Here is a 57,671-nt window from a genome sequence, read left to right as displayed (position 1 = left end):
ACGCCTCGAGTTCGAATACATGGACTGGATCGCGAAGATTCTGGAACAGGTGTCGCCGGCACCGGACGCGGTCCGCGCCCTGCATCTCGGAGCAGCCGGCTGTGCACTGCCGCGATACATCGAAGCCACCCGGCCGGGCTCACGGCAGCTTGCGGTCGAGATCGACGCCAGGCTGGCCGAGCTGGTGCGGGATTGGTTCGACGTACCACGCGCACCACTTGTCAAGATCAGGGTCGGCGATGCCGGCCAGGTTGTCCGGGATCTGCCCGAGAATCGATACGAGATCATCATCCGGGACGCGTTCAGCGCCGAGACCACGCCCGTCCACCTCGCCGACACCGCCTTCTTCGAACAGGTGCTGCGGGTGGCAGGCCCGAACGGGATCTATCTGGCCAACGTCGCGGACAAGCCTCCGCTCAAGGCTGCCAAGGCGGAGATCCGCAGGCTGTTCGAGGTGTTCGAGCACGTTATCGTCGCCGCCGAGCCGGCGCAGCTCAAAGGTCGCCGCTATGGCAATTTGGTTGCGATGGCTTCGGCCCTTCCGCTGCCGGCGACCGAGATCGGCCGGGCGCTTCGAAACGGCGCAGCACCTGCCAGGGTGCTCTCCGGGACGGAACTGCAGCGGTTCTGCGCCGTTCCGGCTTAGGCTAAGCGCTAGGACCTGCGGTTCTGCCGACGTTGCCGGCCGGCGGCCAGCTCCCGGCGCAGCGCCTCCATGATTGGCGGAACCCGCACTCCCATGGCCGCCATCTCCGCCCGGGCCTTCGCCCTAGAACTGATGATTCCCCAGACGCCGATCCCGAACAACAGGAACTGCACCGACAGCGCTAGCTTGAAGTGCGAGAGCTGATAGAGATCGCCGCCCCAGGCTCGCTGGCTGAGGTCCAGCAGCAGCCCGATCAGATACATCGCCACGAGAGCGGCAATGAAACCACCCACGTTCACCACTCCGGAGGCGGTACCCTGGCGGCTCGGCGGGTTGAAGGTCCTGGCGAAGTCGAAGGCGATCATCGAGCCAGGGCCGGAGACCGAGAGCACCAGCAACATGATCACGATCAGCCAGAATGGAGCGCGGCCCGGCCAGAGCAGAACGGCGGCCCATGCGGCCATCGTTGCAAAGACGATTGCCAGCACCAGCCATGATCGGCGCAGCGGATGCCGGGCTACCAGGCGTCCGGTGATCGGGCCGGCCGCCAGCGCAGACACGGCGTAAAGGCTCAGCAGGCCGGACGCCATTGCCGTGCTCATGCCCTGCCCGGAAACCAGGAACGGCACGCCCCAGAGCAGAACGAACATGGTTCCGCTGAACGGCGTGGTGAAATGCGTCCAGAGTCCAAGCTGTGTGCCGGGATGCCGCCAGGTAGCGACCACGCTGTGCCAGACCTCCCGCACCGTCTGGGCGGGTCCGCTCGGTACTGCATCCGCAGGCATTCGCAGCACTGCCACCGCAATGATGACGGCGAGGGCGGACAACGCGGCTGCGGAAAGGAATGCCGTGGTCCAACCCGCCGTGTGCAGCAGCCAGACGAACGGCACCGCACTGAGTATCTGGCCGAGCTGGCCGACGAGTCCGGTGAGCTGGGTGAACACCGGCACCCGGCTCGGCGGGAACCAGGCAACGACGAGGCGGAGAACGGCGATAAATGTGAATGCGTCACCCGCACCGACGAACAGCCGGCCGACGATGGCCCACAGCACCTCGGGGGCGAAGGCGAGCACAGCCTGACCAAGCGCCATCAGCGCCGCACCCGCGGCGACGAGAATCTTGGGTCCCCAGCGGTCGACCAGGACGCCGACCGGAATCTGCAGCCCGGCATACACCAGCAACTGGATCACTGTGAACATCGACAGCACCGAGGCGGATGCGTGGAAGCGCTCTGTGGCCTCCAGCCCGGCAACGCCGAGACTTGTCCGTTGCAGAACCGCGATCAGGTATGCGAAGACGCCAACTGCCCACAAGGAGTAAATCTTCAGGGTTTGATTCTGTGGGTTCTGTGAGTGGGTTTCCGGCACTGCCCCATTCTCCCCCAACGACACACGGCCACGTATCGCCACCCTGCCAGTAAACTCTTTGGCTTTACCGGGCATACTGGATGGCTGGAATAGAAGGGTCATTATGGGTGGCACACAAGCCGAGATCGACGTCGAACAAGCTAACCTTGATCAACTCTATGGCCGCTTGGACGCGCTCAGAATCGACGCGAATCAGCGTCTGGCAAGCATTAGAAGAACCTCTCCCGGCGGAAACCATCAGGCCCGGTCGGAACGCGATGCGTTCGCGACCCTGTACGAAGACCAGATTGTCCGGCTGAACAGCGCGGAGGATCGACTCTGCTTCGGACGTCTCGATCTCGCGGACAGCACTGTTCCCCGCTATATCGGGCGGATCGGGCTATCCGACGAGGATCAGCAGCGGCTGCTGATCGATTGGCGTGCGCCGGCGGCCGAGCCGTTCTATCAGGCGACGAGTGGTTCGCCGGCCGGAGTGGCCCGACGCAGGCACCTGATCACCCGAGGACGGTCGGTCACCGGGATCGAGGACGACGTCCTCGACCTCGGCGCGCTCACCGATTCACAGCGGGCCGAACTCAGCGGCGAAGGCGCCCTGATCGCCGCGCTCGAATCGAATCGGACCGGAAGGATGGGCGATATCGTCGCGACCATCCAGTCCGAGCAGGACAGGATCATCAGGCGGGAGATGGCTGGGGTGCTCGTCGTCCAGGGTGGACCAGGCACCGGCAAAACCGCGGTAGCCCTGCACCGCGCGGCCTACCTGCTCTACAAGCACCGGGAGCGGATAGCGCGTTCCGGTGTCCTGCTGGTGGGGCCGAGCCCGGTCTTCCTGCGCTACATCGAACAGGTGCTGCCCTCGCTCGGCGAAACCGGCGCAGTGCTGACAACCGCGGGCAACCTGTTCCCAGGCGTCGAAACCAATCGGCACGACGGCCCCGAGGTGGCTGCGCTCAAGGGTGATGCCCGGATGGCTCGCGTGCTCCGGCGCGCGATCGCCGCCCGGCAGCGGATACCCGAGGCCGACCAGGATCTCGATGTGGAGGGCCGGATCGTCACACTGACTCGTGCCGCGGTCCGCTCCGCCCGGGAGAAGGCGCGCCGGACCAATCTGCCCCATAACGAGGCCAGGGTCACGTTCGTCAAACAACTGCTGCGCCAGCTCACCGACCAGCTCGGCGAGGCGATCGGCGGGACGATCGACCAGGGCGATCGCGCCGAACTGCTGAACGACGTCCGCTCATCACGGGATGTGCGAATTGCGTTGAACCTCGCCTGGATGCCGTTGATACCGCAGAAGTTCGTCGCCGACCTGTTCGCTCATCCAGAACGGCTTGCCGCAGCCACGCCGGAGTTCAGCAGCGCCGAGCGAGAGCTGCTGGGCCGCGACGCCGGCGCGCCATGGACGGTGGAAGACGTACCCCTGCTGGATGAGGCGGCGGAGTTGATCGGCGAAGATCCGCAGGCCAGCGCCCGGGCCGAGCAGGATCAACAGGCGGACAGCGCCGAGCAGCTGAAGTACGCACAGTCGGTCCTGGAGATGACTGGAACTGAAGAGTACCTCACTGCCGGTTCCCTGGCCGAGCGGTTCGCCAACAACGGACGGCGGATCACCACAGCCGAACGCGCCACGGAAGACCGCACCTGGGCGTACGGCCATCTGGTCGTGGACGAGGCGCAGGAGCTCTCCCCGATGATGTGGCGACTGTTGTTCCGGCGGGTGCCGAGCAGGTCGGCAACACTGGTCGGCGATATCGCCCAGACGTCTTCGCCGGCCGGCACCCGCGACTGGGCACAGGTCCTGGCGCCGCATGTCGGCAATCGCTGGCAGCTGGAAGAACTGACGATCAACTACCGAACGCCGGGCCAGATCATGAAACTGGCCGCCGAAACAATCACCGCCGACTTCCCGGACCTGCCAGTTCCGTCCTCGGTTCGGGAGGGCAAATGGGCACCGGATATCGAAAGGTTCGCCGATGACGCGTCCCTGCTCGCCGCGCTGCCCACGCGGCTACGGCACGAAAAGGCGTTGCTGGACGGTGGCAAGATCGCGGTGATTGCACCGGACTCGCTTCTTCGGCAGGTGCACGACGCAATCGGAGCGGACGGGATCACTCTCGGTGTCGGACCGGGCGGACTCGACGCCGATATCGCCCTGATGTCGCCGACCGACGTCAAGGGCCTGGAGTTCGACGGTGTCCTCGTTGTGCAACCCGGCACGATCCGGGGTACCACCGCGGGCGGGCTCGGAGACCTGTACGTTTCGCTGACCAGGCCGACCCAGCGCCTCGCCGTCGTGACCACCGACGACTTCGGTCAATCGGTTTGAGCGGCGCGGACGCCGTGACGGCTGGTGCCGTCTGGGACCAGGTCGTGTCACGGCTGGGGCATATCGACCTGGGCCTGCTGGACAGCTCAAGCCTTAATGCCACCCTAATCGGCAGCGTAGTCGTGGGCATCATCCTGTGTGCCTCGAGTCAGGCGTGGGGTGTCTTCCGAATCGTCGTCACTGTCGTGCATGAGCTTGGCCACGCGCTCATCGGCCTGCTGACCGGGCGCCGCCTGCACGGGATCACGGTCCGCCGAGACATGTCCGGCGAAACTGTCACCTCTGGTCGTACCCGCGGCCCCGCGATGGTTGTCACCAGCTGGTTCGGCTACCCCGTTCCGGGTCTGGTCGGCATCGCACTGGTCGGAAGCGCATCAACTGGCTGGGCGGCTCCGGTCATCGCAATTCTGCTCCTGATTATGGTCTTCGTACTGGTGATGGCCCGAAGCTGGTTCACCGTGTTTATCTTCCTGGTCACCACGGCTGCCCTGGCGGCCCTCTGGTGGACTGCCGAGCCAACACTGAGCACCGCAGTGCTGATCGCGTTCGGCGTGCTGCTGCAGCTCGGTGGCGGTCGCGCGGTGCTTAGTCTGATCCGGGATCATCGGCAGGGTCGTACCGGCCATTCGGACGCGGCTGCACTGGCCAGGATCACCATCGTTCCGCCCGCCGTCTGGCTCGGAAGCTTCGGCCTTGTGTACGCACTTGTGCTCTGTGGAACCGGAGCGGTGCTGGCCGGTTTCATCCCCGAACTCTAGGCAAAACAAAAGCCGCTGGTGGCAACGGCTTCCCCTCCGATGCCACCAACGGCGGTCTTTGTGCGACGCGCTATGACAAGTCGTCTGAGCTGATAGTACCGGCTTCCTGCGGGCTTTCAATAGCGGGGGTCTTCTTTGCGTCCTCGCGCAGTACTTCGATGGCCGTTTCGAAGTCTTCGAGCGAGTCAAAGCTCTGGTAAACAGAGGCAAAACGCAGGTAGGCGATCTCGTCGAGCTCGCGCAACGGGTCGAGGATGGACAGGCCGACTTCGTCCGCGTCGATCTCCGCGATTCCCATCGATCTGACAGTCTCTTCCACCTTCTGTGCCAGCATTGCGAGGTCGTCTTCGCTGACCGGCCTGCCCTGACAGGCCTTGCGCACCCCGTTGATCACCTTTTGCCTGCTGAACGGTTCCGACACTCCGGAGCGCTTGATCACGGCGAGGCTTGTCGCCTCCATCGTGGTGAATCGGCGCGAGCAGTTCGGGCATTGGCGACGCCGACGAATCGCCGTGCCGTCCTCAGATGTGCGCGAATCGACGACCCGGGAATCCGGATGCCGGCAGAAAGGGCAATGCATCAGCTCACCTCTTGTTCAAAGCGCGCGGAAACTGCTTCGCCATGCGCGGGCAGGTCCTCGGCACGGGAGAGGGTCACGACGTGGTCTGCGACCTCCCGCAGGGCCGACTTGGAGTAGTTCACAATGTGAGTCGATTTAAGGAAGCTCTGCACGCCTAAGCCCGAGGCGAAGCTTGCGGTTCCCGAGGTCGGCAGCACGTGATTGGAGCCGGCGCAGTAGTCGCCGAGGCTCACCGGTGAGTACGGTCCGATGAAGAGTGCCCCAGCATTCGTCACCCGCGCTGCCACGGCGCGCGCGTTCGCGGTCAGTATCTCGACGTGTTCACCGGCGTAGGCGTTGATCACCGCAATGCCGGCATCGAGATCGTCGACGATGATGATCGCCGACTGCGGACCGCCAAGCGCCTCGGTGACCCGGCCCGTGTGTTTCGTTGCCGCCACCCGGTCGACGAGTGCGAGGTCGACCGCGTCGGCCAGTTCCTCGGAGTCGGTGACCAGGATGGATGCCGCCGCCGGATCGTGCTCGGCCTGGCTGACCAGGTCCGCCGCGACCAGGAACGGATCGGCGCCGGCATCGGCCAGCACAGCGATTTCGGTGGTGCCGGCTATCGCGTCGATGCCGACGATATTGCGCACAACGCTCTTCGCTGCCGCGACATAGGCGTTTCCCGGGCCGGTGATCAGATCGACCGGTTCGAGGCTGTCCTGCTCGCCGTCGTAGCCATAGGCGAACGCGGCAATCGCCTGCGCTCCACCCATCGCGTAGACCTCCTGCACGCCGAGCAGTGCGGCAGCGGCCAAAACCACCGGGTGAGGCATCCCGCCGAATTCCTTTTGCGGCGGCGAGGCGATTGCGATCTGATCGACACCCGCAGTCTGCGCCGGTACGACGTTCATCACGACCGACGAGGGGTAGACCGCCAGGCCGCCCGGAACGTAGAGGCCGACCCGGGACACCGGCAGCCAGCGTTCCGTTACCTCTGCCCCTGAAGAAACGGTAGTGGTGACGTCTTCACGACGCTGGTCGGCGTGCACCAGCCGGGCACGACGAATCGATTCCTCAAGCGCGGAACGCACCTCCGGATCCAGGTCGGCAAGTGCCTGGGCAAGCCGCTCGGAGCTGACCGAAATGCTCTCCGGCCGGACCTGGTCGAATCTTTCGGTGTAATCCAGAACTGCCTCGCGGCCACCCGAACGAACGTCCTCGATCACCGGCGTCACTGCCGCGACCGCAGCCGCAAGGTTCACTGCTGCCCGCGGAACCGCGGCCCGCAGCGTTCGCCGGTCGAGGGATGCGGATCGAAAGTCAAGGCGTTTCATCACGCGCATAAGTGTACTGGCACGAGCGCCCCGGGCGAGCCGGACGGTGAACGACGGACGAGGCCGGGGGTTACAACGCGGAGATCCGCCAGGACGCACTGTGGTCGGCGCCAGCGGCAAGCCGGTCCAGGTCGCGGCCCGAGTTGAAGGCATCCGGCGGGCAACTCATCGGTTCCACTGCAAGCCCGGTCCGGCTCACCAGTGGATCCGGCAGATCGGCGGTGAATACCTGCACCCAGCCGAGCCGTGCGAACGACAGCTCCACTCCCCCGCCGTCCGGCGAATTCACCGCGACCCGGACGTCGCCGGCGGCATCGATGTCCAGCCGAGTGAAGGCGTGATCCATTTCGGTGTCGCCGATGACCCGGCGCTGCCGAAAGTCGAAAGCCGTTCCGGCAACCTGACGATCCTCACCTGGCAGCAGCCGCTCGCCGGCGGTCTCGAGATAGTCACCGGCCGGCAGGGTCAGTTCCCAGTCGTCGACGCGGCCCGGGCCGGCGACCAGATACGGATGGGCCGCGACGCCGTAGGGTGCCGGGACGGTTCCGGTGTTCCGCGAAACCACCTCGGTGCGCAGCCCTCCGGCGTCCAAGGTATAGCTGACGGTGACGTTGAGCGAGAACGGGTAGCCCTTCTGCGCCGGCAGCCGATAGCCGAGCACCACCTGGTTCGCCGATCGCTTTAGCGGCTCGAACCGCGCCCAGTCCACCAGCCCGTGGATCGCGTGCCCACGCGCCGGCTCGCTCAGCGGCAGTTGAAAGCTCTTACCGTCGAACTCGTAGTGTCCGTCGACAATCCGGTTCGGCCACGGCACCATAACGGCTCCGCGATGCGCCGGCCGAAGCTCGGACACGGCAAAGGGAACGACGAGGTCCCTGCCCTTGTGCTGCAGCAGACGCAGGCTGGCCCCGATCGCTGTGATCACAGCCCGGTAGTCGCCGAAACCTATTTCGAACTGCTCACCGCTTGGCGGCTGGCCGTCGCCGGGAAACGTCATCGTGCTAGACCAGGCAGCTCGGACCCAGCAGGGCCTTCAGGTCACCGTAGAGCGCCGGATTCGGCTCAACCCTGAGGCTGCGGTCCAAGCGCATCAAGGTGGCCCGGCCGGGCTGCGTCAGCCTCAGGTGCACCTCGTTCTTACCCGGATGGGTCCGGAGTACGTCCGCCAGCCGTTCGACCATCGGCGGGGTGCACTTGGTCAATGGCATCGAGATGGCGACCGGCCCGGTTCCGGCAGCATCGGAAACGTCCGGGAGGGTGATCTCCATCGCCATCAGCGACAGCGCGCCTTCGTCACGCCGGCGAATGCGCGCCTTCACCGTGACGATCAGGTCTTCGGCGAGAATCGTCGCCACCGGCTGGTAGACCTGTCCGAAGAACATCACCTCGATGCTTGCGTCGAGATCCTCGATGGTGGCGATGGCGTAGGGGTTGCCGCTGTTCTTCGAGACTTTCCGCTGCAGGCTGGTGATCATGCCGGCGATGGTGACCTGTGAGCCGTCCGGGCGCGCGTCGTCTTCGATCAATCTGGCGATTGACACCTCGGCCTGCTCGGCAAGAATCTTCTCCAGTCCGTTCAGCGGATGGTCCGAAACGTAAAGTCCCAGCATGTCGCGTTCGAAGGCGAGCTTCTCCTTCTTGTCCCACTCCGGCCGATCCGGAATCACGACGGCGAAGCCCGAGGTCTCGTCGGCCGCGCCGAGACCGGCGAACAGGTCGAACTGGCCCTTGGCTTCCTGCCGCTTCACGCCGACAACCGAATCGACGGCTTCCTCGTGGATTTCAACCAGGGATCGCCTGGTGTGGCCAAGCGAGTCGAATCCGCCGGCCTTGATCAGCGACTCGATGGTGCGCTTATTGCAGACCTGCGCCGGAACCTTGTCGAGGAAATCCTGGAACGAGGTGAATGCGCCCTTCTCCTCGCGTGCTGCGACTATGCCGTCGACGACGTTACCGCCAACGTTTCGCACCGCGCTCATGCCGAAACGGACATCCTTGCCGACTGGGGCGAAGTTGCGCGCCGATTCGTTCACGTCCGGTGGCAGCACCGAGATGTGCAGCCGGCGGCACTCATTGAGGTAGATCGCGGATTTGTCCTTGTCGTCGCCGACGCTGGTGAGCACGGCGGCCATGTACTCGGCCGGGAAATGCGCCTTGAGATAGGCGGTCCAGTAAGACACCACGCCGTACGCGGCCGAGTGCGCCTTGTTGAAGGCGTAGTCGGAGAACGGCAGCAGAATGTCCCAGAGCGCTTTGACGGCGGCGGCACTGAAGCCGCGCTCTTTCATGCCCTCGGAGAATCCGGCGAACTGCTTGTCCAGCTCGGACTTCTTCTTCTTGCCCATGGCACGCCTGAGCAGGTCGGCCTGGCCTAGCGAGTAGCCGGCGACCTTCTGCGCGATCGCCATAACCTGCTCCTGATAGACGATCAGGCCGTGCGTGGTGCCAAGGATCTCCTCGAGTGGCTCGGCCAGCTCGGGGTGGATCGGAGTGATTTCCTGCTGGCCGTTCTTACGCAGCGCGTAATTCGTGTGCGAGTTGGCCCCCATCGGGCCCGGACGGTACAGGGCGCCGACAGCGGAAATGTCCTCGAAGTTGTCCGGCCGCATAAGCCGCAGCAGAGAGCGCATCGGCCCACCGTCGAATTGGAAGACGCCGAGAGTGTCGCCGCGGGCCAGCAGCGCGTAGGTCTCCGGGTCGTCGAGCTCCAACTTCTCCAGGTCCGGACGTTCCTTGCCGTTGAACTTGATGTTGTCCAGGGCGTCGTCGATGATCGTGAGATTTCGCAGGCCGAGGAAGTCCATCTTGATCAGGCCGAGGCCTTCGCAGGTGGGATAGTCGAACTGGGTGATCACCTGGCCGTCCTGCAGGCGGCGCATGATCGGGATGACGTCGAGCAACGGCTCGGAACTCATGATCACGCCCGCGGCATGCACGCCCCACTGGCGTTTCAGGCCTTCAAGTCCCTTGGCGAGCTCGAACACCTTCCCGGCCTCGGGGTCGTTCCTCAGCACTGTGCGGAAGTCTTCCGCCTCGCCGTAACGCTTGTGCGCCGGGTCCTCGATGCCGGTCAGCGGGATGTCCTTACCCATGATGGTGGGCGGCATCGCCTTGGTCAGGGTCTCACCCATCGAGAACGGATAGCCGAGCACCCGCGCAGAGTCCTTGAGCGCCTGCTTGGCCTTGATCGTTCCATAGGTGACGATCTGGGCGACCCGGTCGTCGCCGTACTTCTCGGTCACGTACCTGATCACCTCGCCGCGACGACGCTCGTCGAAGTCGACGTCGAAGTCGGGCATCGACACCCGGTCCGGATTCAGGAAGCGCTCAAAGATCAGGCCGTGTTTCAGCGGGTCGAGGTCGGTGATCCGCATCGCGTAGGCGACCATCGAACCGGCGCCGGAGCCACGGCCCGGCCCGACCCGGATTCCGTTGTCCTTCGACCAGTTGATGAAATCGGCAACCACGAGGAAGTAACCGGGGAAGCCCATGTTCGTGATGACTTCGACCTCGTAGTTCGCCTGCCTGCGAACCTCGTCAGGTATACCGTCCGGGTAGCGGTAATGCAGCCCCTTCTCGACTTCCTTGACCATCCACGAGGTTTCATCCTCGCCCGGAGGGCAAGGGAAGCGCGGCATGAAGTTGGCGTTGGTGTTGAACGACACCTCGCACTGCTCGGCGATCGCGAGCGTGTTGTCGCATGCCTCCGGCATCTCCTGGAACAGCGAACGCATTTCTGCCGCGGACTTCAGGTAAAAGCCTGAGCCGCTGAAGGCGAAGCGGGAACCACCCTGGTCATAGGTCGGTTCGAGCAGGGTGGAACCGGATTGCACCGACAACAGCGCCTCGTGCGCCTTGGAGTCGGCCTCATGGGTGTAGTGCAGGTCGTTGGTAGCGACGAGTGGGATGCTCAGTTCCTTCGACAACCGCAGCAGGTCCTTCGTGACCCGCTTTTCTATTGAGAGGCCATGGTCCATCAGCTCGCAGTAGTAGTTCTCCTTGCCGAAGATGTCCTGAAATTCGGCGGCGGCGGCCTTGGCCTCGGCGTACTGGCCAAGCCGCAGCCGGGTCTGCACCTCACCCGAGGGGCAACCCGTGGTTGCGATCAGACTCTTGCCGTACGTGTTCAGCAGTTCGCGGTCAATCCGCGGCCATTTGGCGAATACACTGTCCAGCGAACCGATCGACGACATCCGGAACAAGTTCTGCATTCCGGCGTTGTCCTTGCTCAGCAAGGTCATGTGCGTGTACGCGCCGCCACCGGAGACATCGTCACCGGCCTGATGCTTCTCGCCCCACTTGACCCGGGTACGGTCGTGACGGCTGGTGCCCGGAGCGACATAAGCCTCGATACCGATGATCGGCTTGATGCCCGCTTCCGTGGCGTGCTTCCAGAAGTCGAAGGCGCCGAAAAGGAAGCCGTGATCGGTTGTGGCTATCGCTGGCATCTCAAGCCGGGACGCCTCTTCAAACAACTGGCCGAGCTTTGCGGCACCGTCGAGCATCGAGTACTCCGTGTGCACGTGTAAGTGAACGAAGGAGTCTTTACCCTGGGACATTCAACGCCTGCCTTTTGACCCTTGTGTGCTGCTGTGTGCTAGCTGTGTGCTGCTAGAAAACCTGTTCCGGCTACCGGCCAAGTCTACTTATGCACGAGCCTAATCCCCGGCACCGACAGACCCGTTGCCCTCAACTAAGCGGACCGCCCGGCGAGGTCCAGCTATTCGTGGGACAGCCTGGCAAGGGCCTCGGCCAGGTCGGGCGGATACTCCGAGGTGAACTCCACCCACTTGCCGGAGTCGGGGTGGGTGAATCCCAGCCGGACCGCGTGCAGCCACTGCCGGGAAAGGCCGAGCTGCTTGGCCAAGGTGGGATCCGCCCCATAGCTCAGGTCGCCGGCGCAGGGATGCTTCAACGCTGAAAAATGCACCCTGATCTGGTGGGTCCGCCCGGTCTCGAGCTTGATCTCGGCCAGGGACGCCGCAGCAAACGCCTCGATCACCTCATAGTGCGTGACGGCTGGTTTGCCTCCGCTGACGACGGCCCACAGGCCATCGCGCCGGGGATGCCGCCCGATCGGCGCGTCAATGGTTCCAACGAACGGGTCCGGGTGGCCCTGGACCAGTGCATGGTAGATCTTCGTCACTGTGCGCTGCTTGAAGGCGCGCTTCAGCACGCTGTAGGCGTGCTCGCTCTTCGCGACGACCATCAGGCCGGACGTACCGACGTCCAGCCGGTGCACGATGCCCTGGCGCTCCGATGCGCCGGAAGTCGCAATCTGATAGCCGGCCGCCGCCAAGCCACCGATGACAGTAGGTCCATGCCAGCTCGCTGCGGCATGCGCGGCCACACCGACCGGTTTGTTCACCACGACGAAAGCATCGTCGTCGTAAACGATCTCCATTCCCTCGACCGGTTCGGGAACAATCTCTAGCGGCCTGGCGGGTTCGGCAAGTTCGACGTCGAGCAGGCTGCCCGGAAGCAGCCGGGTCGACTTCGAGACGACGATGCCGTCCAGTGCGACTTTCCCGCCTGCAACCAGCTCGGCGCTGGCCGAGCGTGACAGGCCAAGCATCCGGCCGAGCCCGACGTCGACCCGTTCGCCAGCCAAACCCTCGGGAATCGCAAATGACCTGATTTCGCCCACTACGCGCTCTTCTCCTTCGGGGCATCCTCGGTCAGCGTCCCGTCGACTCCGATCCCCCTGAAACTTAAAATGATGATCAAAGCCGCTGCGGCTGTGATGGCAATGTCGGCGACATTGCAGATGAAGAAGTGCAGGTTGATGAAGTCGACGACAGCACCCTGGCCAATCGAGGGTGGCTGCACCATCCGGTCGATGAAGTTCCCCAGCAGACCGCCGAGCAGCAGACCGAAGGCCGCTGCCCATGCCCGCGAACCCAGCTTGCGCGCCAGGAAGGCAACGATGCCCAGCACGACAAGTCCGATCAGCGGGAAGACCCAGGTCGCCTGCGAGCCCATTCCGAAGGCAGCGCCGGCGTTCCGGTAGAAGTGGAATGACACGTACGGGCCGATGATCGGCACCGGCTCATTGCCTTCGAGCGTCGCGATCGCGAGGGCTTTCGTCAGCTGATCGACGAGCACGACGGCCACAACGACAGCAGATAAGGCGGCGAGCAGCCGGGCCCTGCTCGCCCGCCGACCCGGGCCTGGCGTGCCGGGCGAGCGGTTCGCTTCTTCGTGCCGCCTTTCGGCAGCCGAATCCTCACCGCTGTACTTTTCCACGTACCTACCGTCTCCTCTTCAGATAGAACAAAGCTTCAGTTAGGGCAATGCGAATCGTTCGAACATAGAACGTGGGGCCCCCTGAAACAGAGAGCCCCACGTTCACGTCCAACAGCTGCGACTGCTACCTGTCCGAAGACTAGATAGCGCTATCGTCACCGTCTCGCAGCGTAGCCGGTACCAGCGAGCCACGGGAATCGAGATCCCTGAGCTGGTCCTGCAGGTACGACTTGAGCCGCGTACGGTACTGGCGTTCGAAGTTGCGCAGCTCGTCGATCTTGCGTTCGAGCTGTGCCTGCTCTTCCTCAAGGGAGCTGAGCGTGGCGCGGCGCTTCTCTTCTGCCTCGCCGATCAACCCGGTGGCACGATCCTCAGCCTCGGCAATCAGCTCGTCACGCTTCTGCTCGCCCTTCTGGACGTGCTCGTCGTGCAAGCGCTGCGCAAGCGAGATCAGGCCGTGAGCGTCATCCGGGCCGGCGGACGCCGCAGGCGCAGCCGCACCGTTGGCCACCGGAGCGACAGGCGCCGGCTTCTCCACAGCCGGCGGAGCTTCAGCCGGAGCTGATTCTGCCGGAACGGATTCCTTGACCTCTTGCTTCGGTTCGGCCGCAGGAGCGACCGGAACAGCCTTGGTAGCAGTGGAGTCACCCGCGGCCGCCTCGGTCTTCTCGGCGGTTGCCGGTGCCTGCGCAGCCTTGTCACTTGCAGGCGCCGCCGCGGATTCTCCGCGGCTGAGCTCACTGACGCGAAGTTCCGCAGCCGAAAGCTTCTGGCGAAGTTCGTCGTTCTCCTGGTAAACGCGGCGTAGCTCAGCTACCACCTCGTCGAGAAAATCGTCGACTTCGTCCTGGTCATAGCCTTCACGAAACTTCGTGGGCTGGAACCGTTTATTTACTACGTCTTCAGGCGTTAGCGCCATCTGGCCACCTCATACTGGGGGAGCAATATCTTGGTTGACGTTTCCAAAAGAAAACGTCGCAAACGTTACGGTAGCGCAAACAGCATCAGTTTGTCGCTTTGAGCCACCTTGAGCAACGAAAATTGTGCCTCCGACCGGGCATTACGCCACTGCGGCGGCCACCTGGAGCACGTTCATCAACAGGCTGCAGGCGAGGATCAGAATCAGGAACGCAAGGTCCAGCGCGATGCCACCGAGGCGCAGCGGCGGCACCACTTTGCGGATGGCCTTCAGCGGCGGGTCGGTGATCGTGAACACGCCCTCGGCGAGCATCAGGACGGGTCCACGCGGACGCCAGTCACGCGCGAACATCTGCACCCAGTCGAAAACCAGGCGCACGATAAGCGCCAAGAAGTAGATAAGTACCGCGAAGTACAGAAATGTGAACAGGAGCGACAAGGTGCATCCTCGAGTGGGTCGAAGGCATGGGCTATCGACAGATTAGCCCGAAACGCTGAGAAGAAGCTGAGTCAGCTCTGGTTGAAGAAGCTGGCCTGTGTCTGCTCCGGAATCGAAGCCTCCCCGGCGACCTCGACGTGCTCTGGTGAGAGAAGAAACACCTTGGCCGTGACGCGTTCAATCGATCCGTGCAGACCGAAGATCAAGCCGGCGGAGAAATCGACCAGGCGCTTTGCGTCGGAGTCATCCATGTCCGTCAGGTTCATGATCACCGGGGTTCCGTCGCGGAAGCTCGCGCCGATCGCCTTCGCGTCGTTGTAGCTGCGAGGGTGAATCGTGGTGATCCGGCGCAACTCCCCTACCGGCGCGGGAACCGAACGGACTGCCTGAGCCGTGCGGATCGGAGTCACCTGGGCGTCACGCTGACGCGCCAGAGGAGCTTCATGCTCGGGTTCGATGTCGTCCACCATGTTTCGGTCTCTGTCTCTGTCGCTCGACTGGTCCGTCTCGTCCTGGGCGTTGTAGCGCTCGTCATCGGACAGACCTAGATAGACCATGGTCTTGCGGAGGGCGCCGGCCATTACTACTCCTTCATACGTCAACGTGAAACTCGCAGGGTTTGAACTCCACGGCTACTTCCACTGTTGAAACTACCGGAAACGGGGTGCAAACCCGTCGAGGACAGCGGGAAAAGAATTTCGGCGTGTCGTGCCAGGATTCAAGGCCGGACGGCGGAATCCGGATCGATCCAGACCAGGCCGGCGAACCGGCCGGTGCGACTGTCCCGCCGGTAGGAGTACAGGTCGTCACGCTCCCGCGTGCAGCCGTCCAACCAGCGCACATCGACCGCCGCCTCGTGGAGCTGCCACACCACGCCCGCGGCCACATCGATGGCCGGCGTGCCGGTGCGGGTCACGCTTGCCGATACCGGAGCCACCTGCGCTGCTGCGGCCCGCATCTCGGCCGGAACTTCGTAACAGCGGGGGCAAACCGATGGGCCGACGACCGCCTCGATCCGCTCCGCACCCAGCTCGCGCATCGCCGACACGGCTGCCGGAACCACTCCGGCGATCATCCCTGGGCGGCCGGCGTGCACAGCTCCGATCACGCCTGCGGCCGGATCGGCCAGCAGAACCGGAACGCAGTCAGCCACCATCACGGCCAGCGCGATTCCAGGCCGGGACGTGACCAGCGCGTCGGCGACCGGGGCCTCTCCTTCCCGGTGCCGCTCATCAACCAGATGAACAGCCCGCCCGTGCACCTGGTCCATGAACACCAGGGACGAGGTCGGCAGCCCGGTCACGATGGCAAGTGCGGAGCGGTTGGCCGAAACGTCGTCCGGCCGATCGCCCACGTGCGTGGCCAGATTGAACGAGGAGTACGGCGCCGAGCTGTAGCCTCCCCGGCGGTCCGTGAAGGCGGCGTGCACCTCGGTGGGCGCACCGGCCGCGCGGAGCACATGCCGATAGCTCAGCATGGCAGGCTACCTGCGGCTACTTCAGGAAGTCGGGAATGTCGAGGTCGACGTCCTTGGGCTTACGCCGTTCCTCATCGAGGATCGGCGGCGCCTGCTGCTCCTCATGAATCGGGGCGACCGACCCACCCTGGGTCTCGGCGGGGTGGCCATAGCCGTTGCCATTTCCGTTGCCCGAGTACTGCGACTGCTGTGCGGCCGGGGCGGCCGCAGGAATCGGCTCGGCAATCGGGGCGGCAGGTGCCGCGGCGGAAGCCGTTTCGGTGCCTGAATTCTGATCGGGATTGTCGAACCCGGCGGCGATCACCGTTACCCGGCACTCGTCGCCGAGGGTGTCATCGATGACCGCGCCGAAGATGATGTTGGCTTCGGGGTGCGCGGCTTCCTGAACAAGTCGAGCGGCCTCGTTGATCTCGAAGAGGCCAAGGTCTGAACCTCCCTGCACCGACAGCAGCACGCCATGGGCGCCATCGATACTGGCTTCCAGCAGTGGCGAGGCAATAGCCGCCTCCGCCGCCTGGATCGCCCGATCCTCGCCCCGCGCCGAGCCGATACCCATCAGGGCCGAGCCGGCGCCCTGCATAACCGACTTGACGTCGGCAAAGTCCAGGTTGATCAATCCGGGGGTGGTGATCAGGTCGGTTATGCCCTGCACGCCGGACAGCAGAACCTGATCGGCCGACTGGAAAGCTTCGAGAACACTGACATTGCGATCCGAGATGGACAGCAGTCGGTCGTTCGGGATGACAATAAGTGTGTCGACCTCTTCGCGCAGCGCGGCGATTCCCGCTTCTGCCTGGGTCGAACGGCGGCGGCCCTCGAATGTGAACGGCCGGGTGACAACACCAATCGTCAGCGCGCCTAGCGAACGGGCGATCCTCGCGACAACAGGAGCGCCACCAGTTCCGGTGCCGCCTCCCTCGCCGGCGGTGACGAAGACCATGTCGGCGCCCTTGAGCACCTCTTCGATCTCTTCGGTGTGGTCCTCGGCCGCCTTCTTGCCGACCTCAGGGTCGGCACCGGCGCCGAGGCCGCGAGTCAACTCACGGCCCACCTCAAGCTTTACATCGGCGTCACACATGAGCAGCGCCTGGGCATCGGTGTTGATTGCCACGAATTCAACACCCTTCAGCCCGACGTCAATCATCCGCTGAACGGCATTCACGCCGCCGCCGCCGGTGCCAACGACCTTTATAACGGCCAAGTAGTTCTGCGGAGCTGCCAAGACGATGCCCTCTCAAAGGTTAACCTTCAACTTGAAGGTTATAGTTACTTAAATCTCTTATTAGACGCTATGCACTGACGCCAGATCGGCGCAATAACCGGGCCGCGCGTGTCGCGTTATTTCGTGGTGGGCGCCTTCGGCACACTCACATCAATGTACTCGGGTTTTTGCTTCAGCAGTTCCCCGGCCACCTTCGCCTTCAGGTCGCTCTCCTCGGCACTCCCCCAGCGAATCCTGGTTCCGGATTTCATTGTCAGTTCGACGGATGTCGCGCTTTTCGCCGAAACCGTCTTCAGATCCTTCTGCAAGTCTTCGGTCAGTGACGATGTCGCGATCAGCGCGGCTGTCACCGCCTTGACCCCGGCCGACCGGACATTGACGTCCAGCACCGGAAGACCCTTCGGGGCCTTCGCGACCGTGTCCACGGTAAAGCCCGTCCCGTCCACCAGGTCAAATCCGGACTTCGCCCGTAGCGCGGCTATCGGCTGACGCTCGACCACCCTGACCCGCAGCCCGTGCGGCCACTGCTTGTCCACCCGAACAGAGGCAGCGAGCGGGTAGGCCTCTGCGACGAACTCACCGACAGACTTCGCCGTCAGCCTCGGCAGCGGAGTGCCCTGATATTCTTCCGACACCGACTTCCGGACCTCAGCCTGATCAAGCCGATCGGTCCCGGTGACCGTCACCGACTTACACGCCAGCACCGGGGAGAAAAAGGCCACCGCGGCAAGGCCTAACAAGGCAGCTGCGGCCGCGATCGTGATCCAGATGTTGCGGCGTTTGCGCCTGCGGGCGGCGTCCCGTTTGGCCTCGAGACTGATCGGCTGGCCAGCCACGGGAGGCTTCCCGGCGGAACCTCTCACGATGTGAGGCCTTCAAGGATCTCCGGGCCGAGCATTGTCACGTCACCCGCCCCGATGGTAAGCACGATGTCGTTCGGCTGAAGTTTCGGCAGCACGAACGGGACGACAGCCGACCAGGACTCGATGAAGTGCACCAGGCCAGGGTCGAGCTCTACCCGGTCGGCGACTATCGCTCCCGAGACACCCGGGACGGGGTCCTCGCGGGCGGCGTAGACGTCCATCACGACTACCTCATCGGCCCGGCCGAGCGCCTGGGCGAATTCCACCTGGAAGTTGACGGTCCGGCTGAACAGGTGCGGCTGGAAGATGGCGAACACCCGGCCGCTGCCGGCGACGACACCGCGCGCGGCCTTGAGCAGGGCATTGAGTTCGGTGGGATGGTGCGCGTAATCGTCGAATACCCGCACCCCGTTGACCTCGCCGCGCAGCTCGAATCTGCGCCGGGTCCCGCCGAACGCCTTGAGTCCCGCCAAAGCCCGATCGACCGGCTGGCCCAGAGCCTGGGTGACGGCGAAGGCCGCTGCGGCGTTGAGCGCGTTGTACTCCCCTGGCTGGCGCAGCGCCACCCGGCCAAGCCGGCGTCCCTGTGCGACCAGGTCGAACACTGCGCCAGGGCCTGAGAAGTCTGCGTTTTCAAGCCTGAAGTCCGCGGTGTCGCTTCGGCCATAGGTCCAGACAGTCACGCCACGCTGCCGGGCACGCTCGGCGACCCGGGCCGCACCGGCATCGTCTGCGCAGGCGACGACGACACCATCGCTCGACTCCCCCACCCGGTCACAGAACTGGTCGAAGGCCTTTTCGACGGCCTCGCCGGTGCCATAGAAATCGAGATGGTCGGCTTCGACATTGGTGATCACGCCGACCCTCGGGGTGTACAACAGGAAAGAGCCATCCGACTCGTCGGCTTCGGCCACGAAAACGTCGCCAGTGCCGTCGTGCGCGTTGGCTCCGGTCGCGGTCAAAATCCCACCGATCGCGAAGGATGGATCGATGCCGCAGTGCTGCAGGGCTACCGTCGTCATCGAGGTGGTGGTCGTCTTACCGTGGGTACCGGCGATGGCAACCGCCCGCCGGTCGACCATAAGTGCCGCGAGTGCTTGTGAGCGGTGCAGGATCCGAAGACCGGAGGCGCGCGCTGCGACGAGTTCGGCGTTGCTATCGCGAACGGCGGAAGAAACGACAAGGGTGTCGACGTCGCGCAGGTGGCTGGCATCATGGCCGACGAAGACCTCGGCGCCCTGAGCCCTGAGCAGGGTCAGTACCCGGGAATCCCGCGCGTCAGAGCCGGCTACATCCATCCCGCGCATCAGCATCACCCGGGCGATCCCGGACATGCCCGCACCACCGATACCGACGAAAAAGACCCGTCCCAACTCAGTTGCTGGGATAACCGGCGACTCTTCCGGGGAGACGATCACTGGAATAACGTACCTTTCCTAGTTCTGCTTGCGAAGATGTGCGGACATCACGAGATCGGCAAGCCGTTCATCGGCATCGCGGACACCGCGCGCAGCGGCCACGCGTGACATCGACTCGAGTTTTACCGAATCCCTGACGAGTGGGATAACCAGCGAGCGAACAGTCCCGGCATCAAACTTACCGCTCTCCACCAAATCGGCCGCGCCGGCGTCGACGAATGGCTGGGCGTTGAGCCGCTGCTCGCCGTTTCCGATCGGCAACGGCACATAGACTGCCGGCAGCCCGACGGCCGACACCTCGCTGACGGTTCCGGCCCCCGCACGGCACACGATCAGATCGGCGGCCGCGTAAGCGATTTCCATCCCATCGACGTAGTCCGTGACATGGTAGTGCGGCAGGTCAGCGACCGAGGCCGCGAGTTCCGCTGCTTTTCCGCCGCCGGCGATGTGCAGCACCTGGACGCCCGCAGACTCGAGTTCCGGCGCCGCGGCCGAAAACGCGGCATTCAGGCTCGCCGCGCCGAGCGAACCACCTGTAACGACAACCGTCGGCAGTTCCGGATCGAGGCCGAGCGCCGCACGCGCACCGCCACGGGACACCTCGCGGTCCAGCTGTGAGATCTCCGGCCGCATCGGCATGCCGATCGGTAGCGCTTTCGCCAGTGGGGTTCCCGGAAAGGCACACGCAACGTAATCCGTCAGTTTCGCGCCGACCTTGTTGGCCAGGCCGGGACGGGAGTTGGCTTCATGCACGACGATCGGCACCCCGCGCCGTCTGGCCGCGAGGTAGGCCGGAGTCGATACGTAACCGCCGACACCTACCACGACGTCGGCCTGGTGGGCGCGGATCGCGGCATCGGCTGCCGACACCGCCCGGGCCAGGTTACGCGGAAGCAGTAGGAGGTCCTTGTTCGGCCTGCGGGGCATCGGCACGCGTGGGATGGTTGAAAGTTCGAAACCCGCCGCCGGAACAAGCCGTGACTCCAGGCCGGCTTCCGTGCCAAGCATCATGATGCCGGTGTCCGGATCGCGCCGGCGCAGGCAGCGGGCGACCGCCAGCATCGGAGAAACGTGCCCCGTGGTCCCGCCGCCTGCCAATAGGACGTTCAAAGCCATTTAGCGCCTCTTACCTTCACGTTGTGCCCGTCGTCGGCCGAGGACAGCCAGGGACCGTCTCACCTGATGCGCCTGCTGAGCCATCGCCGCGGACGCGCCGGCTTCAGCCCGCGCGAAGGACAAGACGATACCGAGCGCCGCCAGCGTGGTCAAAAGCGCCGAGCCCCCGTAGGAGACGAGCGGCAAAGGAACACCGATAACCGGGAACAGGCTGAGCACGACGCCGATGTTGATCACCGCCTGGGCGATGATCCAGGCGAAAACGGCGCCGGTGGTCACCTTGACCATCAGATCGGTGCTGCGGCGTACCACCCGAAGCAGCGCGAGGCCGAGGATCATGAACAGCACCAGCACACCGAGCGTGCCGGGCAGGCCCAGTTCCTCGCCGATGATGGCGTAGATGAAGTCGTTGTGAGCTTCCGGCAGCCACTGCCACTTTTCCCGGCTTGCACCGAGTCCGACGCCCCACCAGCCGCCCGAGGCCAGTGCCCACATCCCGTGGGTGGACTGCCAGTCCTGTCCGCTGTAGTCGCTCGTGGCCGAGTTGCCACCGAAAAGAGAGCTGATCCGCGCCATCCGGTTTGGGCTGCTGATCGCGAGCAGCACCGCAACGAGTGCCAGTCCGACCCCCGCGACGCCGAACATCCGCAGCGGAACGCCCGCGACGAACAGGGCGCCGAGCACCAGGATCATGAAGATCAGTCCGGTACCGAGGTCATCGCCAAGCAGAACGAACATCAGCATCAGGCCGACAACTGGAACTATCGGAATCGCAACGTGTTTCCATTGGCCGAGCAGTTTCTGCTTTGCGGCCAGGACCACGCCGAGCCACAGAACGAGCGCCAGCTTGCCCGCCTCGGCCGGCTGGGCCTGGAAACTGCCGATCCGGATCCAGCTCTTGTTGCCGTGTGATTCGGCGCCAAGTGGCGTGAATGGCAGCAACTGGACCAGCAGGCCGACTATCAGCAAACCCCAGGCGATCTTCTTCCAGAACCACAGCGGAACCCTGGAGGCGATGAACATCAGCGGGATTCCGGCGGCAGCGAAGGCTGCCTGCCGAAGGAATACCGAGAATGACGATCCCTTACCGCCATCGTAGGCCTCGACCGACGAGGCGGAGAGAACCATGACCAGGCCGAGCAGCGTGAGCGCGATTGTCGATCCGAGGATCAGGTAGTAGCTGGCTGCCGGTGAATCGAGCAGGCGCCACAGCTGGGCAGCGGGCCGCGATTTTTCCGGACCGTCACCGTCGTGCTGCTTGCCGTTCTTCGACGGCGCCGGGCGGGTCAATGCCATTACTGCTCCGCGTGCCGGCGGGCATAGTCGCGGAAAAGATCCCCGCGCGTGGCGTAGGAATCGAACTGATCCATCGAGGCCGCGGCGGGAGCGAGGATGACTGTGTCACCGGACTGGGACAGCTGCGCGGCTGCCCGGACTGCGTCGGCCATCACGTTCTCCCCTCGCTTGGTGGCGTTCTTCGTACCAGTCTCATCGTGCGGAACCACGACGAGCGGTACATCCGGCGCGTGTCGCGAAAGCGCCTCGCTGAGCGGATCGGTATCGACGCCGATCAGAACGACGGCCTTCAACCTGTCAGCGACCTGGCCGACCAGGTCGTCATACTTCGCGCCTTTGGCCAGGCCACCGGCTATCCAGACGATATTGCGCAACGAGCCGAGCGAGGCCAGCGCCGCATGCGGATTGGTTGCCTTGGAGTCGTTGACCCAGCGGACGCCGTCGGCCTCGGCCACTGTCTGGATCCGGTGGTCACCGGGGGTGAAGCTTCGCAGGCCGTCCCTGATCGCCCCGCCTGGCACCCCGAAACTCCGGGCAAGCGCGGCCGCGGCCAGCGCATTGAAAATCTGGTGGGCCGGAACCTCGGCGTCATCCGGCAGCCCTGAGGCGTGCGCGACGTCGCTCACGTTTCCAAGCTCAGCGGCCGATGTTCTCCGTTCGGCGATGAAGGCACGGTCACAGAGCACATCCTCGACCAGGCCGAGCTGCGATGGCGCCGGGATCGCGAGCGTGACGCCGATGGCCCGCGCTCCTTCAACCACATCGGCTTCCTCGAGCATTTTCCGGGTACGCGGGTCGTCCTCGTTGTAGATGCCCGCTTTCTGAACCCGCTGGTAGATCCTGGCCTTATCGGCGACGTAGGCGTCCACAGAGCCATGCCAGTCGGCATGGTCGTCGGCGATATTGAGCACAACGGCGGAATGGGCCGACATCGAATGGATCCAGTGCAGTTGGAAGCTGGACAGTTCGACCGCGAGAACCTCGTAGCTGTCGTCCAGCACTGCTTCGACCAGCGGGGTGCCGATATTTCCGGCCGCCAGGGCGCGGAGTCCCGCCGCCTGCAGCATCGACTCAAGCATTGAGGTGACGGTTGTCTTCCCGTTGGTACCGGTCACCACGAGCCACGGCGCCGGATTATCGCCGCGAAGTCGCCAGGCCAGTTCGACCTCGCCCCAGATCGGCACCGCATTCGCCGCTGCCTGGGCCAGCAACGGCTGATCCGGGCGCCAGCCGGGCGAGGTGATTACCAGGTCCGGCAGCGCGTCCGCGAAGCGCGGCAGTTCCAGCACAGCGTCGGGTCCAAGTCGGACTTCGGCGTCGAAGACGCTGAGGATATTGATCTTGTCCTCGAACTTCTCCGCGCTGGACGAGTCAACGACGATCACCGAGGCGCCGCGTTCGGCCAGATGCACCGCGGCAGGGAAACCGGAGACGCCTAGCCCGGTGACAACAATGTTCAGGCCATCGAGGCCGCCTGTTTTACCGTTGATCCGAGCCAGCCGGGGCGATTCGGTCACAGGCCGACAACCCATTCGGCATAGAACATGCCAAGTCCGGCCGCGACGAATAGCCCGGCAATAATCCAGAAGCGCACCACGATCGTCACCTCGGCCCAGCCCTTGAGCTCGAAGTGGTGCTGCAGCGGCGCCATCCGGAAAACGCGTTTACCGGTCAGTTTGAACGAACCCACCTGGATGATCACCGAGAGGGTGATGATTACGAAGAGCCCGCCGAGCACGATCAAAAGGATCTCGGTGCGGCTCAGGATGGCGAGTCCCGCCATCGCGCCGCCGAAGGCAAGTGAACCGGTGTCGCCCATGAAAATCTTTGCCGGTGACGTGTTCCACCAGAGGAAGCCGAATGCGGCGCCCATCATGCCGGCGGCGACGATCGCCAGGTCGCGGGGATCGCGTACCTCGTAGCAGCCCTTGCCCGCCTGGCTGATCAGCTGACATGACTGGTTCGACTGCCAGGTCCCGATCAGCACGTAGGCGCCGAGCACCATGACGGAGGCCCCCGTGGCCAGTCCGTCGAGGCCATCCGTGAGGTTCACGCCGTTGCTCACCGCGGTGACGATGATGTTTGCCCAGATGACGAACAAGATCATTCCCACCACGACGCCGGCGAACGCCAGGTCGATGTTGGTATCCCTGATGAACGAGATCCTGGTCGACGCGGGCAGCCGGTTCTGGTGGTTCGGGAACTGCAGCGCGAGCAACGCAAATGTGATGCCGACCAGCCCCTGGCCGATCAGCTTGGGAACAGTGCGCAGCCCAAGGCTGCGCTGTTTGCTGATCTTGATGAAGTCATCGACGAAACCAACGACGCCGAGGCCGGTCATCAGGAACAGCACCAGGAGTCCGGACACTGTAAGCGGCGTCAGCGTGGCAAGGTGAGCGATGAAATACGACAGCAGGGTGGCGGAAATGATCACCACGCCGCCCATAGTCGGCGTGCCGCGTTTTGTGTGGTGCGAGGTCGGGCCGTCGTCCCGGATGAACTGTCCGTAGCCCTTCTTGACCAGGAAACGGATGTAGAGCGGCGTACCGAGGAACGAAAGCAGCAACCCGAGCAGCGCCGAAATCAGAACTGCGATCACTGGGTGACTCCCGCGACATCGTCACCGAGGTAGCGCAGGCCGGCATCCCGCGAAGACTTGAACAGCACAAGGTCGCCGGGGCTCAGTGACTCGTTGAGAAAGGCGCGGGCAGCGGCGACATCCGGCACCCAGGCAGCTTCCTCGCCCCACGAACCCTCGAGATTCGCCGCCTGGTAGATCGGCCGCGCTCCTTCGCCTACCGCCAGCAGGCGGGAGATATTGAGCCGGACGACCAGGCGCCCGATCGAATCGTGCTCCTCGACCGAGGATTCGCCCAGTTCGAGCATCTCACCGAGCACCGCCCAGGTTCGCCGCGGCGGGTTCTGCGCGTCGCCGCGGCCCATGGTTGCCAGCGTCTTCAAAGCTGACCGCATCGAATCCGGGTTGGCGTTGTAGGCGTCGTTGAGCACGGTGACGCCCGACGGTGAGTCGACGAGTTCCATCCGCCAGCGGCTTGCCGCGCCGGACGTTGCCAGCACAGTGCTGATCGTTGTCAGCGAGACACCCATCCGCCACGCGGCGGCGGCGGCAGCAAGCGCATTGGCCACGTGATGCTCGCCGAGCAGGGCAAGCTGGATCTGAGCCGTCTGTCCATCGGGAAGGCACAGCAGGAACGATGTCCGTCCGGTGGCGTCACTCGTCACATCTTCGGCCCAGACGGTCGGCTGGGTGGAATGCTGACGGCCACTGAGCGAGAACCAGACGATTCCTACCCCGTCAGCAACCTTCGAGGCCATGTTGGCCACCCGGTCGTCGTCAAGGTTCAGCACCGCTATTCCGTCGCTGTCCAGTGACTGGACAAGCTCGGCTTTGGCTTTGGCGGTTGCCTCAACGCTGCCGAAGATGCCGCTGTGCGCCGAGCCCACATTGAGCTCCACCGCAATGTCCGGCCGGACCAAGCTGGTCAGGTAGCTCAGGTTTCCGGGCTCGCGGGCGCCCATTTCGAGCACCAGGAACCGAGTGTCCTCGTCCGCCCGCAATGCGGTGAGCGGGACCCCTACCTCGTTGTTGAAAGAATTGGGTGGCCAGACAGTCTGTCCCAGCGACACCAGGAAATCCGCGAGCAGATCCTTGGTCGTCGTCTTACCGGCCGAACCGGTGATGGCGACCACCTTGAGTCCTCCGTGGTCCACTGCTGCCGCGCCGGCAGGCTGCCCTGCGTCCGACCCGGTTGGTGCCTTGGCACGAAGCGCGGTGACGTTGGCGTGGGCAAGCAGCCCCAGCGCAACCGTCGCGTCTTCAACCACGATCGACGGCAACGGCACGCCGTCGACGTGGACCACTTCCTCGCCGATGACGAGCGCGGCTCCTTCCTGGACCGCGGAGGCTGCAAAATCCAGCCCATCGAGCGATTCGCCCCTGCGGGCAACGTACACCGCGCCAGGGCTGACATCGCGAGAGTCGGTGACGACCGGGCCCGCCGTGCGTAGCTCGGGATCGGCGCCTACGATTTCGCCGCCGACTGCGGCGGCTATCTGCTTATAAGAAAATTCCTTCATGACAGAGTCGAACTTTACCGGCTCGAGCTGTCGTCGTGTCGAAGCCGCGCTAGCGCCAGACGGATCTGCTCTCGATCGTCGAAGGGTGAAACCACTCCTGCGACCTCCTGACCCTGCTCGTGTCCCTTCCCTGCCACCAGCAAGGTTCCGTCCCGGCCAGCAGCGCGCAGACCTGCGGAAATGGCCTCCGTCCGGTCGCCGACCTCAAGAATTTTGCTGGCCCTGGCCCCGTCGTGAACGCCGCGGGCGCCGCGCAAAACTTCGGTGCGAATTTGTGCCGGATCTTCCGAACGCGGATTGTCGTCAGTGACGATCACCACATCTGCGCCGAGCGTGGCGCGACGTCCCATCAACGGCCGTTTGCCCTTGTCCCGGTCTCCCCCGGCACCGAGGACGACGACCAGCGGGCCGGCCGTCTCGCCCGCGGCGTCGTCGCTGAGCGCGGCCAAAGCCAGGCCAACCGATTCCGGCGTATGGGAGTAGTCGACGATGGCTCGGGGGTGTTCCGGGTTGACCAGTTCCATCCGGCCCGGCACAACGGCGCGAAAGACATTCACGATATGACTCAGCGTCTCCGTGCTGACTCCGGCGCTATGCAGCATCAGAATCGCCAGCGCCGTGTTGGTCCGGTTGAATCCGCCGGGCAGCGGCGAGTGTGCCGCAAGGTGGGTTCCTTTCCGGCCGTGCAGGGTGAATCGGGAAGGATCATCTGCGGCTGGTTCGATCCAGTAATCCGGGTCCTCTGGCGGTGCCGGCGGCCGCGACAACAGCGTGGTCACCGGGATTTCGGCTTCGGCGGCCAGTCTCCGGCCCCATTCGTCATCGATCACGACAACTCCCTTGTGTGCCCGCGATTCGGTGAAGAGGCTCGCCTTGGCGTCGAAGTAGTCGTCCATGGTCGGATGGAAATCGAGATGATCCTGGCTCAGGTTGGTGAAACCAGCGATCTCGAACCTGGCGCCGTCCACCCGGTGCAGACTCAAGGCATGCGATGACACCTCCATGCTGCAGGCCGTGACGCGCTCGTGGTACATCTGGGCCAGCAGCGAATGGAAGTCGGGCGATTCGGGTGTGGTGCGGATACTGGGCACCACCCGATCTGCGATCCGCGTCTCGATAGTGCCGATCATCCCGGTACGGTAGCCGATCTCTCGCAGCAAGGCATCCAGAATGAACGTGGTCGTTGTCTTGCCGTTCGTGCCGGTGACCCCGAAGAGGATGGGCGAGTGCTGCTCCGTCTGGAAGATGGCGGCACTGAGCTGGCCGAGGATTGCCCGCGGCTCGGGAACGACGATGACCGGAACACGACTGAACAGCGCGGGGTCGATCAGCGCAACACCAGCGTCATCGGTCAGCACGCAGGCCGCTCCGGCCTCCACCGCCTGCCGGGTGAATCCGGCGCCGTGCAGATTGAAACCGGGCAGCGCGGCGTACAGGTCTCCGTCGCTTACCCTGCGCGAATCAAGGGTCGCGCCGGTCACCTCCGGGTCGACCGCCGCACCCTCCCGTCGTGCCGGCAGACCGGCAGCGCGTACGGAATTGAAAAGGTCGGCCACGGAGACGCCGTGCCGATGGGCTGTGCCCTCTATTTCCACGTCTGAGGTAATTCCTTCACTTCTGAGCCTGATGGCGGGACTCCGCGTGCCTGCAAGGCATACGACATCACCTTCTGGAAAACAGGTCCGGCGACCGGTCCACCATAGTGCCCGTTGCGGGGGCGCTGCAGAGTCGATGCCACAACGATCTGCGGATTGTCCGCCGGCGCCATTCCGATAAATGATGCCGTATATCCGTCATAGCCACCTCCTTCGGCCGCCGGGGCCTGCGCGGTTCCGGTCTTGCCGGCCACCCGGTAACCGGGGACCGCAGCGAGTTTACCGGTGCCCTCGTTAACCACGCCCTCGAGCATCCGGGTAACCATCCGGGCTGTGTCAGCGCTGACAACTCGCTCACCGGACTGCGCCGCGGCATCATGCCGGGTTCCGTCCGGATCGATGTACGACTTCACCAGTTTTGGCGTCAGTCGCACACCGTCGTTGCCGATAGTCGCAAACACCGAAGCCGACTGCAAGGCGGTTGCGGCGACTCCCTGACCGAACATCACCGTGTACTGCGTGCGACCGTCCCAGTCGTCCGGGCCGGCGAGCAGACCGGAGGATGCTCCCGGAAAGTTCAGGCCGGTCGGCTGACCGAATCCGAACTTCGTCAGGTAGTTGTGCCGCTGTTTCTTCGTCAGCTTCTGGCCGGCGATCAGCGTTCCGGTATTGGACGATTCGCCGATAATACCGGCGAAGGTGAGCTTCTCGACTCCATGCGGGTGGGAATCCCTGAACTCTTCCCCGTTAGGGGCCTTCCACTTATAGGGAACCTCGAACTGGGTGCTGCTTTCGACCAGGTTCTCCTCGAGGAGGGCCGCCGCGGTTACGACTTTCGCCGTCGATCCGGGCTCATAGATCTCACCGAAAACCCTCGCGCCGCGATCGTCGGCGTCCGAGGCTCCGGGGTCGTTAGGGTCGACTGTTGGCGCCTCCGCAGCGGCGAGAATCTCACCGGTCTTCACGTCAAGCACGACAACAGTTCCCGACTCGGCCTTCGCCTCCTTGACCTGCGCAGCAATCTGCTGCTGGGCGTACCACTGGATGGCGGAGTCGATCGTGAGCTCGACGCTCTTGCCGTTGACCGGCGTCTTGATGCTGTTCTCGCCCAGCGGGATCATGCTCCCATCGACGCCTCGTTCATACTGCCGGCTTCCGTCGGTGCCGGTCAGTTCCTTGTTCATCGAGCTTTCCAGCCCGGCCAGCGCGCTGCCGTCGCTGCCGACGAACCCAGTCACATTTCCGGCAACTGCACCGTTGGGGTACGAGCGCTGCTGGGTCTCGGTCGAGGTCAGCCCAGGAATGCCCAGCCCGTCGATCCGGTTCCAGGCTTCCGCGCTGAGACCCTTGGCAATCACCTTCCAGCGCTTCTTCCCGTCCAGCATGGGAAGCAGCCGGTCGGCGTCGGTTTCCAGCAAGGGAGCGAGCTGCTCGGCGGCGACCTCCGCGCCGAGCACCTTGCCCTCGTCATCCTTGTACTGGCTGACATTCAGCTGGTCGGCGACCAGGGTGTACCGCTTCACAGTTGTTGCCAGCGTGGTGCCATCGGCGGCCAGGATCTCACCCCGTTCGGCCGGGAGCTTCACGACCTTGAGCCGCTTCTGCAGTGCCGCCGCCGCGAGGCTGGAAGGATCGAAGCCCTGGATCTGGACCAGCCGGCCGCAGAAGACCAGGAAGACGATCATCACCATGGTGATCACCCAGCGCATTCGCTTATTGGGCTGGCCTACCTTGATCCGATGTACTGGCGCCGGCAGCGGGCCACGTGCCGCGGGCTTGCCCTTCCTCGATTGCTGCGGGCGCTTCGTCGATGGGTCTCGGCGTTGCGTCGCCACGGCTACTCGCCGTTCCGGTTCGAATCAGGAGCTTTCTGGCTGGGCGCCCTGACCTGTCCGTTGGGGAGCTCTTCAGTTGCTTCGGTCTTGGGTTCTGCCACGGGCGGCTTTTCGCCGATCTGTGGCAGCGGCTTGCCGGTCTTCAGGTTTGGCCGGCTCGCCTCCCGGGTCTTAGCCGCAGGCCCGGGGATCGTCACGCCAGCAGCCTTGTCGCCGAGCGGCAGTTCGTCCTCACCCATCACCTTTCCATCGGAAAGCCGCAGGAACAGCGGGTTCGGGTCTGCCACCATGCCGAGATCCGTCGCCGCCTTGGCCAGGTTTTGCGGGCTTGAGCGGTACGACAGGTCCTCGGTCAGAGCGTCTTCCTGTTCTGCGAGCGAGGTCTGCCTGCTGGTCAGCTCCGAGATCCGGTAGCTGTTGTGCGACACCGCGATGTTGAGCAGTAGAACTGCCACCAGGCCGAGCGTCAGTGAACCAACGCAGAGCAGGACGAAGGGCAGCCTGCGCTTCGGCAGCGGCGGCGCGACAAGTCGTAGCCTTGGCGGCGCGGTATCGGCAGGCGGGATGAGCCGCCGACGGGGCGCTGTGACACGGGCTGTTGCCTGACTCATGCTGCCTCCCTTGTTCTTTCCGCCGCGCGAAGCCTGACCGAGGCCGCACGCGGATTGGTTTCTTTCTCTTGCTCACTTGCTTTTTCTGAACCGCGGACCAGCAGCCGGATGGTTGGCTGTTGATCCGGAAGCTCAACCGGCAGGTCGACCGGCGTCCTCGACGTCGCGAGTTCTGTCAGCGCCTGTTTCACGATCCTGTCTTCCAGCGAGTGGTAGGACAGGACGACTATCCGCCCCGACACGGCCAACCGGCCGAGTGCCGCCGGAATCGCCGTCTCCAGGACGCTGAGTTCCTGATTGACCTCGATTCGGAGCGCCTGGAACGTGCGTTTCGCCGGATGCCCCCCGGTTCGTTGACTGGCGCCGGGTATTGCCTTGCGAAGTAGTTCGACCAGACGGCCGGATGTCGTGAACGGGGCTTTTACCCGCTCCTCGACGATGGCGCGAGCGATTCGGCCAGCGAATCGTTCCTCGCCGTAGGTCCTCAGGATCCTGGTCAGCTCCTCCACCGAATAGGTATTCAGGATGTCCGCGGCAGTCAGCTGGTCGGCGTCCTGCCGGGAGTCCATTCGCATGTCGAGCGGAGCGTCGAAAGAATAGGCGAACCCGCGGTCGGCCTCGTCGAGCTGCAGCGAGGACACTCCCAGGTCGAAGAGCATGCCATGCACGGAGCTGATGCCGAGATCGTCGAGTATCTCCGGGATCTCGTCGTACACGCCGTGCACCAGCGTCATCCGGTCAGCGAATGGCTGGAGCCGGGTCCTGGCAAGTCTCAGCGCCTGGGTATCGCGGTCGACCCCGATCAGGTGTGCGGTCGGCCAAGCGTTGAGCATTGCCTCGCTGTGACCGGCCATGCCCAGCGTCGCGTCAAGCACATAGCGCGGCTCGTCGACATCGACGGCCGGCCCCAATAGCTCCAGCGTGCGTTCCAGCAGTACCGGAACGTGGCGGTCCGACGCCGGGCGTTCGCCTTGCTGGTCCATACTCTCGCCTTTACCTGGGTCGTTCGTTGTCTGTTCTTGTCCGATGAATCCAGATCTCCCTCCGTACATCTCGCCCTGGCACCGGGGAAGTGCGTCAGGACGGCGTTTTGGCACCGGGGAAGTGTGTCAAAACGAGCGATGACGGCTGGAGATCTCAATCCACCGAGGTACTGCTAGATCACACCTGGAATCACCTCGTCCTCCCTTTCGGCGAAGCCGGACTCGGTAGCAGCCAGGTAGCTCTCCCACGTCGGGGCATCCCAGATCTCCGCGCGGTTGCCCAAACCGACAACCGCCAGATCTCTGCCAAGCCCGGCGTACTGTCGCAGGATTTGCGGAACGGTGATTCGCCCCTGCTTGTCCGGCGTTTCGGCTGAAGCCCCGGACAGGAAGAGACGCAGGTAATCCCGCGCGTCCTTCGACGTCATCGGAGCCTGTCTCATCTGCTCGTGAACCGATTCGAATTCACGGGCCGAGAACAGCGTGAGGCACCGTTCCTGCCCGCGAGTAAGCACCAGTCCCCGCTCGAGTTCATCGCGGTACTTGGCAGGGAGGATCATTCGACCTTTGTCATCGAGACGCTGAAGATGCGTGCCGAGAAACATGTCGATACCCCCTCACCAGATACCACTGCGCTCCGACATCCCCCACCATACTCCACTTCGCTCCACTTTTAGCGCGACTTGCGGAAGATCCTTGCCTAGGCAGCCCAAAAGAGCAGGTCAGACCGGTGGTGGAAAGTGGAGGTTATCGGCATTCCATGGCCACGCAGGCAGGGTGAACCGGGGAATTGACCGGGATATCCGCACTCCACAGGGCAGTCCGCGGCCCATTTTGCCGCCCGCTGGGCGGCGAGGGGGTGAAAGTGGAGCGCTGTGGGGAGGGAAGTGGAGGCGCAACAATTAGCGCACTCTCAGGTTGATACGGGAGAATGGTGAACCTGCCATGTCTGCTTGGCGGCAGGTTCACCGTCCGTAGGTTTGGGCGGCGGCCTTGGTGAGCAGGCAGCCCGCCTGACCTTGTCTGGAGTACGCCGATGAGCGCCGACCACATCAACGATCTCGCCCCCGCAGATGCCGCGCTGGAACTTCACGAGGTCCAGCTCCTTGCGCAGGCCGGAATGCAGGCCATGTCTACCGTGCTCGAGGGCAAGGCCGAAGCTCTGCGAATGGCCTGGACCATCGTTCTCGCCGAGGGGCATCTGCTGATCGAGGACGTTCCCGGTGTCGGCAAGACCCTGCTTGCGAAGGCGCTCGGCAAAGTGGTCGGCGGGACGGTGAAGCGGGTGCAGTTCACTCCCGATCTACTGCCAAGCGACGTGGTCGGCGTCAACATGTTCAATCAGGAGCAGCACCGGTTCGAATTTCGGCCGGGCCCGGTGTTCGCCAGCATCGTGATTGGTGACGAGATCAACCGCGCTTCGCCCAAAACCCAATCCGCGCTGCTGGAATGCATGGCCGAGCGACAGGCCAGCATCGACGGCGTGACCCACGAGCTGCCCAATCCGTTCATGGTGGTGGCGACCCAGAACCCGGTCGACATGGAAGGGACCTATTCGCTGCCCGAGGCGCAGCGCGACAGGTTCATGGCAAAGATCTCGATCGGCTATCCGGCCCAGGATGCCGAGACCGACCTGCTGGCAAATCACGCCGGCAAGGACCCACTGAAAAGCATGCAGCCGGTGTGCTCGATAGATAAGCTGCGCCGGGCTATCCAGACAGTGCACTCCGTCACGGCGACAGACGCCCTGCGCGACTACATCGTCCGGTTGCTGGCCGCGACCCGGGATCCCTCGAGATTCAGCCTCGGTGCGTCGCCACGGGCGGGAATCCACCTGCTGCGGGCCTCCAGGGCGCGCGCAGTGCTCGAAGGCCGCGACTTCGTGCTTCCGGACGACGTTCAGGCCCTGGCTCAGCCTGTCCTGGCGCACCGGCTGATCCCGTCGCGTGACCGGCAATCCGGCGCGTCGTCTGTGCACACAACGTTGCAGGAAATTCTTGCCTCGGTTCCGGTCAGCGCCGAGCGCAGATCGCCCGAGCTGGCGGTGGCGCAGCTGGCGACGCCGACCGGACGAGGTCGGCGCGCACCGATAAGATCCGCCGGCGAATGAGACTGACACTCAGCGGCTGGGTATTTCTTGGGGTAGGCATAGCGTTGCTCGTGGCGGCCTATCTCACCAATTTCGCTGGGCTCCGAGCAATCGGCATCCTGACTCTCGCACTCCCGGCCAGCTCGCTTCTGGTTCTGAACTGGCGGCGCAATCTTCCGCTGGCGCATCTCATTGTGCAGCCGCTTGAGGCGCTGCCCGGCGCCCCGGTCTCGGTCGGACAGCTTGCCCGCATCGTGGTCGCCCTGCGTAACCCCGATCTGCGGCCGGCATCCGGAGCACGGCTCACCCTGCAGATGTCACCATCGCTCGGCCCGGCCGTAATGGCGACATCCTCCGTGTTGGGTCCCGGCGAGGCACAGGACCTTGAGCACACCATCCGCCCGACGACCCGCGGCCAGTTCGAACTGGGACCGCTGACAGCCGAGATGTACGGGCCGTTCAGCCTCTGCCGGCGACGCCTCACCCTGATCAGCTCATATCCGGTGCTGGTCGGCCCGCGGCTGCATCGGCTCAGCGATGCCGGAGCGCTGTCCTCCCGGCGCAACGCCGAGGAGCAACACCGGATGCAGCAGGGAAACGGCACTCACGATTTCACCTCCCGGTCCTATCAGGTCGGCGATGACCTTCGCCATGTGCATTGGCCGAGTACGGCACGACATGGCGAATTGATGGTCCGGCAGGAGGCGAATGCCGATATCCGGCGGATCACCGTCTTTCTGGATTCCGCGGTGTCGAGCTACCAGCACGCCGACGATTTCGAATGGATGGTCAGCGCCGCGTCGTCGGCGACCACGCATTTCGCTCAGGGCGGCTACGAGGTCGAACTGCACACCCAGGACGGACATGCAGGAACGTTTGGCGGCGGCGGCGATCCAACCCATTCAATCGCAGCGGCGCATCGAACCTTCGCCGGCATCGAGCTGACTGATCGCGCGTACGTCACGTCGACAGCGACCCCGCTGCGCCACGAGCAGCTCGGGTCGGCCGTTCGACTGGCCTTCCTCGGCAGCGACGGCGCCGAGCAGCAGGCGATCACCCACGGCCTGTCGGCACGTTCGACGGCCGACAGCCTCGAGCTGGCCTTCGTCGCCGGGCCGGCAAACGAGGAAGCAACATCCGGTTTCACCTTGCAGCCGGTGATCAGCTCCGACCGCGTCGACCAGGCCTGGATCTCACTCCTGGAGAGGCTGGATCAGTGAGCACGCAGACGCGGATGAGTCCGGCGGCAAGCGATGCGCCCGAAGCCGGCACGCCCGGAGAAACGTCCGCAGCCGCTCTGAGCCTGCTGGCCGGACTGGCCGTACTTGCCACCTCGATGTCGTTCGGCGCGCTCTTCGACGACTTGCGCTGGCTGCCCCCGATAGCCGCGACGATCGTGACCGTCACCCTGGCCGGCGCCGCCTTTCGCGCGATCCCTGCGCTACTGCACACCGGACTCGCCGTCCTGGTCCAGGTCGTTGCCGGTGGGTTGTCGATCATCGCGATTGCCGTGCCAGAGAGTGCCGTTCTGGGTTTCCTGCCGACGACATCCACCGGCACCGCGCTGTGGAGTGTGCTCGAATCCGGCGTGCAGGGCATCTACCAGACAACCTCCCCCGCGGCGTCAACCACCGGCTTCACCACCCTGCTCGCGATCGGCGCCATCGTCATCACAGTGGTCGTGGATGGACTCAGCTCAGACATCCGGGCCGCGAAAGTCGCCGGGATTCCGCTCCTGCTGATGTACCTGTTGCCGATGGTGATCAACGGCGACGGCTTGCGCTGGTGGCATTTCGCCCTCGCGGCGGCCGGATATCTGATATTGCTGTGCGGGCAATATGCGGCAACCAGGATTGACGGCACAGCGGTGGTTGCCGCGGTCACTGCGTTGGTGCTCGCCGCCGCCATCCCGGGGCTGCTGCCGGCGACGACGAACGCCCCCCTCGACCCCCGGCGGCTCGGAAACAATGGTTCAGGCACTAACGTCACGGTGATCAATCCGTTTCTTGACCTGCGCGACAACCTCGCCAGCAACGACAATCGTGACGTGCTCAGCTACCGGAGCTCAGAAGAGAGCCCCGGGCCGATTCGCATCGTGACTGCGGACCGATTCGACGGCGAAGTCTGGGAACCCTCGACTGTTTCGATCGACCGGCAGGCCGTTGCCGAGGATGGCCTACCGACTCCCCCGGGATTGAACACATCAATTGAGGCCAGCCAGGAGAGTGTCTACATCCGAATCAGGAACCTCGATCAGGATCATCTCCCTGCGCCGTATCCTGCTGTCCGCACGGAGAACACCGGCCGGAGCTGGGTCTACGACCGGGACACGCTGAACATTCTCGGGGACGGCGTCAAAACCAGCTTTTTGCGTTACTCGGTCGATTACCTGGCGGTGAAGCCGACGCCCGATGATCTGCTGGCGGCCGGCTACCAGTCCTCAGCGCTGAGCGAGTACACCGAGCTGCCGAGGGACTTGCCAAAGGTGGTGACCGACACCGCCCGGGATATCGTCGGCGACGAGACGAACGCCTACGCCCAGGCCGTAGCGCTGCAAAGATACTTCCGGGGCCCGGACTTCACTTACACGACGGACGCTCCGCCGGACGGCGGGAATGGCGCGCTGGCAGACTTTCTCGAAACCAAGGCCGGCTACTGTGTGCAGTTCTCGTCCGCGATGACTGTGATGGCGAGATCACTCGGCATCCCGGCCCGGATAGCCGTCGGCTTCCTGCCGGGAGAGCAGCAGCCCAATGACAGCTGGGATGTCACCCTGGAGGACGCACACGCCTGGCCCGAACTGTACTTCCCCGGTGTTGGCTGGACCCGCTTCGAGCCGACCCCGGGGACACAGAGCGGCTCGGCACCGGAGTGGACAACGGGTGCCACCTCGGATGACGAGGAAACCACGACGACAACCGAACCCAGCAGCGAGCCGAGCGCCAGCGAACCTTCGCCGTCGGAGTCCAGCTCGGCACCGGCCGAAGCCGAGTCCGATTCAAGCAGCACGGATCCCGCGGCCTTCGCGCTGTGGTGGGACCAGTGGTGGCGGTTGCTGGCTACTGTCATTCTGATCGGAGTCCTGCTACTTGCTCCGGCACTGCTCCGGGCGCTTCGATCCGCTCGACGCTGGTCGAAGGTGCGCACCTGGGATGAGCAGGCCGGTATCGCCTGGCGGGAACTGATTGACTCCGCGCGTGACTATTACATCCGGATCGATCCAGCTTCGACGCCACGCGCAGCCATCGAACCTGTCGTGGCCCGGGTGAACCGTCACGACGCGGCGACCGCGGAAGCCGCGCGGCACATCGTCGCCGAGTTCGAGAAGTCGGCGTATGGAGCGGCGTCCGAAACCCGCGTGGCCGAACCGGCGCTGGGCCGAAAGGATATTGCCGCCCTAAGGAAGGCGTTGCAGGCGACGTCATCGTCCTGGCACCGGGTGGCGGCGTTCCTGCTGCCGCGTTCGCTGTTCGGCGGTAGGGAATAGCTGTTCGCGGGCAGTGACTGACAACCGTCAGCTAACGCAGCGCCGGCGTCAGGGAGGCAACGCCGACGTCAGGGAGCAGCTGATTACCCGCAGGGGCATCGCCGGCAGGAGAGAGTAAGCGAGAACGAGAGAAGCGGTCTAGCCGCGGTTGTCGCGGCGGCGGTCCCAGCGTTCTTCCAGGCGGCCCATGAAGCCGGACCCTGATGTTGGTGTGCGCATTGTTCGAGCGCCAGGAGTCGCCGGTTTGACCGGTGCCCCGTCGCCGATAGCTCCCTTGGGCTTTGACAACGCCCAGCTAACTCCGGCGAGCATCGCAACGAAGCCGACCACACCGAGCGGGATGAGGTTCTGCGAGACCGCCAGCACGACGATCAGCAGGCCGACAACGACAATCAAAATACCCAGGGTGAGTCTGCGCGCGGAGAGCGAACGCTTGGGCGAACTGCCCAGATTGTTCGCGAACTTCGGATCCTCGCTCTGCAACTGTTGTTCTAGTTGCTCGAGCAGGCGCTGCTCATGTTCTGAGAGTGGCACCTTGACCTCCCCTTGGGTGGCATTTAAGTGTCCCGAGAGGTCCCGGGATCGTTTTGATTACCAGTCTATGCCCGAAAGTCAGGACGTCGAAACATCAGGGGCTTACTCACTGCGTTTTAACAGCGAAGCGGGACGAATCGCGTCGGTGCCGAACTTCCTCCGGGCGGCGTCCGAAGCCTGCTCTGCCTCGCGTCTGCCGAACTCGCGCTCACCGATGGTGAGCTGCCGGTGGGCCGATGCGCTTGGAGACAGCTGCTCGACCCGCACCCCGAGCAGCCGAACCAGCGGCCGCTTCGATGTTTCCCGGAGCGCGTCGAACAGTTCGACCACGGCAGCGTATATATCGCTCGCGACGTCAGTGCCCTGGTCCAGAGTTCGGGATCGGGTGACGGTGAAGAAATCGCTGTACCGTACCTTGAGCACGACAACCCGGCCGACGAATTCCGCCGAGCGCAGCCGGAGCGCTACCTTTTCGGAGAGCCTCAGCAATTCACGTCGCAGCTCGTCGCGGGCACTCAGATCGATATCGAATGTTTCCTCGGCTCCGATACTCTTCTCCGGTCCGCCGGTGGAGACCACCCGCGGGTCGATTCCATTCGCCAGCTGCCAAAGGTGCGCGCCATGTGCACCGAGGGCACGCTGAATAACCGACTGCCTGGTGGCCGCCAGGTCGCCAATCGTCGTAATACCGAACCTGGCCAGGCTGGCCTGGGTTTTCTCGCCGACTCCGGGCAGCGCCTGCACCTGCATCGGACTCAGGAAGTCGAGCACGCGTTGCGCCGGTATTACCAGGAGGCCGTCGGGTTTCGCCCGAGTGGAGGCCAGCTTGGCGACGAAGAGGGTCGAGGCGACCCCGATCGAGCAGACCAGCCCGGTGTGCCTGCGGACGTCTGCTCGAAGGTCGGCGGCTATTGTCGCCGGGCTGCCAAGCCGGCGAACGGCCGAACCCACATCGATAAACGCCTCGTCAATGCTGATCTTCTGAATCTGGTCGGTCCGCTGGGCGATCAGTTCCATCACCTGGGCCGAGAACGCGGAGTAAGCCCCCTTGCTCGGCGGGATGACCGTTGCCTGCGGGCAGAGCCTGCGGGCGCGCGTCATCGGCATCGCGGCATGAACGCCGTATGCCCGCGCCTCATAGGTCGCGGAGACAACGACGCCACGATGAGATGATCCACCGACGATCACCGGGCGGCCCCGGAGCTCCGGTCGTTCCAGCAATTCGACAGAAGCGAAGAACGCGTCCATATCCAGGTGCAAAATGGTGCACCCGGTGTCGTCGGCGCCCAACGACGACAGATCTCCGCCGGAGCGATCCAGCTGTTTTCGGCTCACAGAGACAGGGTACTTAACAACACTGACAGCGGTGCCTGAGTTGCTGCTGACGCAGGTCGCGATTCGCGATTACGCGATTCGCGAACCCGGCGCGGACCTTAGGTAGCTGTCGCTTCAGCAGACAGAGTCACGACACTTTGACCGGGGCGATGGATCGCGGATATAACCTCAGAAGTCGCTTGTGCGCTTCCCCGAATCAGTTCGAATAAGGCGCCTGCGGCACGAGCTCCCATTTCTGCACCGTCGAGGCTGATCGTGTCCAGCGGAGGAACGACGAACTCCGTCCATTCGGCGTCGCTGAACACGATCAGCGAGAGGTCTTCGGGAACTCGGCGTCGGAGCAGACGCAGCGCCCGGTAGACATAACGTGCCTGATAGGAGTCCGCAGCGAGTACCGCGGTGAGGCCGTCTTTGGCTTCAAGCCACTGCGTGACCCTGAGCTGTGCGTCCTCAGCAAGATGGGGGGTGAAACAGAGTTGGCCGGGTCCGATGGGCAATCCGGCATCGTGCATTCCATCAACGAAGCCGCGCGCACGCAAAACCGAGGGCCGGTCAGGACCGAGCACGCGCAGGATTTGGTCGGACGAATCAATGACGATCGGTTCCTCGGCCTGGACCGAGGACACCAGGCCGATCTGATGATGTCCATGTTCGACCAGCGACTGCACCGCCCGGCGAGCGGCTCCTGCGTTGTCAGATACAACACTCGGCAGGCCCTCAGGGGCTCGATCGAGACACACGAGCGGCACGGCGCGAGCAGCCGCTTGGAGGTGCTCACGTTGGGAGACGACAACAGGAGAAACAATAAGCCCTTCCACTCCGTGCGAGAGCAAGTTGCGAATACCTTCACGTTCGCCGTCGAGACGATCGGCGCTATTGAAGACAACGACCTGGTATCCGAGGGGCTCGGCTATTCGGCAAATTCCGCCAAGCGCTTCGGAGAACAGGCCATCGGTGATGTCGGCGCTGACAAATCCAATCAGTTGCGATTGCCCGGTGCGCATTGCTTTAGCCATGCGACTCGGTGCGTAATCGAGCTCTCGTGCCGCACCGAGCACTGCCTCATGGACCTGACCGCTCGCGTACCCATATCCACCGAGTACGCGCGCCGCAGTAGCCCGGGACACGCCTGCCGCCGCAGCAACATCCTTAATACTGGCGCTTTTCGGCTTCATACCGCGCTTTGCTCACTTTCCTGGGCTTGGATGCACCGTTTCGGTATTCTTATAAGTCAAGTGTATTGGCGAGTTACTTCCTCGACCTGTGACCAACCGAGGACAACGCTCCAGGCAACGAGAGCGTCCTGGTATCCAGTTCCACCGACAAAGGCCGCTCGGATCCCCCTCGCACCGGCGTCCCCGGCCCGCGGAGGTGGAACCTGACCGAGGTACCGCAGAACCGGCAACCGGCCGCCGGCGTCGGTCCACTGGACAATTGGGCCGAAATTTTCAGGTGCGTTATCAACGAGAACCGTGGTGGCGTGGCCGATAATCTCGGGCTCGATCTCCACAAGCGCTGGGCTGAACGAGTTCATCGTGCCGACGACAACGTCATCAGCAAGATCCGATCGAGAGATGACCGGTCGTGGACTCGAGGTGCAACAAGCAACGACATCGGCGCCAGCAGCGGCTTCAGCTATGGTGCGGGCTGTGTCGATCCCATCTTCCGCTGCCACCCCCGAAGGGGTATATGCCCGGACCTCGGCGGCCCCGAGAACGGTGCGGGACAGTTCAGCGACCTGTCGCCCCTGGGAACCGAAGCCGATCACCGCCACCCTCGGCTGCGGAATTGGCCGCAACGCCCTTATTCCCGCAACAAGTGCTCCGGCCGTGCGCATGGTGGTAACGGCTTTTCCGTCGACGAGGGCCACCGGACGACCAGTTGCGTTTTCGAACAGCAGGACCGCTGCCTGGACGGTATCGATTCCCTTGGCTCGGTTGCCCGGTTTCTGAATCCCCGTCTTTACACACATCCCCAATCCTGGGATCAGGCAGCTGTGTCCAAAGATCAGGTCTTCTCCGGCATCAGCGGCCATACGCGTCGCCGTGAGTTCGGGGTGTCCGGCGATCCGCCCAGCGCGGTCCATCGCTTGGACGAGTTCATCGTCCGTCACCGCTATGTGGCATGCCGCGACACCGATCCTTTCGATACTGTCAATCTTCTCAGTCATCCCAGTACCCGAGACAAGAACGACACGGTACGCGGGTGCGAACTTCGGGAGAAGATGTCCTCAGGCGTACCCGCTTCCACGACGTTACCCTCGTCCATGAATACGACTTGGTCTGCGACATCCGCAGCAAATGACATCTCGTGAGTGACGATCACCATCGTCATCCCATCATCGGCCAATCCACGCATGACGTCGAGAACGTCACCGACGAGTTCGGGATCAAGGGCCGATGTCGGCTCGTCGAACAACATGACCTCTGGCTTCATCGCCAGTGCCCTCGCGATCGCAACCCTCTGCTGCTGTCCACCGGACAATTGAGCAGGCTTGTGATCCTCTTTGCCTTGCAGCCCCACAGCGGCTAGCAAGTCGGCGGCTTGCTGCCTTGCTACGCCTTCGCTTATTCCATTGACAAGGCGGGGAGCCAGTTTGACATTGTCCAGTGCGGAGAGGTGCGCGAACAGGTTGAAACTCTGAAAGACCATGCCCATCCGTTCACGTTGTCGGGCAAGGCCGGCCGGGCGCATCTCGCGCAGTTCGTTACCCGACCAGGCATAACCAATCGGCTCACCATCGAGGTAGACATACCCTTGATCAGGACGCTCAAGGAAGTTCAGGCAACGGAGCAGAGTACTCTTCCCCGATCCTGAGGGTCCGATGACGCACTGCACCTGACCTTTTCGAACCTCAAGGTCCACGCCGCGCAATACGTGATTACTGCCGAAATACTTGTGAATATTATCGGCTTTAAGCAGTGGCCAGCTCATGAGACGACCTTTCGCGCGCCAAACGGATTGAATGTTAGTTTCTGCACTGGAATCAACGGTCGATCGTGGACCTTCCGTTCAACTGTCTGCTGGGCAAGCGTAAACACTGTTGTCAGTACCAAGTACCACAGCGTGGCGACGAGCAGCAGAGGAATTGTCTGATAGTTCCGCGAGTAAATCATCTGTGCGCTGTATAGCAGGTCAGGCGTTGCGAGCACGCTTACCAGCGACGTGAACTTCAGCATGGAAATGAGATCGTTCCCGATTGGCGGAATGACTATGCGCAGCGCCTGCGGTAGCACAATACGGATCGTCACTTTCCCGGATGAAATCCCCAACGCCGAAGCGGCTTCGACCTGCCCCCGCGGCACCGCCATAATTCCAGCGCGGATCATCTCGGCAGCATAGGCGCTCTCCGTCAAGGCAAGGCCGAGGATAGCAGCCGAGAACGGGGTCATCAGAGTGTTCGTGTCCCAGCTCGCCCACGTGATGCCGGAAAACGGCACACCAAGCTTCGTTTCCGGGATGAGGGTGGCGAGGTTGAACCAAAAAATCATTTGTACGAGGGGTGGAACTCCGCGGAAGAACCACACCCAGAGCCAACTGACTGCAGAAAACAGTGGGTTTCGGCTCAGGCGCATTATGGCCAGAATTACGCCGAGGACCAAGCCGATGACCATCGCAAGGAAGGTCAATTCAATCGTCACCCACAGCCCATGAAGAATCTCGGGATGAAAGAGATACTCGCCGACGACATCCCACTTCATGTTTTCGTTGGTGAACAGCAGATGGAGAAACGAGGCTATCAAGGCAAGGACGATTACTCCCCCGAGCCACCACGTGGGATGTGTCAGATGGCGAACTCGGGTTTCCGAGGTCGCGATACGTGCTGAGTCAGCGTCAGTCGGAGCATGCGTGACGTTAGACACGGTGCATCATCCCTTCGGATGCTCTTCGGTGATCAACACGGCCCGGTCCAGATTGCCGACTTCTGAGGCCGCCCAGTTCGCTCGGATCTTGGCATAGGTGCCGTCGTCGATAAGTGACTGCAGCGCATCCCGAAGTACCGGGCCGAGTTCACTCCCCTTTGGCACTCCGATGCCGTTGTAGACAGGATCGACGATGAAATCCCCAACTTCAAGGGCCCCGGATTGCTTCGCGGCGTAGCCGAGCTTTCCCGATCCCGCAGCCACAAGTTCTACCCGGCCCGACGAGACAGCAAGTTCCGCCGAAGGCTGATCTTTGAACTGCTGGATGTCCATCGGCTTGTCGCCGCACACCTCCTTATTGTGGGAGGTCAGATAGTCGTATTCCCACGCGCCTGTGAGTACCGCAACGGACCTTCCGCACACCTCATCGAGCGCATCCACTGCGGCGGAACTATTGCCCTTCTTCCATGCGAAGGCTGTCCCCTCTTTCTGAAGCGGGACGAAATCAAGGCTCTTAAGTCGCTCATCGGTGACCCCGAGGCTGGCAACTGCAATGTCGTAACGATTATTCTCGAGCCCCGGAATGATGGCATCGAAGCCACTGGGGTCATAGGAAAAACCTACTCCCATCTTCTGGGACATCAATTCCGCCATCTCGACCGACCATCCCTTGAATTGATTGCCCTCAACGTACTCCTCGGGCGCCCAATCGCTGTAGACGGCGACATTCACACCTTTCGCAAAGTCGTCGGGAACCTGCGAGGCGACTGAGTCGTCGACTTTCACGGAGACAGGAACGCTCGGTTTTCCCGACGATGCAGACTGGCTTCCTTCGTCGGCTGCCGAACTGCAGCCGGCCAGGACAACCAGAGAGACCGTAAAGGCAAGTGGAGCCACTACGTTGAGTTTCATGACATCTTCTCTCTCTGACGGCCGTGCGGTGAAATGTGCTCGTGGACAAGGTTGGCGCCGATAAAGAGTCCGAGCGACCCGACCGATTTGCACACTTCGGCCGCTCGGATTGTCGCCTGCGCCATCGATTCGTGCGGAGCTTGATCGTTGAGAATGCTGGCCAGCATCACAGCGATGAAAGCATCTCCCGCGCCTAGAGTGTCGACGGCGGTTATTCGGGAAGACGACTGCTCCCAGGCCCCACTGGAACGGAAGTGCAAAGCACCTTCATTGCCCAATGTCGTCGTCACTGTCTCCACGCCGCCGGAAAGCAGTCTTCCGGCGTAATCTTTCAGGTCCGCCGGGGCGTGGCCGGCAGCCGAGAAAAAAGCGTGTGACACGTGGGGCATCAGCGTCCGGGCATACGCATCGTCGATGTGTGCATCGAAATCAAATGACACGGGGGCAATCGAAGCCAGCCGTGGAAGCGCATCTTCGAGAAGCGATGAATAGCTGGTATGGATGATGCTCGCCCCGTCCACGGCTGCCCACTGCCTGACACTGGGCGAGACTGCGCTGGCGCCCCGATCGAAGTCCGCAAAATAGCGTTCCCCGTTCACGTGGTGAATCCGCGCGTAACCAGTCGGCCGGCCAGGGATACGCTCGATTCCATCGACGGCGAGCCCCTCCTGAGTCAGGGCATCAATCACAGCGAGTCCGACTTCATCGTCGCCGACGCTTCCTATGTAGTGCGTCGATATACCCAGGCGGTGGAGATGGACCGCGACGTTCAGGCAATTTCCGCCGATCGAGGCCTGTCCCTGCTCGACGAACAGATCAACAATATTGTCGCCAATCACAACTGCTCGCATCAGTATGTGGCCTTCCACATGTACTTCCGACTGATCAGCGGCACTTCCGTGACCGCCTCGACGCGCTGCGCAAGCCGGGCAATGACTGAACTAGCGAAGAGCAAGGCGGAAACCGTCGACCGATGGTTGGCGACCACTCCCGTCATCGGCAGCTCTGCGGTGTCGAGAACACTCGTTTTCCGGCTGAACCGCCTAGCGAACTCCGCGGCACGTTCTGCTATCTCTCGGGTCGAATCTTCACCAACGAGGACGAGTAACGTGCTGTCATCGTCGATCATCTCGTGGGTGCCATGAAGAAAATCGTTGGCACCGGAAGCGACCGCGGCGAGATTCTGCATCTCCATGAGGTAACACGAGGCGAACGTGTCGATGGCACCTTCATTGGGGCCCGACCCGATGACGAACGAAAGTTCTGCATGGGCAATCGACGTGGCCACTGCTTCCAGCTCGCGGTCCCACGCGACGTTAGTCTCCCGGAAAACCGGCCCCAAGCCGGCGAGCACGTCAGGCGCCGGGAGAGATCGCGGCACGACGTGCCGAGTATCAAGGAGTTCGTGCGCAATCACGGCTAGCAGCACCTGCTTGGCCTCAACTCCGTTGTGGTTGATTATGTGCTCGGCTGCTGCAGCGCAAGGACTGTCAACGTTCTGGCACACGAGCAGAACCGGGGCCTCTGAACTACGCGCCACAGTGATTGCTTCTGCTGTCTCCATCGTCGTGCCGTGAGTAGACGATGCAATGACCAGGGAATTCTGCCCGAGGCCGGCAGGACGACGGGCAACCAGTTCGGCGGAATTGATTGTGATGACCGGCACCGGTAAGTCATCGAGCAGATACTTCATGGCACCGAACATGTAGAGCGAGCCGCCGCAACCCACGAGATAGATCACTGACGTACTCGACGTGAAGTAGTCGGCAACAAAGCGACGTACCGCTGTAAAGGTTGCTCCGGTTGCCACATCGGCGACATCCTCGACGATGCTGTCCTGCATCCCCACGACACCGCGTCCCTGCACTGTTTTTATCATTCTGGCTCCTATGTGAGATCGATCTCAGTACCTCCAGAGTGAGAGCTGCGTCACAGCACGTCAAGGGATTGTGAGATCGATCTCACATAGTGGTCATGCATGCTCGGGACGTCCCGGCTTGCCAGGTCAATCGCTCAGGCGTATTTTTGTACTGACTAGTCAGTTCAAACTGACCGTTTAAGGAGATCTCGATGCAACAGCCGACCGAAGGCTCTGCCGAGCCGGTAGGGGAAGCAAGCGAGCTGGAAACCGTTCTGGAAGCCGCCGGCGCCGAAGACACGACCGACGCTGCCGGCGAAGAAGCTTACGATGACGCTGGCGACCTCACCTATGAACCGACCGACGCTGGCGACCTCACCTATGAACCGACCGACGCTGCTGAGCTGGAGCCCGCAGCCGAAGACGCTACCGAACTCGCGACCGCCGAACCGGAGCCCGCAGTAGCGGTTGCCGTCACCGACCTGGGTCTCGCAGTGCGCGGCCGCACGATCTACCAGGACGTGTCGTTCACTGCGGCCGCTGGCTCACTTGTGATCGTGAATGGCCCCTCCGGATCTGGCCGGACGACCCTGCTGCTCGCACTCGCCGGCAGGATGAAGCCGACAACCGGCCACCTCGAGGTGCTCGGCCACGAACTGCCAAGAGAATCCTCGACTGTCCAGCGATCGGTCGCGCTGGCGGAAATGCACGGCGTCAACCCGCTGGAGCCGGCACTCTCGATTCACGACCATGTCCGGGAACGGATAAGCGGCCTGTCCCCCTGGTACAAGCCGATGATTCCGGCCCGGCGCTACCAGGCGGCACGCACGCTGCTGGAAGATCTGGCCGGGTCCGTCGGGATTTCCGCGAGCGACGAGGCCACCCTGGTCCGCGACCTGCATCCGCTTGAACGCAGCACTGTGGGCATTGGCCTGGCCCTGCTGGCCGAACCCCGGATCCTGGTCGTCGACAACGTCGATTCAATCCTCGACGCCGGGCAGCGCACGGCCCTGTGGGAACTGCTTCGCCAAATCTGCGCGGACGGCAGCACCGTCGTGGCAAGCTGCGTCGAGCTGCCACTCCCGGAAATTCTCGACGACGACCGTTGCGTCCGCGTCGACCTCACTACCACTGAACATATTTGAGGACTGGAACCATGGCACGCCTCACCCACCTTCCCAGCTTCGAGCTGAAGCGCTTCAGGTCGGCGACACTGACGAAACTCGCACTGCTGGCGGTTGTCGTCGTTCCGCTGCTGTACGGCGCCCTTTACCTGTGGTCGTTCTGGAATCCCACCGGCAACCTCGACCACGTGCCGGCGGCCCTCGTGGTGCAGGACAAGCCGGCATCGGTCACCTCGTCCGATGGCAAGACGACGACGCTGAATGCGGGCGAGGAACTCGCTGAGAAGCTGCCCGAGTCGGACTCACTCGACTGGACGATAACCGATGCCCAAGAGGCTGCCCGCGGGCTGAAGCAGGGCAAGTACCTGGTCATCGTGACGGTGCCGGAGAACTTCTCGGCAAACCTGGTCTCCCCCGCATCCGAGCGCGCCGAACAGGCGAACCTAGAACTCACAACCGACGACTCGAACAATTATCTGATCCGCCAGATCTCCAACAGCGTGCTGAAGGCGATCCGCGAAAACCTCGCCCACGAGGTGACCAGCGAGTACGTGAACAATGTGTATGTCTCGCTGAGCACGCTGCACAATTCGACCAACGATGCCGCCGACGGAGCGAACGACGTCGCCGATGGCGTCGATTCAGCCGACAACGGAGCCCGCGAGCTGCGCGAAGGGCTCAAAACGCTGTCGTCGAGCTCACACCAGCTGGCGAACGGCGCGAGCGAGCTGGACACCGGCATCGGGAAGCTCGATACCGGAGCGAATGACCTGGAGGCCGGCCTGGCGAAGCTTGACTCCGGAGGAAAAACTCTGGCGCAGGGGCTGTCAACCCTCGACGACAAGACGGCCAGCCTGCCCGAGCAGAGCCGGCAACTCGCCGACGGCGCGCAGCAGGTGGCCGAGGGAACCGAGCAGGTCAACGACGTGGCGACCAAGATCAACAAGGCCAGTGACGACATCGCCGAAGCCAGGCAGCAACTGCGGGACGACCTCATCGCCGACCTGAAGACGCAACGTGACGACGCGAAGAATGCCGGCGACCAGACGACCGTGGAGGCACTGGACAAGGCGATCGCAAAAGCGGAGTCGGTTGCCGACAGGGTCGATCCGAAACTGCAAGGCATCGATTCGGACCTCGACGAGGCCGCGGCGAGCACGAAGAAGCTTGCAGCCGGCGCCAACAAGGTGGCCGATGGCGCGGAGAAACTCGCCGAGGCCGCGCCAGCGCTGCACCAGGGCATCAAGAGTGCCTCGAACGGCGCCGATCAACTGTCGTCCGGCATCCACTCGGCGTCCGCTGGCGCTTCGGCGCTCTCTGATGGCGCGGCCGAGGCCAAGACCGGATCGGCGAAACTTGCCGACGGCAGCACGAAACTTGCCGACGGGGCGGAGAAGGCGACCGACGGTTCCGGTTCACTTGAGGAAGGCCTAGCCAAGCTCAGCGACGGCTCGCACAAGCTAGCCGACTCCCTGGCCGACGGCGCGAAAAAGATACCGGACTACGCCGACAAGGATCAGCGGTCCGATGTGGTCGCCAATCCGGTTGGCCAGACCGATTCGAATGAGAACAAGGCGAACACATACGGGATAGGCTTCGCGCCGTACTTCATCGCGCTGGCCATGTGGGTGGGCGCTCTGGTGACGTACATGGTGCTCAAGCCGTTGTCGCCCCGCCTTATCGCATCTGCCACCAATCCGGTCCGGGTGATGTGGGCGAACTACGCTCCGGCCGCGCTGTTGTCGCTCGGCCAGACAATCCTGATGTGGCTCGTCCTGCATTTCGGCCTCGGAATAACGCCCGAACATCCGCTGGGGGCTTTTGCGATGACCTGGCTCGGCAGCCTTGCGTTCACCGCACTGATGCAGTTGTTCAATGCCGCACTCGGCACCCCGGGCCGGCTGCTGGCCCTGGCGATCCTGATGCTGCAGCTGACGTCCGCCGGCGGAACCTATCCGATCCAGACCTCGCCGGGTCTGTTCCAGGCGCTGCACCCCTACCTGCCGATGACGTACCTGGTCTCGGGCCTGCGGGTGCTGATCTCCGGCGGCGACATGTCCAGAATCAGCCTGGACGTCCTGGTCCTTGCCGGCGTCGCTCTCGGCGCGCTGGCTCTCACCGCCCTGACCGCCCGGAAACAGCGGATGGTGACAATGAAGCGTCTGTATCCGGTCCTGGAGGTGTGATGGGAAAGTCAATGACGACCCGCGAGAAGATCTACGAGTCGGCGGTGGTGCTGATCGCCGAGCACGGGTATGCGGCAACCACTATCGACGAGATAGCCGCCAAGGCCGAAGTCGCCAAGGGCACGGTGTACTACAACTTCGGCTCCAAGGAGGAACTATTCCGTCAGCTGCTGGGGTACGGCGTCGACCTGCTGACCAGCCGGATGACCGAGGTCAGCAAGGGACTTAAGGGCACGGCGGCGCTTGACGCCATTTTCACTGAGGTACTGCAGCGGGCGTCGAAAACACCGGCGTTCATGCAGCTGCTCTTCACCGAAATGTACCGAACCGGCCGGGCCTGGCAGGACACCCTGCTGTTCGTCCGGGAGAACGTGCTTGGCGTGATCCGGAACGTGATTGCCGAAGGCAAGGAGAGCGGCGAGTTCGACCCTTCTGTCGATCCGGAAACGGCCTCGGCTGCCGCAATGGGCGCGCTGGCGATCGCCATCCTGGACTGGCTCGCTTACCATCCGTCGACCCCCGTGGACGAGCTGCACAAGAGCGTGTCCCAGCTACTGCTGCGCGGGCTTGTAGGCTAAAGGGATGACATACGCACGACGCCTTACCGTTGCCTGCTGCCTTGCCGTAGGACTCGCGCTGACCGGATGCGGCAATTCCGGCAGCGACGAGCAGCCCAGCCCCGGCACCGAATCGGCCGGATCCGAAAGTGCTGCGCCGAGCGCACCTGCCGAAAGCGAAGCCGCGCCGACGGATTCAATGGTCGACGGTGTGATCGAAGGCTTCCCCACCGATCTGATTCCGGAATTCCCTGGGTCGAAGACCACCTCGACGGCTGACACCGCCGAAGGCGACATTCGCAAGCTCAGCCTGTCAGGCACAACCGACAAGAGTGCCAAGGATGTCGTCGACTTCTACGCCGGAAAGCTGGAAGACGCCGGATTCAAGAAGGTCAGCTCGACCGAGGAAGATAAGACTGCTACCACCGTGTATTCGCGGTCTGACGGCGTCGAACTGCTGACCGTGACGACCGCGCCGCACCCTGACGACGACAAGATGCTGGTTTTCACCGTGGGCGGCGAAATCAAAGCCGACAAGTAGCCTTCCGCCATGGCCAGCTCCCTCGCCGAGATTCGGCGCACGATAGACGACATCCTGCAGGATTTCCTGACCCGCCAGCGCACACAGCTTGAGCAGATCTCGCCGGCTGCGCTTTCGCTGATCGACTCGGTTGAACCCCTGCTCGGGCGCGGGAAGCGGATCCGTGCCGCCCTGTGCGTCTGGGGGTTCGAGGCCGCCTCGGCTCTCTCCGCTACGGCAGACGACTCTGACCGGTCGGGCATCGCCGCTGACCCAGTGCCGTCCACGGTTGGAATCAACCAGGCCGCGGCATCACTTGAGTTGCTGCACGCCGCTGCCCTGGTGCACGACGACCTGATGGACAACTCCGATACCCGACGGGGCCTGCCTGCGACCCACCGCTGGTTCGAGGCGACGCACCTCAGGCAGCGACTTGCCGGCGATGCCGAAGCGTTCGGCCAGGCCGGAGCGCTGATCGTCGGCGACCTATGCCTGGGTTGGAGCGAGGAGCTGTACGGCTCGTGCGGCATCCCGACGGCATTCACCCCGAACGTGCTCGCCGTCCGTGACCGGATGCGGGCCGACGTCATGGTTGGCCAATACCTCGACATTCTTGGCCAGGTCGATCCGCAGCAGGGCCCCGCCGCCCAGCTGGCAGCGAAAAAAGTTCTGCGCTACAAGTCAGCCAAGTACTCGGTGGAACACCCATTGCTTCTGGGTGCTGCCCTGGCCGGCGCGCCGGAAGAACTGCTGGCCAGGCTCTCCGGTTTCGGGCTCCCGTTGGGCGAGGCGTTTCAGCTTCGCGATGACGTGCTCGGCGTTTTCGGCGATCCGGACCAGACCGGGAAGCCCGCCGGCGATGACCTGCGGGAGGGCAAGCGGACGCTGTTGGTCGCCTTCGCGCTGGAAAAGGCGGACGCCCGTGGGGCCGCAGTGATCGAGCGTCTGCTCGGAGATCCGTCGCTGGATGCTGCAGGCGTGGAAACGCTGCGCGGCATCCTGCAGGAAACCGGGGCACTACGCCGCACCGAGGAGCTGATCAATGCCCTTGCCGAGCAAAGCCAGGCCGCGCTGGACGATATTGCCCTCGGCACCAGTACGGGCGCTGCCGGAAACGGTGAGAACGTCACAGAACGCCCGGCCGCGGCAGAGGTACTTGGCACCCTGGCGGGATTCATCGACACCGTGACGGACCGAACCAGCTAACCTGCGGCTAGAACGCCAGCGCCTGGGCCCGGCGTCGTACCTCGGTTTTGTGTCCGGCTCGCAGCGCGTCGATCGGGGTACCGGGCAGCGACTCATCCGGGGTGAACAGCCACCTGATGATTTCGTCGTTGCCGAAACCGGCATCCGAGAGCACCACCGCGGTTCCCTTGAGTGAGGGCAACACGCCTTCATCGGTCAGGAATGCCGCTGGAATCTTCAGGATGTTTCGTTCGCCCACCCGGGAGGCGAGTAGCTCGCCGTCCTCCAGCAGCCGTCGAACTCGCACAATGTCGAGGCCGAGCCGCTCCGCGGCATCCGGCAGGGGCAGCCATTCTGGTACCAGGTTTTCTATCTCAGTCACGACATCAAGCCTGCCACACGCCGATGGTGCTGCCGACACCCCGAGCGCGCGGATAGCCGGGGATGCCGTACGGGAATGCGTTAGATTCGCAGTGGATGTACTCACCACTACCATCCTTCCCCAGCATTAAGGTCAGTGATGAATTCAGGATCAAACAGTGCCCCGACCACGCCAGATTCGCCCCGGAAAGGCTTGAGGAGGACGGCGTTCGCCTCGACGCCGCTCATGGTGGCAGCCATGCTTGGTTCCGGTTCCGCGACAGCCGCAGCCGCCGAAACGCAGCCGCTCCCGGATGAAACGGCGGCCGAGACAACCGGCGCCGTCTCCCGATGGACATCGCTCCGGGCAGGCGCTTCCACCACGGATACCGCACACGGCACGGCTACGACCGGTACGGGGTCGACCCAGTCGGGCGGCGCGGCTCAGGCCGGCGCGGCTCAGGCCGGCGCGGCTCAGGCCGGTGGCGCCTCGACCTACACGGTGCGCGACGGGGAGACTGTCTCCGCTATCGCCCTGCGGCTCGGAGTCTCGACCCAGGACCTGCTGCGGGCCAACCGGCTGTCATCACGCACCGTGGTCCACCCCGGCAGGGAACTCACCGTGCCGTCCTCGTCGCAGAACGCTTCGGGAACGTCCGACTCGGCCCGGCCCGCGAAAGACAGCTATCAGGTCGAGGCCGGAGACACGTTGCTCGGAATTGCCCTGCGCCACCGCACGACGGTGCCGGCGTTGCAGAAAGCCAACGGGATGGGGACCTCGACGCTGATCACGATTGGCCAGTCCATCAAGCTCAGCGGCAAGGGGTCGGTCAGCGATTCGCCACGTACCAAGGCGCCGGACGACCTTCCGCACGTGCCGAAGAAGTTTGCCGGCCGCAGCTACCCGGACGAAACCGTCAACGCAGCCCGGATCAATAAGAAGATACTGCTCTCCCAGGATTTGCCCAGCAGGAGCGAGATGAAAAGCCTGGTCGCCTCCACTGCCCGCGCCAACGGAGTCGACCCGGCACTGGCACTGGCCGTTGCCGAACAGGAATCGGGGTTCAACATGGCCGCTGTATCCCCCGCGAACGCCATCGGCACGATGCAGGTCATTCCGGCTTCCGGCCGCTGGGCTTCCGACCTTTCGGGGCGCAAGCTGAACCTGCTGATCCCCAAAGACAACGTCACTGCCGGAGTGGTTATTCTTAAGAAACTCCTGGCCGAAAGCGAGGACGAGCCCCAGGCGATCGCAAGCTATTATCAGGGTCTTACCTCGGTGCGTGAGAACGGGATGTACGACGACACCCGCCGGTACGTGAACTCGGTCCGGACACTGAAGTCGAGATACTGACCATGCTGTGCCGCGTGATGGGGAACTGCGCAAAACCCCCGGGCGGTCAGCTCGGCGGAGTAAGGTTCAACGTCGTGCGTTGCGTAGAATTATTCGAATGACCAACTCTGCCGACCCCCTGATCGGGAAACTGATCGACCAGCGCTACCTGGTGGCAGAAATCATCGCACGAGGTGGGATGGCGATGGTCTATCTCGCCGAGGACACCCGTCTCGATCGCAGCGTCGCGCTCAAGGTGATGCACTCCCACCTGAGTTCGGATGGGGAGTTCGTCAGCCGGTTCCGCCGCGAGGCCAAACACGCCGCGGGGCTGTCCCATCCGCATCTCATCACTGTGTACGACCAGGGCCAGGACGGCGACATCGTCTATCTGGCGATGGAGTACCTGCCGAGCATCACTCTGCGGGACAGGCTGCGCTCCGGTGGCGCGCTTACCCCGCGGGACGCGATCACCGTACTGGACGGAATGCTCCAGGGGCTTGCTGCCGCGCACAACGCCTACGTGATCCACCGCGACGTCAAGCCGGAAAACGTACTGCTCGGCCACAACGGTCAGGTCAAACTCAGTGACTTCGGCCTGGCCCGAGCGGTCAGCACCTCGACGACAACGAACACGCTGATCGGCACCGTCGGCTACGTCTCCCCTGAACTCGTCACCCGCGGCGCGACGGACGCGCGCAGCGATATTTACGCCGTCGGCATCATGTTCTACGAACTGCTGACCGGTGAGCAGCCCTATCGCGATACGATGCCGATTCAGGTTGCTTACCGCCACGTCCACGATGACGTGCCGGCGCCGTCCAAGCTGGTTCCGGGTCTGGCGCGGGACCTCGACGAGCTCGTGCTCTGGGCGACCGCCCGGGATCCGGAGAACCGGCCGGTCGATGCTGAGGCGCTGCTCGGCGAGCTGAGGCAGGTCCGGTCGACGCTGAGCGACGCCGAACTGGACTTCGACCCGACCGGAAGCCGGTCCCTTGAGCTCGCGCCGACCCAGGCGGTGCAACGTCCGGCAAGGCGTGAGAGGACGGCATCTGCTGCCCATCCCGGCCCGGACGACGCGCGGAACATACCCCTGACCGCGACGGCAACGATCGGGACTTCGAAAGCGGCCGGCAGGAAGTCCCGGAAAAAGATCGTCGCGCTTGCCGCCCTGCTGGTCGTTCTGCTGCTTGGCGGAACAACCGGCTGGTACTTCATGGCCGGTCCGGGCGCTACCGTCGCGGTCCCGGCAAACCTGATCAGTGAAACCGCCGACGACGCCGAGACCACGCTCAGCGCGACCGGGCTGGAAGCCCAGACCCGCGAAGTTTATGACGACGACATCCGGAAGGGAATAGTCGTAGACACGTCGCCGGAGGAAGGCAGCAGGGTGCCGAAAGACGGCTCGGTGACCCTGATGGTGTCAAAGGGCCCGGAGCTTTTCGCAATGCCGGACGTCACCGGGAAGTCGTTGGATGACGCGAAGGACGACATCGCCGGCGCGAACCTGGCGGTAGGAAAAACCAGCGAGACATACAGCGAAAAGGTCGAAGCCGGCCTAGTGATCAAGCAGTCGGTCAAGGAGGGCAGCGAGGAACGACGAGGCACCAAGGTCGACCTTGAGGTTTCCAAGGGGCGCGAGCCGATCGCCGTCCCGGACCTTGCCGGCAAGTCACGCCAGGAGGCGGAGCAGGCGATCGACGACGCCGGACTCAAGCCGAAGGTGACCGAGGAATTCAGCGATAGTGTCGCAAAAGGCACAGTGATCAGCCAGGAACCTGCCGCCACTTCCACCCTGTACCGGGGTGACACGGTGAACATCGCGGTCTCCAAGGGTCCGGAGATGATCGATGTGCCCGATGTCGTCGGCCAGCAGGAAGACCAAGCCAGGAAAACTCTTGAGGAGGCCGGCTTCAAGGTCAAGGTTGAGAAGATCCTCGAAGGCTACTTCAAGACTGTGCGCAGTCAGGATCCGGCCGGCGGCGGGAAGGCCAAGTCGGGAAGCACCGTGACAATCACGGTTGTATAGCGGGCTATTTCCTGAGCAGTCCGCTCAGCACCTCGGCGGCGCGTTCGGCTCCGGCATCGTCAACATCGAGATGGGTGACGAGTCTCGCCGTGACCGGAGACAGCACCGAGAGCAGGACGCCGCGTTCGGCCGCCTGACCGGCGAAGGTCGCCGCATCGATTTCCAGCGTGGACAAGTCGAGCACGATGATGTTCGTCTGCACAGCAGCGGGGTCGACGATTTCCGGCCGGACTGCGGCGAGGGCCGATGCCAGTTCCGCCGCCCGCTTGTGGTCGTCAGCTAGCCGGGCAACATTGTTGTCCAGTGCCCATAGCCCCGCCGCGGCCAGAATCCCGGCTTGCCGCATCCCCGCGCCGTAGCGCTTTCGCAGCACCCTGGCATGGGCGATCCGGGGGTGCGAACCAACCAGAACCGAGCCGACCGGAGCCCCGAGCCCCTTCGACAGGCAGAGCGAGACGCTGTCGGCCAGCCTCCCGTACGTGTCCATACCGATCCCAGTGGCGACGTGCGCGTTAGCGAGCCGCGCGCCATCCAGGTGCACGAACACGCCCGCCGCGCTGGTACCCGCCCGCAGCCGCTCGAGCTCGGCGAGGTCGGCAATCCGGCCGCCGGAGAAGTTATGCGTGTTCTCGACGGCGACCGCCGCGGTGGAGACCTGGTAGTCCCCACCGTCCGGCACCATCATCCGCAGCGGATCGGCAGCGCGGAACGTGCCGTCCGGACTGACCCAGGTCCGCGTGGTCACCCCGCCAAGGACGGCATGGCCACCGAGTTCCGCCCGCAGGATGTGGGCCAGGGAATCGGCAAGAATCTCATCCCCTGGTTCGACCAGGGTGCGGACGCCGAGCAGGTTCGCCAGGCTTCCGGTCGGCGTGAACAGACCGGCATCGTGGCCGAGCATAGCGGCGACGCGGGATTCCAGCGCGTTGACCGTTGGATCCTCGCCGTAGACATCGTCGCCGACCTCGGCTTCGGCCATCGCCGACCGCATCGCGGCACTCGGACGGGTAACCGTGTCGGAGCGAAGATCAACCGTCATCGCTGCTTGAGCAACTCCGCGACCTGGAAGGCCAGCTCAAGCGACTGTTCGTGGTTGAGCCTCGGGTCGACCAGCGACTCGTAGCGGATCGCGAGTCCCTCGTCGTCGATCTCGGCAGCGCCGCCGAGCACCTCGGTGACGTCGTCGCCGGTGAGCTCGACATGCAGGCCGCCGGGTACTGTACCGACCTCGTAATGCGATTCGAAGAAGCCGGTCACTTCGTTCATCACATCGTCGAAGCGCCGGGTCTTGTATCCGGTCTGCGAGGTGATGGTGTTGCCGTGCATCGGGTCGCAGACCCAGAGGGCGTTCGGCGCCTCGGCGCTTATCTTACGCAACAGATCGGGCAGCTTGTCCCGGATGACGCCGGCACCCATCCGGGTGACGAATGTCAGCCGGCCGGGCTCGTTGTCCGGGTCGAGCTTGGCCGCCAGAGCCAGTGCGTCCTCCGCAGTGGTGCTGGGTCCGAGCTTGACGCCGATCGGGTTCCTGACCCGGGAAAGGAAATCGACGTGGGCGCCGTCGATGTCCCTGGTCCGCTCACCGATCCAGAGGAAGTGCGCTGAGACGTCGTATGGATCGCCGGTGCGGGAGTCGATCCGGGTCAATGCGCGCTCGTAATCGAGCAGCAGCGCCTCATGGCTGGAGAAGAATTCGACCGACCGCAGTGCGTCGAAGTCGGCGCCGCAGGCGTTCATGAACCTGATCGCCCGGTCGATCTCGGCTGCCAGCGCCTCGTAGCGGTGGTAGTTGGCGTTATTCGCCAGGAAGCCGCGGTTCCATTCGTGCACCAACCGCAGATCGGCGAACCCGCCGGTTGTGAACGCCCGGATCAGGTTAAGCGTCGCGGCGGCGACGTGGTAACCGCGCAACAGGCGCTGCGGATCGTGGCGACGCGATGCCTCGCTGAAGTCGTGGCCGTTGACGATGTCGCCCCGGTAGGCGGGTAGCGCGACGTCATCGCGGGTTTCGGTGTCGGAAGAGCGGGGCTTGGCGAACTGGCCCGCCATCCGGCCCACCTTGACCACGGGCAGCGAACCGCCGTAGGTGAGGACGGCCGACATCTGCAGCACTGTGCGCACCCGGTTGCGGATCTTGTCCGCGGTCGCGTCGGCGAACACCTCGGCACAGTCGCCGCCCTGTAACAGGAATGCCTCGCCACGGGAGGCTGCGGCAAGCTTGGCCTTCAGCACGTCCGCTTCGCCGGCAAAGATCAGTGGCGGGAGTGCCGCGAGCTCGGCGGTCGCCTTTTCCAGCGCATCCTGATCCAGATATGTCGGCTGCTGGAGCGGGTTGAGGTCACGCCAGGCGTCGAGTCCTGCAATAACCGCGGGGTCGCCCGACATATGGCCGGAGGTGCTGAAATGCGCTTCGGTGCTAAGAGTCACAAACTAAGAGTAGTCAATCATCCGGAGACTCAAAATCGTCGGCCGAAACGTGGTCAAGGAAGTCGCGGAACTTCGAAACCTCATCCTCGTCCTCCTCGGGCATTTCGATGCCGCCAGCCTCGAGGACCTCGTCCGAGCCGTACACGGTGCAGCCCGCCCGCAGCGCCAGCGCGATCGCGTCCGAGGTGCGGGAGCTGACGGTGTGATCGCCGCTGAAGACGAGTTCCGCGAAGTAGACCTTGTCCTGCATCGAGACCACGCGCACAGACTCGAGCTGGGCGCCGAGTTCCTCGGCAACATTCAGTAACAGATCGTGGGTCAGCGGCCGTGGCGGCGTCAATCCTTGTTGCGCCAGGGCAATCGCATTGGCTTCGGGAGCGCCGATCCAGACCGGCAGGTATCGAGGCGTGCCCTTTGCGCGCAACAACAGCACGGGCTGATTTGCGGGCATTTCGATTCTTACGCCGACAACCTCTAGTTCCTGCATACCTCTAACCGTACCCCGCCGGCTACGTCAGCTTAAGACCTCAGCAGACGATCGAGACGGGCGTTGAGCAGCACGCCGTGCAGCTGGGCGCACGCGGCCGCGATCTCGCTGCTCCGGGATCCGGCTTCGGCCTGCGCCGCTGCTGTCTTCCGGGCCAGCAGCGAGCCGACGGCACCCTCGATCAGACCGGCATCGGTCTCGGCAACCGTCTTGAATCGCTTCAGATGGCGCGGCTCAATCCCGTGCCCGGCGAGCACGCGCGCGGTGCCGGC

Annotated in this window: 51 protein-coding genes (2 of these 51 running past the window's edge); 13 read left to right on the top strand and 38 right to left on the bottom strand. The window is 63.7% G+C overall.

Translation table 11 applies throughout. The features are described from left to right. Positions 1-646 carry the 3' portion of a spermidine synthase gene (locus LWF01_RS06055; RefSeq protein ID WP_349640145.1) on the top strand. The gene continues 152 nt to the left of window position 1, outside the view, so only the last 646 of its 798 coding nucleotides appear in the window; the start codon falls outside the window, past its left edge; its stop codon occupies positions 644-646. An 8-nt stretch (positions 647-654) separates the two neighbouring features. On the opposite strand, the gene LWF01_RS06050 is transcribed toward LWF01_RS06055, so the two are convergent. Beyond that, complete coding sequence (locus LWF01_RS06050; protein ID WP_349640144.1) at positions 655-2,013, bottom strand: MFS transporter; 1,359 nt, start codon at positions 2,011-2,013, stop codon at positions 655-657. A gap of 103 nt (positions 2,014-2,116) precedes the next feature. On the opposite strand from LWF01_RS06050, the gene LWF01_RS06045 reads away from it, so the two are divergent. Together LWF01_RS06045 and LWF01_RS06040 are read left to right on the top strand one after the other, a co-directional pair. After that, positions 2,117-4,339 (top strand): HelD family protein, encoded by a 2,223-nt coding sequence (locus LWF01_RS06045; protein ID WP_349640143.1) that lies wholly within the window; start codon positions 2,117-2,119, stop codon positions 4,337-4,339. Next, positions 4,336-5,097, top strand: coding sequence for a M50 family metallopeptidase (locus LWF01_RS06040; protein WP_349640142.1), 762 nt, complete (start codon positions 4,336-4,338; stop codon positions 5,095-5,097). Before LWF01_RS06045 ends, LWF01_RS06040 begins: the two co-directional genes overlap by 4 nt. A 70-nt stretch (positions 5,098-5,167) precedes the next feature. Here the strand turns inward: LWF01_RS06040 and nrdR are convergent, their stop codons facing one another. The 23 genes from nrdR to mraZ form a co-directional block, all read right to left on the bottom strand. Beyond that, positions 5,168-5,677: a transcriptional regulator NrdR gene (gene nrdR, locus LWF01_RS06035; protein WP_349640141.1), complete on the bottom strand. Its 510-nt coding sequence runs from the start codon at positions 5,675-5,677 to the stop codon at positions 5,168-5,170. Beyond that, entirely contained in the window at positions 5,677-6,999 is a 1,323-nt protein-coding gene (hisD, locus tag LWF01_RS06030) for a histidinol dehydrogenase (RefSeq protein ID WP_432761995.1), read from the bottom strand. Before hisD ends, nrdR begins: the two co-directional genes overlap by 1 nt. A gap of 67 nt (positions 7,000-7,066) precedes the next feature. Then, entirely contained in the window at positions 7,067-7,993 is a 927-nt protein-coding gene (locus LWF01_RS06025) for an aldose 1-epimerase family protein (RefSeq protein WP_349640140.1), read from the bottom strand. A 4-nt stretch (positions 7,994-7,997) separates the two neighbouring features. Beyond that, a complete protein-coding gene (gene dnaE / locus LWF01_RS06020; protein WP_349640139.1) occupies positions 7,998-11,555 on the bottom strand; it encodes a DNA polymerase III subunit alpha in 3,558 nt (1,185 codons plus the stop codon). Positions 11,556-11,716: 161 nt separating this feature from the next. Continuing rightward, positions 11,717-12,643 carry an RluA family pseudouridine synthase gene (locus tag LWF01_RS06015; protein WP_349640138.1) on the bottom strand — a complete coding sequence of 309 codons (927 nt, stop codon included), beginning with the start codon at positions 12,641-12,643 and terminating at the stop codon, positions 11,717-11,719. After that, positions 12,643-13,242 carry a signal peptidase II gene (gene lspA, locus LWF01_RS06010; RefSeq protein ID WP_349640137.1) on the bottom strand — a complete coding sequence of 200 codons (600 nt, stop codon included), beginning with the start codon at positions 13,240-13,242 and terminating at the stop codon, positions 12,643-12,645. The genes LWF01_RS06015 and lspA overlap by 1 nt, the downstream gene beginning before the upstream one ends. Positions 13,243-13,381: 139 nt before the next feature. Next, complete coding sequence (locus tag LWF01_RS06005; protein WP_349640136.1) at positions 13,382-14,161, bottom strand: DivIVA domain-containing protein; 780 nt, start codon at positions 14,159-14,161, stop codon at positions 13,382-13,384. Between the two features lie 141 nt (positions 14,162-14,302). Continuing rightward, positions 14,303-14,599, bottom strand: coding sequence for a YggT family protein (locus LWF01_RS06000; protein ID WP_349640135.1), 297 nt, complete (start codon positions 14,597-14,599; stop codon positions 14,303-14,305). A 71-nt stretch (positions 14,600-14,670) separates the two neighbouring features. Beyond that, a complete protein-coding gene (locus LWF01_RS05995) occupies positions 14,671-15,180 on the bottom strand; it encodes a cell division protein SepF (protein ID WP_349640134.1) in 510 nt (169 codons plus the stop codon). 137 nt (positions 15,181-15,317) lie between these two features. After that, positions 15,318-16,076: a peptidoglycan editing factor PgeF gene (gene pgeF / locus LWF01_RS05990; protein ID WP_349640133.1), complete on the bottom strand. Its 759-nt coding sequence runs from the start codon at positions 16,074-16,076 to the stop codon at positions 15,318-15,320. Between the two features lie 16 nt (positions 16,077-16,092). Beyond that, positions 16,093-17,298 carry a cell division protein FtsZ gene (ftsZ, locus tag LWF01_RS05985; RefSeq protein WP_349640132.1) on the bottom strand — a complete coding sequence of 402 codons (1,206 nt, stop codon included), beginning with the start codon at positions 17,296-17,298 and terminating at the stop codon, positions 16,093-16,095. Positions 17,299-17,414: 116 nt separating this feature from the next. Next, entirely contained in the window at positions 17,415-18,134 is a 720-nt protein-coding gene (locus tag LWF01_RS05980) for a cell division protein FtsQ/DivIB (protein WP_349640130.1), read from the bottom strand. A gap of 23 nt (positions 18,135-18,157) precedes the next feature. Continuing rightward, positions 18,158-19,579, bottom strand: a complete 1,422-nt coding sequence (gene murC, locus LWF01_RS05975; protein WP_349640129.1) for a UDP-N-acetylmuramate--L-alanine ligase — start codon at positions 19,577-19,579, stop codon at positions 18,158-18,160. A gap of 18 nt (positions 19,580-19,597) precedes the next feature. Continuing rightward, positions 19,598-20,695, bottom strand: coding sequence for an undecaprenyldiphospho-muramoylpentapeptide beta-N-acetylglucosaminyltransferase (gene murG, locus LWF01_RS05970; protein ID WP_349640128.1), 1,098 nt, complete (start codon positions 20,693-20,695; stop codon positions 19,598-19,600). Then, a complete protein-coding gene (gene ftsW / locus LWF01_RS05965; RefSeq protein WP_349640127.1) occupies positions 20,696-21,991 on the bottom strand; it encodes a putative lipid II flippase FtsW in 1,296 nt (431 codons plus the stop codon). Further along, positions 21,991-23,523 (bottom strand): UDP-N-acetylmuramoyl-L-alanine--D-glutamate ligase, encoded by a 1,533-nt coding sequence (gene murD / locus LWF01_RS05960; protein WP_432761994.1) that lies wholly within the window; start codon positions 23,521-23,523, stop codon positions 21,991-21,993. Before murD ends, ftsW begins: the two co-directional genes overlap by 1 nt. Continuing rightward, positions 23,505-24,590: a phospho-N-acetylmuramoyl-pentapeptide-transferase gene (mraY, locus tag LWF01_RS05955; RefSeq protein WP_349640125.1), complete on the bottom strand. Its 1,086-nt coding sequence runs from the start codon at positions 24,588-24,590 to the stop codon at positions 23,505-23,507. The genes murD and mraY overlap by 19 nt, the downstream gene beginning before the upstream one ends. Next, positions 24,587-26,089, bottom strand: coding sequence for a UDP-N-acetylmuramoyl-tripeptide--D-alanyl-D-alanine ligase (locus tag LWF01_RS05950; RefSeq protein ID WP_349640124.1), 1,503 nt, complete (start codon positions 26,087-26,089; stop codon positions 24,587-24,589). The genes mraY and LWF01_RS05950 overlap by 4 nt, the downstream gene beginning before the upstream one ends. 14 nt (positions 26,090-26,103) lie before the next feature. Continuing rightward, the gene (locus LWF01_RS05945) at positions 26,104-27,684 is read right to left on the bottom strand and encodes a UDP-N-acetylmuramoyl-L-alanyl-D-glutamate--2,6-diaminopimelate ligase (protein ID WP_349640123.1); all 1,581 of its coding nucleotides are present in this window, start codon (positions 27,682-27,684) and stop codon (positions 26,104-26,106) included. Then, on the bottom strand, positions 27,675-29,519 hold the full coding sequence (locus tag LWF01_RS05940; protein WP_349640122.1) for a peptidoglycan D,D-transpeptidase FtsI family protein: 1,845 nt from the start codon (positions 29,517-29,519) through the stop codon (positions 27,675-27,677). Before LWF01_RS05940 ends, LWF01_RS05945 begins: the two co-directional genes overlap by 10 nt. 2 nt (positions 29,520-29,521) lie before the next feature. Then, the gene (gene ftsL / locus LWF01_RS05935; RefSeq protein ID WP_349640121.1) at positions 29,522-30,130 is read right to left on the bottom strand and encodes a cell division protein FtsL; all 609 of its coding nucleotides are present in this window, start codon (positions 30,128-30,130) and stop codon (positions 29,522-29,524) included. Next, the gene (gene rsmH, locus LWF01_RS05930; RefSeq protein ID WP_349640120.1) at positions 30,127-31,113 is read right to left on the bottom strand and encodes a 16S rRNA (cytosine(1402)-N(4))-methyltransferase RsmH; all 987 of its coding nucleotides are present in this window, start codon (positions 31,111-31,113) and stop codon (positions 30,127-30,129) included. The genes ftsL and rsmH overlap by 4 nt, the downstream gene beginning before the upstream one ends. Positions 31,114-31,286: 173 nt before the next feature. Continuing rightward, positions 31,287-31,718: a division/cell wall cluster transcriptional repressor MraZ gene (gene mraZ / locus LWF01_RS05925; protein WP_349640119.1), complete on the bottom strand. Its 432-nt coding sequence runs from the start codon at positions 31,716-31,718 to the stop codon at positions 31,287-31,289. Positions 31,719-32,149: 431 nt separating this feature from the next. Here mraZ and LWF01_RS05920 point away from each other — a divergent pair, with 431 nt between their 5' ends. The 3 genes from LWF01_RS05920 to LWF01_RS05910 are packed head-to-tail and all read left to right on the top strand — an operon-like array spanning position 32,150 to position 36,689. Continuing rightward, on the top strand, positions 32,150-33,223 hold the full coding sequence (locus tag LWF01_RS05920; RefSeq protein ID WP_432761993.1) for an AAA family ATPase: 1,074 nt from the start codon (positions 32,150-32,152) through the stop codon (positions 33,221-33,223). After that, on the top strand, positions 33,220-34,422 hold the full coding sequence (locus LWF01_RS05915; protein WP_349640118.1) for a DUF58 domain-containing protein: 1,203 nt from the start codon (positions 33,220-33,222) through the stop codon (positions 34,420-34,422). The genes LWF01_RS05920 and LWF01_RS05915 overlap by 4 nt, the downstream gene beginning before the upstream one ends. Then, positions 34,419-36,689: a transglutaminase TgpA family protein gene (locus tag LWF01_RS05910; RefSeq protein WP_349640117.1), complete on the top strand. Its 2,271-nt coding sequence runs from the start codon at positions 34,419-34,421 to the stop codon at positions 36,687-36,689. The genes LWF01_RS05915 and LWF01_RS05910 overlap by 4 nt, the downstream gene beginning before the upstream one ends. Before the next feature lie 138 nt (positions 36,690-36,827). Here the strand turns inward: LWF01_RS05910 and LWF01_RS05905 are convergent, their stop codons facing one another. From LWF01_RS05905 to LWF01_RS05865, 9 genes are all read right to left on the bottom strand, one after another. Next, positions 36,828-37,223, bottom strand: coding sequence for an SCO2097 family morphological protein (locus LWF01_RS05905; RefSeq protein ID WP_349640116.1), 396 nt, complete (start codon positions 37,221-37,223; stop codon positions 36,828-36,830). A gap of 102 nt (positions 37,224-37,325) precedes the next feature. Further along, a complete protein-coding gene (dinB, locus tag LWF01_RS05900; RefSeq protein ID WP_349640115.1) occupies positions 37,326-38,558 on the bottom strand; it encodes a DNA polymerase IV in 1,233 nt (410 codons plus the stop codon). 98 nt (positions 38,559-38,656) lie between these two features. Further along, complete coding sequence (locus LWF01_RS05895; protein ID WP_349640114.1) at positions 38,657-39,733, bottom strand: LacI family DNA-binding transcriptional regulator; 1,077 nt, start codon at positions 39,731-39,733, stop codon at positions 38,657-38,659. Positions 39,734-39,789: 56 nt separating this feature from the next. After that, complete coding sequence (locus tag LWF01_RS05890; RefSeq protein WP_349640113.1) at positions 39,790-40,728, bottom strand: hypothetical protein; 939 nt, start codon at positions 40,726-40,728, stop codon at positions 39,790-39,792. Further along, positions 40,725-41,492 (bottom strand): amino acid ABC transporter ATP-binding protein, encoded by a 768-nt coding sequence (locus tag LWF01_RS05885; protein ID WP_349640112.1) that lies wholly within the window; start codon positions 41,490-41,492, stop codon positions 40,725-40,727. The genes LWF01_RS05890 and LWF01_RS05885 overlap by 4 nt, the downstream gene beginning before the upstream one ends. Further along, positions 41,489-42,421: an amino acid ABC transporter permease gene (locus tag LWF01_RS05880; protein WP_349640111.1), complete on the bottom strand. Its 933-nt coding sequence runs from the start codon at positions 42,419-42,421 to the stop codon at positions 41,489-41,491. The genes LWF01_RS05885 and LWF01_RS05880 overlap by 4 nt, the downstream gene beginning before the upstream one ends. 6 nt (positions 42,422-42,427) lie before the next feature. Beyond that, complete coding sequence (locus LWF01_RS05875; RefSeq protein ID WP_349640110.1) at positions 42,428-43,333, bottom strand: transporter substrate-binding domain-containing protein; 906 nt, start codon at positions 43,331-43,333, stop codon at positions 42,428-42,430. After that, positions 43,330-44,184, bottom strand: a complete 855-nt coding sequence (locus LWF01_RS05870) for a PfkB family carbohydrate kinase (RefSeq protein ID WP_349640109.1) — start codon at positions 44,182-44,184, stop codon at positions 43,330-43,332. Before LWF01_RS05870 ends, LWF01_RS05875 begins: the two co-directional genes overlap by 4 nt. After that, positions 44,184-45,212 carry an SIS domain-containing protein gene (locus LWF01_RS05865; RefSeq protein ID WP_349640108.1) on the bottom strand — a complete coding sequence of 343 codons (1,029 nt, stop codon included), beginning with the start codon at positions 45,210-45,212 and terminating at the stop codon, positions 44,184-44,186. The genes LWF01_RS05870 and LWF01_RS05865 overlap by 1 nt, the downstream gene beginning before the upstream one ends. A 191-nt stretch (positions 45,213-45,403) precedes the next feature. Here LWF01_RS05865 and LWF01_RS05860 point away from each other — a divergent pair, with 191 nt between their 5' ends. The 5 genes from LWF01_RS05860 to LWF01_RS05840 are packed head-to-tail and all read left to right on the top strand — an operon-like array spanning position 45,404 to position 50,784. Beyond that, complete coding sequence (locus LWF01_RS05860; RefSeq protein ID WP_349640107.1) at positions 45,404-46,336, top strand: ABC transporter ATP-binding protein; 933 nt, start codon at positions 45,404-45,406, stop codon at positions 46,334-46,336. Positions 46,337-46,347: 11 nt separating this feature from the next. Next, positions 46,348-48,501 carry a YhgE/Pip domain-containing protein gene (locus tag LWF01_RS05855; protein WP_349640106.1) on the top strand — a complete coding sequence of 718 codons (2,154 nt, stop codon included), beginning with the start codon at positions 46,348-46,350 and terminating at the stop codon, positions 48,499-48,501. 11 nt (positions 48,502-48,512) lie between these two features. Then, positions 48,513-49,079 (top strand): TetR/AcrR family transcriptional regulator, encoded by a 567-nt coding sequence (locus tag LWF01_RS05850; protein WP_349640105.1) that lies wholly within the window; start codon positions 48,513-48,515, stop codon positions 49,077-49,079. 4 nt (positions 49,080-49,083) lie between these two features. Further along, complete coding sequence (locus LWF01_RS05845) at positions 49,084-49,599, top strand: hypothetical protein (RefSeq protein WP_349640104.1); 516 nt, start codon at positions 49,084-49,086, stop codon at positions 49,597-49,599. Positions 49,600-49,608: 9 nt separating this feature from the next. After that, positions 49,609-50,784 carry a polyprenyl synthetase family protein gene (locus LWF01_RS05840; RefSeq protein ID WP_349640103.1) on the top strand — a complete coding sequence of 392 codons (1,176 nt, stop codon included), beginning with the start codon at positions 49,609-49,611 and terminating at the stop codon, positions 50,782-50,784. A 7-nt stretch (positions 50,785-50,791) separates the two neighbouring features. On the opposite strand, the gene LWF01_RS05835 is transcribed toward LWF01_RS05840, so the two are convergent. Then, the gene (locus LWF01_RS05835; RefSeq protein ID WP_349640102.1) at positions 50,792-51,145 is read right to left on the bottom strand and encodes an Rv2175c family DNA-binding protein; all 354 of its coding nucleotides are present in this window, start codon (positions 51,143-51,145) and stop codon (positions 50,792-50,794) included. Positions 51,146-51,283: 138 nt separating this feature from the next. On the opposite strand from LWF01_RS05835, the gene LWF01_RS05830 reads away from it, so the two are divergent. Both LWF01_RS05830 and pknB read left to right on the top strand, forming a co-directional pair. Then, entirely contained in the window at positions 51,284-52,477 is a 1,194-nt protein-coding gene (locus tag LWF01_RS05830) for a lytic transglycosylase (RefSeq protein ID WP_349640101.1), read from the top strand. Between the two features lie 97 nt (positions 52,478-52,574). Then, positions 52,575-54,485, top strand: a complete 1,911-nt coding sequence (pknB, locus tag LWF01_RS05825) for a Stk1 family PASTA domain-containing Ser/Thr kinase (protein ID WP_349640100.1) — start codon at positions 52,575-52,577, stop codon at positions 54,483-54,485. Positions 54,486-54,489: 4 nt separating this feature from the next. Here the strand turns inward: pknB and LWF01_RS05820 are convergent, their stop codons facing one another. The 4 genes in view from LWF01_RS05820 to ftsR are tightly spaced (at most 55 nt apart) and all read right to left on the bottom strand, a layout consistent with a single transcriptional unit that may run on beyond the window. Then, on the bottom strand, positions 54,490-55,524 hold the full coding sequence (locus tag LWF01_RS05820; protein ID WP_349640099.1) for a threonine aldolase family protein: 1,035 nt from the start codon (positions 55,522-55,524) through the stop codon (positions 54,490-54,492). Further along, a complete protein-coding gene (locus LWF01_RS05815; protein ID WP_349640832.1) occupies positions 55,521-56,870 on the bottom strand; it encodes a class II 3-deoxy-7-phosphoheptulonate synthase in 1,350 nt (449 codons plus the stop codon). The genes LWF01_RS05820 and LWF01_RS05815 overlap by 4 nt, the downstream gene beginning before the upstream one ends. A 55-nt stretch (positions 56,871-56,925) precedes the next feature. Continuing rightward, positions 56,926-57,399 (bottom strand): bifunctional nuclease family protein, encoded by a 474-nt coding sequence (locus LWF01_RS05810; RefSeq protein WP_349640098.1) that lies wholly within the window; start codon positions 57,397-57,399, stop codon positions 56,926-56,928. 32 nt (positions 57,400-57,431) lie between these two features. Beyond that, on the bottom strand, positions 57,432-57,671 hold the 3' portion of the coding sequence (ftsR, locus tag LWF01_RS05805; protein ID WP_349640097.1) for a transcriptional regulator FtsR. 468 nt of this gene lie beyond the right edge of the window; 240 of the gene's 708 nt are visible here — the last part of the coding sequence; its start codon lies off the right edge, out of view — the gene reads right to left on this strand; its stop codon occupies positions 57,432-57,434.

The sequence above is a fragment of the Saxibacter everestensis genome, assembly GCF_025787225.1.
GTDB classification, from domain to species: Bacteria; Actinomycetota; Actinomycetes; order Actinomycetales; family Brevibacteriaceae; genus Saxibacter; species Saxibacter everestensis.
The sequence above is the reverse complement of the archived record's forward strand: the minus strand, read 5'-3'. Positions and strand labels throughout refer to the sequence as shown.

Excerpts from the sequence above, each read along its gene's own strand:
- murG (WP_349640128.1), bottom strand. The coding sequence starts at position 20,695 with ATGGCTTTGAACGTCCTATTGGCAGGCGGCGGGACCACGGGGCACGTT.
- LWF01_RS05860 (WP_349640107.1), top strand. The coding sequence starts at position 45,404 with ATGCAACAGCCGACCGAAGGCTCTGCCGAGCCGGTAGGGGAAGCAAGC.
- LWF01_RS05915 (WP_349640118.1), top strand. The coding sequence starts at position 33,220 with ATGAGACTGACACTCAGCGGCTGGGTATTTCTTGGGGTAGGCATAGCG.
- LWF01_RS05820 (WP_349640099.1), bottom strand. The coding sequence starts at position 55,524 with ATGACGGTTGATCTTCGCTCCGACACGGTTACCCGTCCGAGTGCCGCG.
- LWF01_RS05845 (WP_349640104.1), top strand. The coding sequence starts at position 49,084 with ATGACATACGCACGACGCCTTACCGTTGCCTGCTGCCTTGCCGTAGGA.
- rsmH (WP_349640120.1), bottom strand. The coding sequence starts at position 31,113 with ATGGACCAGCAAGGCGAACGCCCGGCGTCGGACCGCCACGTTCCGGTA.
- LWF01_RS05855 (WP_349640106.1), top strand. The coding sequence starts at position 46,348 with ATGGCACGCCTCACCCACCTTCCCAGCTTCGAGCTGAAGCGCTTCAGG.
- LWF01_RS05810 (WP_349640098.1), bottom strand. The coding sequence starts at position 57,399 with ATGCAGGAACTAGAGGTTGTCGGCGTAAGAATCGAAATGCCCGCAAAT.
- LWF01_RS05895 (WP_349640114.1), bottom strand. The coding sequence starts at position 39,733 with ATGAAGCCGAAAAGCGCCAGTATTAAGGATGTTGCTGCGGCGGCAGGC.
- LWF01_RS05840 (WP_349640103.1), top strand. The coding sequence starts at position 49,609 with ATGGCCAGCTCCCTCGCCGAGATTCGGCGCACGATAGACGACATCCTG.
- pknB (WP_349640100.1), top strand. The coding sequence starts at position 52,575 with ATGACCAACTCTGCCGACCCCCTGATCGGGAAACTGATCGACCAGCGC.
- LWF01_RS05815 (WP_349640832.1), bottom strand. The coding sequence starts at position 56,870 with ATGTCGGGCGACCCCGCGGTTATTGCAGGACTCGACGCCTGGCGTGAC.
- LWF01_RS05875 (WP_349640110.1), bottom strand. The coding sequence starts at position 43,333 with ATGAAACTCAACGTAGTGGCTCCACTTGCCTTTACGGTCTCTCTGGTT.
- LWF01_RS05885 (WP_349640112.1), bottom strand. The coding sequence starts at position 41,492 with ATGAGCTGGCCACTGCTTAAAGCCGATAATATTCACAAGTATTTCGGC.
- LWF01_RS06005 (WP_349640136.1), bottom strand. The coding sequence starts at position 14,161 with ATGGCGCTAACGCCTGAAGACGTAGTAAATAAACGGTTCCAGCCCACG.
- LWF01_RS05830 (WP_349640101.1), top strand. The coding sequence starts at position 51,284 with ATGAATTCAGGATCAAACAGTGCCCCGACCACGCCAGATTCGCCCCGG.
- LWF01_RS05865 (WP_349640108.1), bottom strand. The coding sequence starts at position 45,212 with ATGATAAAAACAGTGCAGGGACGCGGTGTCGTGGGGATGCAGGACAGC.
- LWF01_RS06045 (WP_349640143.1), top strand. The coding sequence starts at position 2,117 with ATGGGTGGCACACAAGCCGAGATCGACGTCGAACAAGCTAACCTTGAT.
- murD (WP_432761994.1), bottom strand. The coding sequence starts at position 23,523 with ATGGGTTGTCGGCCTGTGACCGAATCGCCCCGGCTGGCTCGGATCAAC.
- dnaE (WP_349640139.1), bottom strand. The coding sequence starts at position 11,555 with ATGTCCCAGGGTAAAGACTCCTTCGTTCACTTACACGTGCACACGGAG.
- ftsL (WP_349640121.1), bottom strand. The coding sequence starts at position 30,130 with ATGAGTCAGGCAACAGCCCGTGTCACAGCGCCCCGTCGGCGGCTCATC.
- LWF01_RS05870 (WP_349640109.1), bottom strand. The coding sequence starts at position 44,184 with ATGCGAGCAGTTGTGATTGGCGACAATATTGTTGATCTGTTCGTCGAG.
- LWF01_RS05920 (WP_432761993.1), top strand. The coding sequence starts at position 32,150 with ATGAGCGCCGACCACATCAACGATCTCGCCCCCGCAGATGCCGCGCTG.
- pgeF (WP_349640133.1), bottom strand. The coding sequence starts at position 16,076 with ATGCTGAGCTATCGGCATGTGCTCCGCGCGGCCGGTGCGCCCACCGAG.
- LWF01_RS05850 (WP_349640105.1), top strand. The coding sequence starts at position 48,513 with ATGACGACCCGCGAGAAGATCTACGAGTCGGCGGTGGTGCTGATCGCC.
- LWF01_RS05890 (WP_349640113.1), bottom strand. The coding sequence starts at position 40,728 with ATGACTGAGAAGATTGACAGTATCGAAAGGATCGGTGTCGCGGCATGC.
- LWF01_RS06025 (WP_349640140.1), bottom strand. The coding sequence starts at position 7,993 with ATGACGTTTCCCGGCGACGGCCAGCCGCCAAGCGGTGAGCAGTTCGAA.
- nrdR (WP_349640141.1), bottom strand. The coding sequence starts at position 5,677 with ATGCATTGCCCTTTCTGCCGGCATCCGGATTCCCGGGTCGTCGATTCG.
- ftsW (WP_349640127.1), bottom strand. The coding sequence starts at position 21,991 with ATGGCATTGACCCGCCCGGCGCCGTCGAAGAACGGCAAGCAGCACGAC.
- mraZ (WP_349640119.1), bottom strand. The coding sequence starts at position 31,718 with ATGTTTCTCGGCACGCATCTTCAGCGTCTCGATGACAAAGGTCGAATG.
- LWF01_RS05995 (WP_349640134.1), bottom strand. The coding sequence starts at position 15,180 with ATGGCCGGCGCCCTCCGCAAGACCATGGTCTATCTAGGTCTGTCCGAT.
- LWF01_RS05950 (WP_349640124.1), bottom strand. The coding sequence starts at position 26,089 with ATGAAGGAATTTTCTTATAAGCAGATAGCCGCCGCAGTCGGCGGCGAA.